This window comes from Cronobacter turicensis (assembly GCF_041222865.1).
GTDB classification, from domain to species: Bacteria; Pseudomonadota; Gammaproteobacteria; order Enterobacterales; family Enterobacteriaceae; genus Cronobacter; species Cronobacter turicensis.
In genome coordinates this window covers 3891858-3946497 of the sequence record NZ_CP165997.1, presented here as the reverse complement: position 1 = coordinate 3946497, position 54640 = coordinate 3891858, and the positions used below count along the sequence as shown (strand labels likewise).

62 protein-coding genes and 2 tRNA genes (2 of these 64 only partly in view) are annotated in these 54640 nt (G+C 56.8%); 38 read left to right on the top strand and 26 right to left on the bottom strand.

Annotated features, from left to right (window positions below; all coding sequences use genetic code 11):
* The 3 genes from arcB to mtgA all read left to right on the top strand — a co-directional run.
* Window positions 1-585: the 3' end of an aerobic respiration two-component sensor histidine kinase ArcB gene (gene arcB, locus AB8W27_RS18880; protein ID WP_012814999.1), read on the top strand. It extends 1755 nt beyond the left edge of the window; only the last 585 of its 2340 coding nucleotides appear in the window; the start codon falls outside the window, past its left edge; it ends in the stop codon at window positions 583-585.
* A 236-nt stretch (window positions 586-821) separates the two neighbouring features.
* The gene (gene elbB, locus AB8W27_RS18875) at window positions 822-1475 is read left to right on the top strand and encodes an isoprenoid biosynthesis glyoxalase ElbB (RefSeq protein ID WP_012815000.1); all 654 of its coding nucleotides are present in this window, start codon (window positions 822-824) and stop codon (window positions 1473-1475) included.
* On the top strand, window positions 1472-2197 hold the full coding sequence (gene mtgA / locus AB8W27_RS18870; protein WP_041923110.1) for a monofunctional biosynthetic peptidoglycan transglycosylase: 726 nt from the start codon (window positions 1472-1474) through the stop codon (window positions 2195-2197). Before elbB ends, mtgA begins: the two co-directional genes overlap by 4 nt.
* 11 nt (window positions 2198-2208) lie before the next feature.
* On the opposite strand, the gene npr is transcribed toward mtgA, so the two are convergent.
* From npr to AB8W27_RS18815, 11 genes are all read right to left on the bottom strand, one after another.
* On the bottom strand, window positions 2209-2481 hold the full coding sequence (npr, locus tag AB8W27_RS18865; protein ID WP_007704900.1) for a PTS phosphocarrier protein NPr: 273 nt from the start codon (window positions 2479-2481) through the stop codon (window positions 2209-2211).
* Complete coding sequence (gene rapZ / locus AB8W27_RS18860; protein ID WP_004385096.1) at window positions 2478-3332, bottom strand: RNase adapter RapZ; 855 nt, start codon at window positions 3330-3332, stop codon at window positions 2478-2480. The genes npr and rapZ overlap by 4 nt, the downstream gene beginning before the upstream one ends.
* 64 nt (window positions 3333-3396) lie before the next feature.
* On the bottom strand, window positions 3397-3882 hold the full coding sequence (gene ptsN, locus AB8W27_RS18855; protein ID WP_007766724.1) for a PTS IIA-like nitrogen regulatory protein PtsN: 486 nt from the start codon (window positions 3880-3882) through the stop codon (window positions 3397-3399).
* A gap of 82 nt (window positions 3883-3964) precedes the next feature.
* Complete coding sequence (hpf, locus tag AB8W27_RS18850) at window positions 3965-4252, bottom strand: ribosome hibernation promoting factor (protein WP_012815002.1); 288 nt, start codon at window positions 4250-4252, stop codon at window positions 3965-3967.
* 22 nt (window positions 4253-4274) lie between these two features.
* Window positions 4275-5714: an RNA polymerase factor sigma-54 gene (gene rpoN, locus AB8W27_RS18845; protein ID WP_007766729.1), complete on the bottom strand. Its 1440-nt coding sequence runs from the start codon at window positions 5712-5714 to the stop codon at window positions 4275-4277.
* Window positions 5715-5809: 95 nt separating this feature from the next.
* Window positions 5810-6535 (bottom strand): LPS export ABC transporter ATP-binding protein, encoded by a 726-nt coding sequence (lptB, locus tag AB8W27_RS18840; protein ID WP_007704907.1) that lies wholly within the window; start codon window positions 6533-6535, stop codon window positions 5810-5812.
* A 6-nt stretch (window positions 6536-6541) separates the two neighbouring features.
* Window positions 6542-7099, bottom strand: coding sequence for a lipopolysaccharide ABC transporter substrate-binding protein LptA (gene lptA / locus AB8W27_RS18835; RefSeq protein ID WP_007704909.1), 558 nt, complete (start codon window positions 7097-7099; stop codon window positions 6542-6544).
* Entirely contained in the window at window positions 7068-7643 is a 576-nt protein-coding gene (lptC, locus tag AB8W27_RS18830; protein WP_041923111.1) for an LPS export ABC transporter periplasmic protein LptC, read from the bottom strand. Before lptC ends, lptA begins: the two co-directional genes overlap by 32 nt.
* Complete coding sequence (gene kdsC, locus AB8W27_RS18825) at window positions 7640-8206, bottom strand: 3-deoxy-manno-octulosonate-8-phosphatase KdsC (protein ID WP_007766735.1); 567 nt, start codon at window positions 8204-8206, stop codon at window positions 7640-7642. Before kdsC ends, lptC begins: the two co-directional genes overlap by 4 nt.
* A gap of 15 nt (window positions 8207-8221) precedes the next feature.
* Window positions 8222-9208 (bottom strand): arabinose-5-phosphate isomerase KdsD, encoded by a 987-nt coding sequence (kdsD, locus tag AB8W27_RS18820; protein ID WP_012815005.1) that lies wholly within the window; start codon window positions 9206-9208, stop codon window positions 8222-8224.
* Window positions 9209-9222: 14 nt separating this feature from the next.
* Complete coding sequence (locus AB8W27_RS18815; RefSeq protein WP_041923112.1) at window positions 9223-10200, bottom strand: calcium/sodium antiporter; 978 nt, start codon at window positions 10198-10200, stop codon at window positions 9223-9225.
* Window positions 10201-10433: 233 nt separating this feature from the next.
* Here AB8W27_RS18815 and mlaF point away from each other — a divergent pair, with 233 nt between their 5' ends.
* From mlaF to murA, 7 genes are all read left to right on the top strand, one after another.
* Window positions 10434-11249: a phospholipid ABC transporter ATP-binding protein MlaF gene (mlaF, locus tag AB8W27_RS18810; protein ID WP_007766740.1), complete on the top strand. Its 816-nt coding sequence runs from the start codon at window positions 10434-10436 to the stop codon at window positions 11247-11249.
* A gap of 7 nt (window positions 11250-11256) precedes the next feature.
* Window positions 11257-12039 (top strand): lipid asymmetry maintenance ABC transporter permease subunit MlaE, encoded by a 783-nt coding sequence (gene mlaE / locus AB8W27_RS18805; protein WP_007766743.1) that lies wholly within the window; start codon window positions 11257-11259, stop codon window positions 12037-12039.
* A 3-nt stretch (window positions 12040-12042) separates the two neighbouring features.
* Complete coding sequence (gene mlaD / locus AB8W27_RS18800) at window positions 12043-12594, top strand: outer membrane lipid asymmetry maintenance protein MlaD (RefSeq protein ID WP_007766744.1); 552 nt, start codon at window positions 12043-12045, stop codon at window positions 12592-12594.
* 15 nt (window positions 12595-12609) lie between these two features.
* The gene (gene mlaC, locus AB8W27_RS18795) at window positions 12610-13248 is read left to right on the top strand and encodes a phospholipid-binding protein MlaC (protein ID WP_012815009.1); all 639 of its coding nucleotides are present in this window, start codon (window positions 12610-12612) and stop codon (window positions 13246-13248) included.
* Window positions 13248-13550, top strand: a complete 303-nt coding sequence (gene mlaB / locus AB8W27_RS18790; RefSeq protein ID WP_012815010.1) for a lipid asymmetry maintenance protein MlaB — start codon at window positions 13248-13250, stop codon at window positions 13548-13550. The genes mlaC and mlaB overlap by 1 nt, the downstream gene beginning before the upstream one ends.
* Before the next feature lie 124 nt (window positions 13551-13674).
* Window positions 13675-13932, top strand: coding sequence for a BolA family iron metabolism protein IbaG (ibaG, locus tag AB8W27_RS18785; protein ID WP_007766754.1), 258 nt, complete (start codon window positions 13675-13677; stop codon window positions 13930-13932).
* Window positions 13933-13984: 52 nt separating this feature from the next.
* Entirely contained in the window at window positions 13985-15244 is a 1260-nt protein-coding gene (murA, locus tag AB8W27_RS18780) for a UDP-N-acetylglucosamine 1-carboxyvinyltransferase (protein WP_007766757.1), read from the top strand.
* Between the two features lie 113 nt (window positions 15245-15357).
* Here the strand turns inward: murA and sfsB are convergent, their stop codons facing one another.
* Window positions 15358-15621: a DNA-binding transcriptional regulator SfsB gene (gene sfsB / locus AB8W27_RS18775; RefSeq protein ID WP_012815011.1), complete on the bottom strand. Its 264-nt coding sequence runs from the start codon at window positions 15619-15621 to the stop codon at window positions 15358-15360.
* Between the two features lie 321 nt (window positions 15622-15942).
* Window positions 15943-16914, bottom strand: a complete 972-nt coding sequence (gene ispB / locus AB8W27_RS18770; protein ID WP_007766763.1) for an octaprenyl diphosphate synthase — start codon at window positions 16912-16914, stop codon at window positions 15943-15945.
* A 257-nt stretch (window positions 16915-17171) separates the two neighbouring features.
* Between ispB and rplU the strand changes: the two genes are divergently transcribed.
* The 4 genes from rplU (at window position 17172) to cgtA (ending at window position 20009) form a co-directional block, all read left to right on the top strand.
* Entirely contained in the window at window positions 17172-17483 is a 312-nt protein-coding gene (gene rplU / locus AB8W27_RS18765; protein WP_004385077.1) for a 50S ribosomal protein L21, read from the top strand.
* 19 nt (window positions 17484-17502) lie between these two features.
* Window positions 17503-17760, top strand: coding sequence for a 50S ribosomal protein L27 (rpmA, locus tag AB8W27_RS18760; RefSeq protein WP_004385076.1), 258 nt, complete (start codon window positions 17503-17505; stop codon window positions 17758-17760).
* Between the two features lie 94 nt (window positions 17761-17854).
* Complete coding sequence (locus AB8W27_RS18755) at window positions 17855-18820, top strand: DMT family transporter (protein ID WP_012815013.1); 966 nt, start codon at window positions 17855-17857, stop codon at window positions 18818-18820.
* Window positions 18821-18836: 16 nt separating this feature from the next.
* Window positions 18837-20009: an Obg family GTPase CgtA gene (gene cgtA, locus AB8W27_RS18750; protein ID WP_012815014.1), complete on the top strand. Its 1173-nt coding sequence runs from the start codon at window positions 18837-18839 to the stop codon at window positions 20007-20009.
* Between the two features lie 61 nt (window positions 20010-20070).
* Here the strand turns inward: cgtA and pmrB are convergent, their stop codons facing one another.
* The 3 genes from pmrB to dacB are packed head-to-tail and all read right to left on the bottom strand — an operon-like array spanning window position 20071 to window position 23230.
* On the bottom strand, window positions 20071-21135 hold the full coding sequence (gene pmrB / locus AB8W27_RS18745) for a two-component system sensor histidine kinase PmrB (protein ID WP_041923114.1): 1065 nt from the start codon (window positions 21133-21135) through the stop codon (window positions 20071-20073).
* Window positions 21132-21794, bottom strand: a complete 663-nt coding sequence (gene pmrA, locus AB8W27_RS18740) for a two-component system response regulator PmrA (RefSeq protein WP_012815016.1) — start codon at window positions 21792-21794, stop codon at window positions 21132-21134. Before pmrA ends, pmrB begins: the two co-directional genes overlap by 4 nt.
* A 2-nt stretch (window positions 21795-21796) precedes the next feature.
* Window positions 21797-23230 carry a serine-type D-Ala-D-Ala carboxypeptidase gene (gene dacB, locus AB8W27_RS18735; protein ID WP_041923115.1) on the bottom strand — a complete coding sequence of 478 codons (1434 nt, stop codon included), beginning with the start codon at window positions 23228-23230 and terminating at the stop codon, window positions 21797-21799.
* Window positions 23231-23477: 247 nt separating this feature from the next.
* Here dacB and greA point away from each other — a divergent pair, with 247 nt between their 5' ends.
* Window positions 23478-23954 (top strand): transcription elongation factor GreA, encoded by a 477-nt coding sequence (gene greA / locus AB8W27_RS18730; RefSeq protein WP_007766791.1) that lies wholly within the window; start codon window positions 23478-23480, stop codon window positions 23952-23954.
* 220 nt (window positions 23955-24174) lie between these two features.
* On the opposite strand, the gene yhbY is transcribed toward greA, so the two are convergent.
* Window positions 24175-24468 (bottom strand): ribosome assembly RNA-binding protein YhbY, encoded by a 294-nt coding sequence (yhbY, locus tag AB8W27_RS18725; RefSeq protein WP_007704969.1) that lies wholly within the window; start codon window positions 24466-24468, stop codon window positions 24175-24177.
* A 124-nt stretch (window positions 24469-24592) separates the two neighbouring features.
* On the opposite strand from yhbY, the gene rlmE reads away from it, so the two are divergent.
* The 18 genes from rlmE to mtr all read left to right on the top strand — a co-directional run bounded on the left by rlmE (window position 24593) and on the right by mtr (window position 44128).
* Window positions 24593-25222, top strand: coding sequence for a 23S rRNA (uridine(2552)-2'-O)-methyltransferase RlmE (rlmE, locus tag AB8W27_RS18720; RefSeq protein WP_004385066.1), 630 nt, complete (start codon window positions 24593-24595; stop codon window positions 25220-25222).
* Window positions 25223-25278: 56 nt separating this feature from the next.
* A complete protein-coding gene (gene ftsH / locus AB8W27_RS18715; RefSeq protein WP_041923116.1) occupies window positions 25279-27213 on the top strand; it encodes an ATP-dependent zinc metalloprotease FtsH in 1935 nt (644 codons plus the stop codon).
* Between the two features lie 90 nt (window positions 27214-27303).
* Window positions 27304-28152, top strand: a complete 849-nt coding sequence (gene folP, locus AB8W27_RS18710) for a dihydropteroate synthase (protein ID WP_041923117.1) — start codon at window positions 27304-27306, stop codon at window positions 28150-28152.
* Window positions 28145-29482: a phosphoglucosamine mutase gene (gene glmM / locus AB8W27_RS18705; RefSeq protein WP_012815020.1), complete on the top strand. Its 1338-nt coding sequence runs from the start codon at window positions 28145-28147 to the stop codon at window positions 29480-29482. Before folP ends, glmM begins: the two co-directional genes overlap by 8 nt.
* A gap of 223 nt (window positions 29483-29705) precedes the next feature.
* A complete protein-coding gene (gene secG, locus AB8W27_RS18700) occupies window positions 29706-30038 on the top strand; it encodes a preprotein translocase subunit SecG (RefSeq protein WP_007704983.1) in 333 nt (110 codons plus the stop codon).
* Window positions 30039-30080: 42 nt separating this feature from the next.
* Window positions 30081-30167 (top strand) — tRNA-Leu (locus tag AB8W27_RS18695).
* Between the two features lie 59 nt (window positions 30168-30226).
* A tRNA-Met gene (locus AB8W27_RS18690) sits at window positions 30227-30303 on the top strand.
* Window positions 30304-30515: 212 nt separating this feature from the next.
* Window positions 30516-30968 carry a ribosome maturation factor RimP gene (rimP, locus tag AB8W27_RS18685; protein ID WP_012815023.1) on the top strand — a complete coding sequence of 151 codons (453 nt, stop codon included), beginning with the start codon at window positions 30516-30518 and terminating at the stop codon, window positions 30966-30968.
* Between the two features lie 27 nt (window positions 30969-30995).
* Window positions 30996-32483: a transcription termination factor NusA gene (nusA, locus tag AB8W27_RS18680; protein WP_012815024.1), complete on the top strand. Its 1488-nt coding sequence runs from the start codon at window positions 30996-30998 to the stop codon at window positions 32481-32483.
* A gap of 24 nt (window positions 32484-32507) precedes the next feature.
* Window positions 32508-35219, top strand: a complete 2712-nt coding sequence (gene infB, locus AB8W27_RS18675; protein WP_012815025.1) for a translation initiation factor IF-2 — start codon at window positions 32508-32510, stop codon at window positions 35217-35219.
* 134 nt (window positions 35220-35353) lie between these two features.
* Window positions 35354-35755, top strand: coding sequence for a 30S ribosome-binding factor RbfA (gene rbfA, locus AB8W27_RS18670; RefSeq protein WP_007766816.1), 402 nt, complete (start codon window positions 35354-35356; stop codon window positions 35753-35755).
* Window positions 35755-36699 (top strand): tRNA pseudouridine(55) synthase TruB, encoded by a 945-nt coding sequence (gene truB / locus AB8W27_RS18665; RefSeq protein ID WP_012815026.1) that lies wholly within the window; start codon window positions 35755-35757, stop codon window positions 36697-36699. The genes rbfA and truB overlap by 1 nt, the downstream gene beginning before the upstream one ends.
* Before the next feature lie 143 nt (window positions 36700-36842).
* Window positions 36843-37112: a 30S ribosomal protein S15 gene (rpsO, locus tag AB8W27_RS18660; RefSeq protein WP_004385056.1), complete on the top strand. Its 270-nt coding sequence runs from the start codon at window positions 36843-36845 to the stop codon at window positions 37110-37112.
* Window positions 37113-37355: 243 nt separating this feature from the next.
* Entirely contained in the window at window positions 37356-39491 is a 2136-nt protein-coding gene (gene pnp / locus AB8W27_RS18655) for a polyribonucleotide nucleotidyltransferase (RefSeq protein ID WP_012815027.1), read from the top strand.
* A 116-nt stretch (window positions 39492-39607) separates the two neighbouring features.
* On the top strand, window positions 39608-40492 hold the full coding sequence (nlpI, locus tag AB8W27_RS18650; RefSeq protein WP_007766827.1) for a lipoprotein NlpI: 885 nt from the start codon (window positions 39608-39610) through the stop codon (window positions 40490-40492).
* Window positions 40493-40599: 107 nt separating this feature from the next.
* Window positions 40600-40680, top strand: a complete 81-nt coding sequence (gene yrbN / locus AB8W27_RS18645; RefSeq protein WP_105580823.1) for a protein YrbN — start codon at window positions 40600-40602, stop codon at window positions 40678-40680.
* Window positions 40673-42589: a DEAD/DEAH family ATP-dependent RNA helicase gene (locus tag AB8W27_RS18640; protein ID WP_012815028.1), complete on the top strand. Its 1917-nt coding sequence runs from the start codon at window positions 40673-40675 to the stop codon at window positions 42587-42589. Before yrbN ends, AB8W27_RS18640 begins: the two co-directional genes overlap by 8 nt.
* A 294-nt stretch (window positions 42590-42883) precedes the next feature.
* Entirely contained in the window at window positions 42884-44128 is a 1245-nt protein-coding gene (gene mtr, locus AB8W27_RS18635; protein ID WP_012815030.1) for a tryptophan permease, read from the top strand.
* A 42-nt stretch (window positions 44129-44170) separates the two neighbouring features.
* Here mtr and AB8W27_RS18630 read toward each other — a convergent pair whose 3' ends face one another.
* The 3 genes from AB8W27_RS18630 to AB8W27_RS18620 form a co-directional block, all read right to left on the bottom strand.
* Window positions 44171-45181, bottom strand: coding sequence for an LLM class flavin-dependent oxidoreductase (locus AB8W27_RS18630; protein ID WP_012815031.1), 1011 nt, complete (start codon window positions 45179-45181; stop codon window positions 44171-44173).
* A 152-nt stretch (window positions 45182-45333) separates the two neighbouring features.
* Window positions 45334-46212 carry a U32 family peptidase gene (locus tag AB8W27_RS18625; protein WP_012815032.1) on the bottom strand — a complete coding sequence of 293 codons (879 nt, stop codon included), beginning with the start codon at window positions 46210-46212 and terminating at the stop codon, window positions 45334-45336.
* A 10-nt stretch (window positions 46213-46222) separates the two neighbouring features.
* Window positions 46223-47218, bottom strand: a complete 996-nt coding sequence (locus AB8W27_RS18620) for a peptidase U32 family protein (RefSeq protein WP_012815033.1) — start codon at window positions 47216-47218, stop codon at window positions 46223-46225.
* A 248-nt stretch (window positions 47219-47466) separates the two neighbouring features.
* On the opposite strand from AB8W27_RS18620, the gene AB8W27_RS18615 reads away from it, so the two are divergent.
* Window positions 47467-47991 (top strand): SCP2 domain-containing protein, encoded by a 525-nt coding sequence (locus tag AB8W27_RS18615; protein WP_012815034.1) that lies wholly within the window; start codon window positions 47467-47469, stop codon window positions 47989-47991.
* Window positions 47985-48488: a GNAT family N-acetyltransferase gene (locus AB8W27_RS18610; protein ID WP_012815035.1), complete on the top strand. Its 504-nt coding sequence runs from the start codon at window positions 47985-47987 to the stop codon at window positions 48486-48488. The genes AB8W27_RS18615 and AB8W27_RS18610 overlap by 7 nt, the downstream gene beginning before the upstream one ends.
* A 2-nt stretch (window positions 48489-48490) precedes the next feature.
* Here the strand turns inward: AB8W27_RS18610 and AB8W27_RS18605 are convergent, their stop codons facing one another.
* The gene (locus AB8W27_RS18605; protein WP_012815036.1) at window positions 48491-48778 is read right to left on the bottom strand and encodes a GIY-YIG nuclease family protein; all 288 of its coding nucleotides are present in this window, start codon (window positions 48776-48778) and stop codon (window positions 48491-48493) included.
* A gap of 65 nt (window positions 48779-48843) precedes the next feature.
* Between AB8W27_RS18605 and AB8W27_RS18600 the strand changes: the two genes are divergently transcribed.
* Window positions 48844-49278 (top strand): YhbP family protein, encoded by a 435-nt coding sequence (locus AB8W27_RS18600; RefSeq protein WP_012815037.1) that lies wholly within the window; start codon window positions 48844-48846, stop codon window positions 49276-49278.
* Here the strand turns inward: AB8W27_RS18600 and AB8W27_RS18595 are convergent.
* Window positions 49258-49776 (bottom strand): type 1 glutamine amidotransferase domain-containing protein, encoded by a 519-nt coding sequence (locus AB8W27_RS18595; RefSeq protein WP_012815038.1) that lies wholly within the window; start codon window positions 49774-49776, stop codon window positions 49258-49260. The two genes, AB8W27_RS18600 and AB8W27_RS18595, sit on opposite strands and share 21 nt — an antisense overlap.
* Window positions 49777-49920: 144 nt before the next feature.
* Here AB8W27_RS18595 and AB8W27_RS18590 point away from each other — a divergent pair, with 144 nt between their 5' ends.
* Window positions 49921-50571 (top strand): NAD(P)H-binding protein, encoded by a 651-nt coding sequence (locus AB8W27_RS18590; RefSeq protein WP_041923118.1) that lies wholly within the window; start codon window positions 49921-49923, stop codon window positions 50569-50571.
* 76 nt (window positions 50572-50647) lie between these two features.
* Window positions 50648-51691 carry a permease gene (locus AB8W27_RS18585; RefSeq protein WP_012815040.1) on the top strand — a complete coding sequence of 348 codons (1044 nt, stop codon included), beginning with the start codon at window positions 50648-50650 and terminating at the stop codon, window positions 51689-51691.
* Between the two features lie 161 nt (window positions 51692-51852).
* Here the strand turns inward: AB8W27_RS18585 and dolP are convergent, their stop codons facing one another.
* The 4 genes in view from dolP to AB8W27_RS18565 are tightly spaced (at most 26 nt apart) and all read right to left on the bottom strand, a layout consistent with a single transcriptional unit that may run on beyond the window.
* Window positions 51853-52428, bottom strand: coding sequence for a division/outer membrane stress-associated lipid-binding lipoprotein (dolP, locus tag AB8W27_RS18580; protein ID WP_012815041.1), 576 nt, complete (start codon window positions 52426-52428; stop codon window positions 51853-51855).
* Between the two features lie 9 nt (window positions 52429-52437).
* Window positions 52438-53028 carry a DnaA initiator-associating protein DiaA gene (gene diaA / locus AB8W27_RS18575; RefSeq protein WP_004385040.1) on the bottom strand — a complete coding sequence of 197 codons (591 nt, stop codon included), beginning with the start codon at window positions 53026-53028 and terminating at the stop codon, window positions 52438-52440.
* Between the two features lie 26 nt (window positions 53029-53054).
* Window positions 53055-53450, bottom strand: a complete 396-nt coding sequence (locus AB8W27_RS18570; protein WP_012815042.1) for a YraN family protein — start codon at window positions 53448-53450, stop codon at window positions 53055-53057.
* Window positions 53408-54640 carry the 3' portion of a penicillin-binding protein activator gene (locus AB8W27_RS18565; protein WP_012815043.1) on the bottom strand. It continues 816 nt past the right edge of the window, so the window shows 1233 of its 2049 coding nt (coding positions 817-2049); its start codon lies off the right edge, out of view; the stop codon is at window positions 53408-53410. Before AB8W27_RS18565 ends, AB8W27_RS18570 begins: the two co-directional genes overlap by 43 nt.

Genomic DNA, 54640 nt, shown 5'->3' with positions numbered 1-54640 from the left:
GATATCTCCCGCGAACTCAACCGCTGCTATTCCCGCGACGCGCTGCCGCCGCTGGTGGCGCTGACGGCCAACGTGTTGAAAGATAAAAAAGAGTATCTGGAAGCAGGTATGGATGACGTGCTGAGCAAACCGCTGGCGGTGCCGGCCCTGACCGCGACCATCAAAAAGTTCTGGGATACGCAACCTGACGATGAGGAGCAAGACGTGACGACAAGTGATGACGGCAAGCAGCAGGCGCTGCTCGATCTCCCGATGCTGGAGCAATATCTGCAGTTGGTTGGCCCGAAACTCATCACCGATGGCCTGGCGATGTTTGAAAAAATGATGCCGGGTTACCTGAGCGTGCTGGAATCCAACCTCACCGCGCGCGATCAAAAAGGGATTGTGGAAGAGGGTCATAAAATCAAAGGCGCCGCCGGTGCGGTAGGGTTGCGTCACTTGCAACAGTTGGCGCAAAAAATCCAGTCGCCCGATCTTCCGGCGTGGTGGGACAACGTGGGTGAATGGATTGAAGAGCTGAAGCAGGAGTGGCGTCACGACGTCGAGGCGCTGAAAGTCTGGGTTGCCGGCGCCGGAAAAAAATGACCCCGGCTAAACCGGGGTGCGCGAATACTGCGCCAACACCAGGGAAATCGTGGCCTCGCCATTGATTAGTGATGTTGATCTTTTTAACTACGTGGCGCGGCCTGAGTAATCAAATCGCTCGTACATAAGATAGCAAATCTTAAATGATTTGTTATGTGAATCAGTAAAATGTGTGAAGCATAACGTTTAAATAACATTTTACTCAAAGTTTCAACGGCTTAACGTAAGGATAAATCATGAAAAAAATCGGAGTGGTTTTAAGCGGTTGCGGCGTTTATGACGGTTCAGAAATTCATGAAGCGGTAATTACCCTGCTGGCGCTGGCCCGCAATGGCGCGCAGGCGGTCTGTTTTGCGCCTGATAAACCACAAGCGGACGTGATTAATCACGTCACGGGCGAACCGACCGGCGAGACGCGCAATGTGCTGGTGGAGGCGGCCCGTATCGCCCGCGGCAAGATAACGCCGCTGGAGCAGGCGCGCGCGGACGATCTCGATGCGCTGGTGGTGCCTGGCGGGTTTGGCGCGGCCAAAAACCTGTGTGATTTCGCCACGCGCGGCAGCGAGTGCGCCGTGGACCCTGCGCTTCACGCCCTGGCGAGTGCGATGCACGCGGCCGGCAAACCGCTCGGCTTTATCTGTATCGCGCCCGCGATGCTGCCGAAAATTGTCGCCGCGCCTCTGCGTCTGACTATCGGCACCGATATTGACACCGCTGAGCTGGTGGAAGAGATGGGCGGGGAGCATGTGCCGTGCCCTGTGGACGATATTGTGGTGGATGAAGATAACAAAGTGCTGACCACCCCCGCCTATATGCTGGCGGAAAGCATCGACGAGGCGGCGGCAGGTATTGAGAAACTGGTGGCGCGCCTGGTGGCGATGTGCGAATGAGTAAAGCGCGCGGTTCGCTGTTCGTGCGCCTGCGGCGGCTGGCGCTGCGTGCAGTGCTGGCGGTGCTCGGCGTCTGGATCGCAGGTATTTTGCTGTTCAGCGTGGTGCCGGTGCCCTTTTCGGCGGTCATGGTTGAGCGGCAGTTCTCCGCGTGGTTTAGCGGCGATTTCAGCTACGTGGCCCACTCCGACTGGGTGAGTATGGATGAGATTTCACCCTGGATGGGGCTTGCGGTCATCGCGGCGGAAGACCAGCGGTTCCCGGAGCACTGGGGGTTTGACGTGGCGGCGATCCAGAAAGCCGTCTCGCATAACGAGCGGAGCAGCCGCATTCGCGGGGCTTCCACGCTGTCGCAGCAAACGGCCAAGAATCTGTTTCTGTGGGATGGGCGCAGCTGGCTGCGTAAGGGGCTGGAAGCGGGCTTAACGCTTGGCATCGAAACCGTCTGGAGCAAGCGCCGCATTCTGACGGTCTATCTGAATATCGCGGAATTCGGTGATGGCGTGTTTGGCGTGGAAGAGGCGTCACAGCGCTATTTCAATAAGCCCGCCAGCCGCCTTTCGGCATCAGAAGCCGCGCTGCTGGCGGCGGTGCTGCCAAACCCGCTGCGCTATAAGGCGACCGCGCCTTCAGGCTATGTGCGGGCGCGTCAGCAGTGGATTTTGCGCCAGATGCGCCAGCTTGGCGGAGAATCGTTTATGGCGCAGCATACGCTGCGCTGAGGGCAGGGCGGTCAGTCTTCGTCAAAGCCTGCGTTAAACAGCGCGATGACGGCCGCCAGCGCTTCTTTTTCCTGCGGTCCGGTGGCTTCAATCTCGATATGCCCGCCCTGTGCGGAATCCAGCATCAGCAGCGCGATGACGCTGCTGGCTTCCGCTTCCGTGCCCGCTTCATTACGCAACAACACTTCCGCGTCAAAGCTCTGCACCAGCTCAAACAGTTTCATGGCCGGACGGGCGTGCATCCCGAGCTTGTTGGTGATTTCAACGGTCTGTTTTACGGTCATGATTTGCGTTTTTCCAGCGTACGATGACGGGACTGAACGTTTTTACCGCGCGAGCGGAAGTAGTCCGCCAGCTGTTCGGCGATATAGACGGAACGGTGTTTACCGCCGGTACAGCCAATCGCGACGGTCAGATAGCTGCGATTGTTGGTTTCCAGCATCGGCAGCCAGAGTTCCAGATAGCTGCGCGTCTGGTAGATGAAGTTGTGAACTTCCGTATGGCGATCGAGAAACGCCGCGACGGGCTTATCAAGGCCGGTCATCGGGCGCAGTTTCGGGTCCCAGTGCGGGTTCGGCAGGAAGCGCACGTCGAAAACGTAATCGGCGTCGATAGGAATGCCGTGTTTAAAGCCGAATGACTCAAACACCATCGTAAGTTCGCGCTCGCGCTTGCCCAGCAGACGGGTACGCAGCATCTCCGCCAGTTCATGCACCGACATTTCCGACGTATCGACGATAAGATCCGCCCGCGATCGCAGCGGCTCCAGCAAATCGTTCTCTTCATCAATGGCGCTTTCCAGCGACAAATTTTTGCTGGAGAGCGGGTGCAGGCGACGCGTGTCGCTGTAGCGGCGGATTAGCGTATTGCGATCGGCGTCGAGGAACAGCAGTTGCGGAGAGAACGCGTCCGGCAGGTTGTTCATCGCCTGCTCAAACACCTCCGGGGATTCCGGCATATTGCGAACGTCGATGCTCACCGCGGCGGATATCTGCCTTTCCGAAAGCGTGCGCGCCAGTTCAGGCAGCAGCACGACAGGCAGGTTATCGACGCAGTAGAACCCCATATCTTCCAGTGCACGCAGGGCGACCGATTTCCCTGACCCTGAACGTCCACTGACGATCATCAGAACCATCTGCTGTTTCTCCACACTTCAGACCGGGTAACCGGTGCCTCCTGGGTTGTGCCTCTCGGCACGGTCATTCATTCTCTTCACTGGTTTCAGTGATTATCTGGTAGAGCTCTTCATCGCTTTGCGCGGCGCGCAGACGGCGACAAATCGTTTTGTCCGCCAGTCTTTTGGCCACCAGAGAGAGCGTATGCAGATGCGTTTTGGTTTGATCTGCCGGCACCAGCAATGCAAAGAGTAAATCGACGGGCTGGTTATCAATGGCGTCGAAAGGGATGGGCGTTTCGAGCTGGACGAAAACGCCGACGGCGCGCAGCGTATCTTCTTCAAGTTTGCCGTGCGGAATGGCGATGCCGTTGCCAATTCCGGTACTGCCCATCCGCTCACGGGTGAGGATCGCTTCAAAGACGACCTGCGGCGGCAGGCTGAGCTGCTTTGCCGCCAGCTCGCTGATAATCTCCAGGGCGCGTTTTTTGCTCTGGCAGTGTACGCCGCTGCGGGTGCATTCCTGGTTTAAAACATTGCTCAATGGCAGAGCCGTATCATTATTCATCATAATTTCACCTAAGCGTTTTCTGGTGCGGCGGCTCGCCGCACGGGCCGCGAGCCGCCGATGTCCCAGCGCAACGCCCGGACAATTAATGTTGTTTCAGTTTATCTTTATGTTTAGTGAGCTGCCGCGCCAGTTTATCAATCAAACCGTCAATCGCGGCGTACATATCCTGCCCTTCCGAACTGGCATGCAGCTCCCCGCCGTTCACATGCAGGGTGGCGTCGGCGATTTGGGTCACCTTTTCCACCTTCAGCACAATATAGACCTGATTAATCCTTTCGAAATACTGCTCCAGCTTGGCGAACTTGGCGTTAACGAAGTCGCGCAACGCTTCAGTAATTTCGACGTTATGTCCTGTGATGTTGAGCTGCATAGTGTCTTCCTTATCGGTTGGGTCAGACCAGCTGTTTGCGCTGATTTGACGGCGGTATGGATAAAGATTCTCGATACTTCGCAACGGTACGGCGGGCCACCATGATTCCTTGTTCTGACAGCATAGACGTTAGCTTGCTGTCGCTTAAGGGTTTCGCGGGGTTTTCCGCTGCAATCAACTTTTTCACCAGCGCGCGGATTGCCGTGGACGAGGCTTCGCCGCCGCCCTCAGTGTTCACGTGGCTTGAGAAAAAATACTTTAATTCAAAGATGCCGCGCGGGCTGTGCAGATATTTTTGCGTGGTGACGCGGGAGATGGTGGATTCATGCATCTCAACCGCCTGAGCAATATCGGCCAGCACCATCGGCTTCATATACTCTTCGCCCTGATCGAAGAACGCTTGCTGCTGTTCGACGATGCAACGGCTGACGCGCAGCAGCGTGTCGTTACGGCTCTCCAGACTTTTGATAAGCCATTTAGCTTCCTGAAGATTGCTGCGGATGAACTGGCTGTCGGATTCGTTACGCGCGCTGCCAGACATGGCGGCGTACTGCTGATTGATTTTGAGCCGGGGGATGCTGTCGGCATTGAGTTCGACCGTCCAGCGGCCGTTATGCTTGCGCACCAGCACGTCCGGGATGACATATTCCGGCTCGCCGGTCTGGATCGACTGTCCGGGGCGCGGATCGAGCGACTGAATAAGATTGACCGCTTCTTTCAGCACGTCTTCTTTAAGGCGTGTGACACGCATCAGGCTGCGGAAATCATGATTGGCCAGCAGATCGAGGTGATCGCTGACGATCTGGCGCGCCTGCGCGAGAAAAGGGGTTTCGGCGCTAAACTGCGAAAGCTGGATCAACAGGCAGTCGCGCAGATCGCGGGCGGCGACGCCTACCGGATCGAAACGCTGAACGCGCTTGAGTACGGCTTCGATCTCTTCAGGGCCGATGTCGTCATCGTTATCGCCCATGCCGTCGAGAATATCCTGCACCGTTACGGTGAGATAGCCGGTATCGTCCACCGCATCGACAATCGCCGTGGCGATGGCGCGATCGGTATCAGTAAAGGGCGTTAACTGCACCTGCCACATCAGGTAATCCTGCAGGCTCTGGGTGGTTTCGCCCTGATAAACCGGCAGCTCGTCATCGATATAGTCAGTGCCGGTGCCAGACGGGGTGCCCGCGGTGTAGATTTCATCCCAGCTGGCGTCAAGCGGCAGCTCGTCGGGCATCTCTTTTTGTTCCAGCGCTTCGGCAGTATCCAGCCCTTCGCTGTCCTGCGTTTCCTGAGTGGCAATTTCGTCGTGAATGTCGGTTTGCTCAAGCAGGGGATTGCTCTCCAGCGCCTGTTGCAGCTCCTGCTGAAGCTCCAGCGTGGACAATTGCAACAAGCGGATGGCCTGCTGCAACTGCGGCGTCATGGCGAGCTGTTGGCTTAGCCTTAGTTGCAAACCTTGCTTCATATTCAGAGCAAAAATCCTCAGGTGTAAACGTCAAAAGACCTGTTGCGGCAGGGCGCGCCGGGTAGCGCGCCGTTTCTGCCTGTTGCTCTACCCTATCAGAGTCTGAACTCTTCCCCAAGGTATACGCGTTTAACCTGTTCGTCCTGCAGGATATCTTCAGGGGTGCCGTGGGCGATAAGGTGGCCCTGGCTGACGATGTAAGCGCGCTCGCAGACCGCCAGCGTTTCACGCACGTTGTGGTCGGTAATCAGCACGCCGAGGCCGCTGTCGCGCAGATGCTCAATGATGCGTTTAATGTCGATGACCGAAATCGGGTCGACGCCGGCGAACGGTTCATCAAGCAGAATGAATTTCGGGTTCGCGGCCAGCGCGCGGGCAATCTCGACGCGACGGCGTTCACCGCCGGAGAGCGACTGGCCGAGGCTGTCGCGCAGATGGTCGATGTGAAACTCTTCCATCAGCTCTTTGGCGCGATCTTCGCGCTGCTCGGTGCTGAGGTCGTCGCGAATTTGCAGGACGGCCATCAGGTTGTCATAGACGCTCAGGCGGCGGAAAATCGACGCTTCCTGCGGCAGATAGCCGATGCCGCGACGCGCGCGGGCGTGCAGCGGCAGCAGGCTGATATCTTCATCATCAATGATGATGTCGCCCGCGTCGCGCTGAACGATGCCCACCACCATATAGAACGTCGTGGTTTTGCCCGCGCCGTTGGGGCCAAGCAGGCCGACAATCTCGCCTGAATTTACCGTCAGGCTGACATCTTCCACTACGCGGCGGCCTTTGTAGGCTTTTGCCAGGTGTTTCGCAATGAGGGTTGCCATAGGGGTTTAATTACTCTTTTTCTGGGCCGGCGCCTGAGCGGCGCCGTCTTTATTTTGCAGCTGCGATGGCACCAGTACGGTGGTGACGCGTTTGCCTTTCTCGCTGAACGCCTGCATCTTCTGCTCTTTCACGAGATACGTGATTTTGTCGCCTTTGATGTTGCTGTCGAGCTGCTCAAGATAGGCGTTGCCGGTCAGCACCACGAAATCGCTTTGCAACTCGTAGTGCATTGTGGAGGCGTGGCCTTTCACCGGTTTGCCGTTGTCCTGCATCTGGTAGAACGTGGCCGGATTGCCGTAACCGTCAATCACCTCTTTGCCTTTATCACCGCTCGGGCGCGTCACGACGACTTTATCGGCGTTGATTTTAATCGTGCCCTGCGTTACCACGACATTACCGGTGAAGGTGACGACATTGCCCTGCATATCCAGCGACTGCTGGTCAGATTCAATGTGGATAGGCTGTTCGGTATCGCCCGTCAGCGCGAACGCCGGGAAGCCTGCCGCCAGCAGCGTACTGGTCAGTACGAGATTAAGGCTGAGTTTGTTTATTCTGGATTTCATAGGAGGTTCTAACCTTTTCAATCAGCTCGGCATTTTTGCTGCGAAGGTTCCCGCGCATTTTCAGGCCGCTGGAATTAAAGCTGGTGCCGTAAAGAGTAACAAGCGTATCAGAGGTAACGTCCTGGGTGACCAGGTTAATCTCCGCCTTGTCGGTCGTAATTTTGCGTAACTGTGAATCGGGCGTCAGCGCGTTCACTTCCACATGACCGGTGAGATAGAGCATCCTGTCATTGGTCAGTTTGGCACGATCCGCCTTGACCGACCAGGTCGGCACTTTATTGGCATCGAAGGTGGTCATTACCGGCTGTGTAAACCAGGAGACGCCGTCTTCGGAAAAATATTCAACGTGTTGCGCGACCAGGCGGTAGTTCAGCGCGCCTTCCGGGCTATAGACAACGGTATTCGACTGCTCGCTCTGATAGGTCGGCTCGTTGCTGTTTACCGTCGTTGGGCCGGCCTCATCCTGATCGGCCAGGTTAATGCCAATCAGCACCAGCGCGGCCAGCGCCAGCAGGATAATTACCCAGCGTCTGGTCTTACTCATATGGATTGCCCTATGGCCTCATCTAGTTTGCCCTGCGCCAGCAGCAGGAGATCGCACACTTCGCGCACCGCGCCGCGGCCGCCTGCAATATGGGTGACGTAATCGGCTTTCGGCGTGAGCAGCGGATGCGCATCCGCTACCGCGACGCTTAGCCCGACCTGCGCCATTACCGGCCAGTCAATCAAATCATCGCCGACATAAGCCACATTTTCTGGAGAAAGCGCCAGCTTTTCCAGCAGTTGCCGGTAAGCGATGAGCTTATCGGATTGCCCCTGGTAAAGATGCGTAATGCCGAGCGTCTCGCAGCGATCTTCCAGCAGTTTCGCTTTACGTCCGGTGATAATCGCGACCTCAATGCCGGACGTCAGCGCGCAGCGAATGCCGTAGCCGTCGCGCACGTTGAAGGCTTTTAACTCTTCGCCGCTGTTGCCCATGTAAATCAGGCCGTCGGACATCACGCCGTCGACATCCAGAATCAGCAGGCGGATTTGCGCCGCCCGCGCAATGATCTGCGCGCTCACCGGCCCATAGCAGGTAGAGATGGCGCCATCAGGGTTACTCATTAAACCTTTCCTTTGTTACACCACGCCTGCGCGCAGCAAATCATGCATATGTATCACACCGCGCAACTGGTCGCCATCAGCCACCATGACGGAAGTAATATGGCGCGACTGCATCAGGTTAAGCGCATCGACTGCGAGCGTCCCCGGACGCACCCGGATACCGCCTGGCGTCATGACATCGACAATCTTCATCTGGTGCAGATCGCCGCCCATATCGAAGACGCGGCGCAAGTCGCCATCGGTAAAGACGCCGTCGATTTTCATCAGGTCATCGCAAATAACCGTCATGCCAAGATTCTTGCGGGTGATTTCCAGAAGCGCATCGCGCAGAGAAGCCTCTTTGCTGACGTGCGGGATTTCATCACCGGTATGCATGATGTCGTTAACCCGCAGCAGCAGCTTACGCCCGAGCGCGCCGCCAGGGTGCGAGAGCGCGAAATCTTCTGGCGTAAAGCCGCGCGCTTTCAGCAGCGCGACCGCGAGCGCATCACCCATAACCAGCGTCGCGGTCGTGCTGGTCGTCGGCGCAAGGCCGAGCGGGCACGCTTCCTGCGGCACTTTTATGCACAGATGGATATCCGCCGCTTTGGCCATCGCGCTCTCCGGACGGCCCGTCATACAGATAAGCTGCACCTGAAGGCGTTTCAGCACCGGGATGAGCGCCAGGATTTCGTTGGACTCGCCGGAGTTGGAAATCGCAATTACGATATCCTGCGCGCTTACCATGCCTAAATCGCCGTGGCTCGCCTCCGCCGGATGCACAAAGAACGACGGCGTGCCGGTACTGGCGAGCGTGGCCGCTATTTTTTTTCCGATGTGCCCCGATTTGCCCATGCCCATGACCACGACTTTGCCGCGGCAGTAGAACATGCTTTCGCAGGCGCGGGCAAAGTCGGCGTTAATGTATTGATCCAGATGTTCCAGGCCGGCGCGCTCAATAGTCAGGACATCTTTCCCGGCCTGTTCAAAGTCAAAACCTGGCGGTAAATCTAGTTGCGACATAATGCGATTCCGATTCATCCAACAAGACGCGGCGACGCCCAGAACAGCATCACCATCCAAACGATAAACCCACATAATAATCCGGCGCCGGTTTTTTTACCGAGATACCGCTCAGGACGCCAGCACAGCATCACGAAAATAACGCTGACCAGCAGCATAACGCCGTAATCGCGCGTGAAAGCCAACGGATCGAAATGACCGGGCGCCAGCAGCGCGGGCAGGCCAGGCACGATAGCCAGATTGTAAACATTCGAGCCGATGATATTGCCAATGGCGATATCGTCTTCACCTTTTCGCGCGCCCGCGATAGCGGTCGCCAGTTCCGGCAGGCTGGTGCCGATAGCAATCGCGGTCAGGCCGACCGTCAGCTCGCTGATGGCGAAACCGTGGGCCAGGACGGTGGCGTTATCCACCACCATGCGCGTCGCCATGGGCATAATAATGAGCGCTACGCCAAGCCAGAGAAACGCGACCGAGCGTCCGCCTTCGCGGGGCAGTTCGGCAAGCTGTTCGCGCGTCAGGCTGTCATTCCCCTGACGCTCGGCCCGGCGAGCCAGGCGGATGATAAACCATAAATAGGCGGCGGCGATGAGCAACAGCCAGATGCCTTCGGCGCGGGTGAGTTCGCCATCCCACAGCACCAGACCCGCCAGCGCGCTGACAATCAGCATGGCGGAGAGTTCGCGGCGCAGCACCGACGAGTGCGCCGCCAGCGGGCGCAGCAGCGCCGTTAAGCCGGCTATCAGCAAAATATTAGTGATATTCGACCCTATCGCTGTGCCGATGGCGAGGCTGGTTTCGCCATGCAGCGCGGCGGCGACGGAAACAATCATTTCAGGCAGAGAGGTGCCGATACCCACCACGGTAATGCCAATCAGCAATGGCGGCACGCCCAGACTGCGGCAGAGTAGCGAGGCGGCGAAAACCAGACGATCGGCGCTATAGACCACCAATAGCAAACCAATAATCAACAGCGCCGTAGCTAAAAGCATGCAAAGTCCTTTCTTCAGGTATAATCGCCGGTCCACTGTGCCTGAGTTGCTGGCCGCGCATACGGATCGTTAAGGAACGAAGTAAACTCTTAATTTTGACCAGATGCGCGCCAAAAGTAAAACAAATGCCAGCTTTCGCTAACCTCATACGGGGATATTCTGTAAAAATACCCCCTTTGCGGTGTCGACTGGCGCCATTATGAACAACTCTGCGAACCTTGAAGGATGCGTTGATGAGCCAGATCGGTGAGACATTGATTGACGTGCGCGGCGTGAGCTTTACGCGCGGCAACCGATCTATTTTTGATAATATCTCGCTTACCGTCCCGCGCGGTAAGGTAACGGCCATTATGGGGCCGTCAGGGATTGGTAAAACCACGCTGCTGCGCCTGATTGGCGGGCAAATCGCGCCTGACTGCGGCGAAATCCTGTTTGATGGCGAAAATATTCCCGCCATGTCCCGCTCGCGGCTTTATGAAGTGCGCAAGCGCATGAGCATGCTGTTCCAGTCCGGCGCGCTGTTTACCGATCTGAACGTCTTTGAAAACGTCGCCTACCCGCTGCGCGAGCATACCCGTCTGCCGGAGCCGCTGCTGCGCAGCACGGTGATGATGAAGCTTGAAGCCGTAGGGCTGCGCGGCGCCGCAAAGCTGATGCCTTCTGAACTCTCTGGCGGCATGGCGCGTCGCGCCGCGCTGGCGCGCGCTATTGCGCTGGAGCCGGATCTCATTATGTTCGACGAGCCATTCGTCGGTCAGGACCCCATTACCATGGGTGTGCTGGTGAAGCTGATTTCCGAGCTGAACAGCGCGCTTGGCGTCACCTGTGTGGTGGTGTCGCATGACGTGCCGGAAGTCCTGAGCATTGCGGATTATGCGTATATCGTCGCCGACAAACGGATTGTCGCGCAGGGCAGCGCCCAGGCGTTACAAGAGAATGCCGATCCACGCGTGCGCCAGTTCCTCGACGGCATCGCCGACGGGCCGGTGCCTTTCCGCTATCCCGCCGGGGATTATCACCACGATCTGATTTCGCCAACAGGGAGTTAGTCTGCTCATGCTGTTAAATTTACTGGCGTCGATGGGGCAACGCGGGCTTAAATTCAGCGCCTCCTTCGGCCGCGCCGGCCTGATGTTATTCAATGCCATCGTCGGCAAGCCGGAGTTTCGCAAACACGGCCCGCTGCTGGTGCGCCAGCTCTATCACGTGGGCGTCCTGTCGATGATTATCATCATCGTCTCGGGGCTGTTTATCGGGATGGTGCTGGGCCTGCAGGGCTATCTGGTACTCACTACTTACGGCGCGGAAACGAGCCTCGGCATGTTGGTGGCGCTGTCGCTGCTGCGTGAGCTGGGGCCGGTTGTCGCCGCGCTCCTGTTCGCCGGTCGCGCCGGTTCGGCGCTGACGGCGGAAATCGGGCTGATGAAAGCGACCGAGCAACTCTCCAGCATGGAGATGATGGCGGTCGATCCGCTGCGCCGCGTGATTTCACCGCGCTTCTGGGCGGGCGTGATTTCACTGCCGCTGCTGACGGTTATTTTCGTGGCGGTGGGCGTCTGGGGCGGGTCGCTGGTCGGCGTGAACTGGAAAGGCATCGATGCCGGCTTTTTCTGGTCCGCCATGCAGGACGCCGTCGACTGGCGTATGGACCTGATTAACTGTTTGATTAAAAGCGTGGTGTTTGCCATTACGGTGACCTGGATTGCGTTATTTAACGGTTACGACGCGATCCCGACGTCGGCCGGGATCAGCCGGGCAACTACACGTACCGTTGTGCACGCTTCACTGGCCGTGCTTGGCCTTGATTTTGTGCTTACCGCATTGATGTTTGGGAACTAACGCATGCAAACGAAGAAATTTGAGATTTGGGTTGGCGCTTTTATGCTCGTGGCGCTGCTGGCCGCGCTGTTCATTTGTCTGAAAGTGGCGGATGTCACCTCGCTGCGGGCTGAACCGACATACCGGCTTTATGCCACCTTTGATAATATCGGCGGCCTGAAATCGCACTCGCCGGTACGCATTGGCGGCGTGGTGATTGGCCGCGTTTCCGACATCACGCTGGATCCGAAAACCTACCTGCCGCGCGTCGCGATGGATATCGAACAGCGCTACGATCATATTCCCGATACCAGCTCGCTGGCGATTCGAACTTCCGGCCTGCTGGGGGAGCAATATCTGGCGCTGAACGTCGGTTTTGAAGATCCTGAGCTGGGAACCACTATCCTTAAGGATGGCGCCACCATTCAGGACACCAAATCCGCTATGGTGCTTGAAGATCTGATTGGCCAGTTCCTCTATAAGAGCAACAGCGGCGACAACCAGAAAGAGGGCGGTGAGCAGGGCACTGCCGCCCAACCGGATAACGCGACGCCGCCTGCCGGCGCGACGAACTAATCAGGAGAAACGGATATGTTTAAACGTCTTTTAATGGTCGCCATGCTGGTGATTGCACCGCTTGCCACTGCTGCTGCCGCGGCGGATCAATCCAACCCGTATAAGCTGATGGACGAGGCGGCAAAGAAAACGTTTGACCGTCTGAAAAATGAACAGCCGCAAATCCGTCAGAACCCGAACTACCTGCGCGATATTGTCGATCAGGAACTGCTGCCGTATGTCCAGGTGAAATACGCCGGCGCGCTGGTGCTGGGCCGCTATTACAAAGAAGCGACCCCGGCGCAGCGTGAAGCCTATTTCGCTGCGTTTCGCGAATACCTGAAACAGGCCTACGGTCAGGCACTGGCGATGTACCACGGCCAGACTTACCAGATTGCGCCGGAGCAGCCGCTGGGCGACGCTAATATCGTGCCGATTCGCGTCACCATCGTCGATCCGAACGGTCGTCCGCCGGTACGTCTGGATTTTCAGTGGCGTAAAAACAGCCAGACCGGTCACTGGCAGGCGTATGACATGATCGCCGAAGGCGTGAGCATGATTACGACCAAACAGAATGAGTGGAGCGATCTGCTGCGCCAGAAAGGCATCGACGGCCTGACCGAGCAGTTGAAATCCATTTCTCGTCAGCCGATTACGCTGGATCAGAAACAGTAATGTCCGCGGAACTGGACTGGGAGCGTCAAGGAGCGCAGTTGCGCTTAAACGGCACCCTGGATCGCGAAACGCTGCTGCCCCTATGGGAGCAACGGCAGTCTCTCACTGACGGCTTGCAGCGCATCGATCTGAGCGGCCTCGCCCGCGTCGATACTGCCGGGCTGGCGCTGCTGGTGCATCTGGTGGCGCTGACCCAGGCGGGCGGACGTGGCGTGAAGCTTGAAGGAATGAGCGAGAATCTGACGACGCTTGCGAAACTTTACAACCTGCCGGAAAACCTTCTGCCGACCTCGACAGACTAATATTTTCAGCACGTTACTGATAAAGCCCCGTCCGTGTCCCCGGCGGGGCTTTTTTGCTTGTTTAAGACAGCGCCACTTTGCTCTAAGATGTTGGGCTGTTTTCACTGAATAATGAATAAAGCCCATGGAAAATCATGAAATTCAGACGGTGCTGATGAATGCACTGCCTCTCCAGGAAGTCCACGTCTCCTCCGGCGATGGCAGCCACTTTCAGGTCATTGCTGTGGGTGAGCTGTTTGGTGCCATGAGCCGCGTGAAGAAACAGCAGGCGGTCTACGGCCCGCTGATGGAGTTCATCGCCGATAACCGCATTCATGCGGTCTCCATCAAAACGTTTACGCCCCAGGAATGGGAACGCGAGCGCAAACTCAACGGTTTTTGAGCTGTGGGCGTTACGCCGACAGCAATTGATTGAATAACAGAGAACAGTTCTGATGGATAAATTCCGTGTGCAGGGGTCAGGCCGCCTTTCCGGCGAAGTGACGATCTCAGGGGCGAAAAATGCCGCTCTGCCGATCCTTTTTGCCGCCTTGCTGGCTGAAGAGCCTGTAGAAATTCAAAACGTACCGAAGCTTAAAGATATCGATACCACCATGAAGCTGCTGAGCCAGCTCGGGACCAAAGTGGAGCGTAACGGCTCCGTCTGGATCGATGCAAGCCAGGTCAATATCTTCTGTGCGCCGTATGAACTGGTGAAAACCATGCGCGCCTCTATCTGGGCGCTTGGCCCGCTGGTGGCGCGTTTCGGTCAGGGCCAGGTCTCTCTGCCGGGCGGCTGCGCTATCGGCGCGCGTCCGGTCGATTTACACATTACCGGTCTTGAGCAGCTGGGCGCGGAAATCAAACTGGAAGAAGGCTATGTCAAAGCGTCTGTCCAGGGCCGTCTGAAAGGCGCGCATATCGTGATGGATAAAGTGAGCGTTGGCGCCACCGTTACCATTATGTCCGCCGCGACGCTCGCCGAAGGCACCACGGTTATCGAAAACGCCGCGCGCGAGCCGGAGATTGTCGATACCGCGAATTTCCTCAATACCCTCGGTGCGAAAATCACCGGTCAGGGTACCGATAAGATCACTATCGAAGGCGTTGAGCGCCTGGGCGGCGGGGTCTATCGCGTTCTGCCGGACCGCATCGAGACCGGGACGTTCCTGGTGGCCGCAGCGATCTCCGGCGGTAAAGTGATGTGCCACAATACGCGTCCTGACACGCTGGATGCGGTGCTGGCGAAACTGCGCGAAGCCGGTGCCGATATCGAAACTGGCGAAGACTGGATCAGCCTCGATATGCACGGCAAACGCCCGAAAGCGGTAAACGTGCGCACGGCGCCGCACCCGGCTTTCCCGACGGATATGCAGGCGCAGTTCACACTGCTGAACCTGGTAGCGGAAGGAACCGGCGTTATTACCGAGACCATTTTTGAAAACCGTTTTATGCACGTGCCGGAGCTTATCCGTATGGGCGCGCATGCGGAAATCGAAAGCAATACGGTCATTTGCCACGGCGTTGAGAAACTTTCCGGCGCTCAGGTGATGGCGACTGATCTGCGCGCATCTGCAAGCCTGGTGCTGGCGGGTTGCATCGCGGAAGGCACCACCGTTGTGGATCGCATTTATCACATCGATCGCGGTTATGAAGGCATCGAAGATAAGCTGCGTGCGTTGGGTGCGAACATTGAGCGCATAAAAGGCGAATAACGCCTGCTCCGCCAGTGCAGAGCCTGCGATAAGCCTGTCGGGAACGCTGATACTCAGCCGCTCCCGGCAGGCTTTTTTTTATGGATTGAGGAAAAGCGGTGATTTCGGCGGCGTCAGCGATGACGAATCAAACGCGAGCGATCGATAAATTCGTGTGTGATCGGATCGTGATAGCGTGAAGGCCAGATGATCCACGGCTCGGTGCCCAGCGCCTCGGCAATGATTTTCTCGCCGCGCGGCCAGGGGCGCGTCAGCGCATTGGCGAGTGTTGATGAACTCAGGCCTGCTTTACGAGACTCCGCGGCCAGTGATGAGCCTTTCTTGCGTAGCGCGGCGACAATATCGGCGGGGTGCCAGTCGATAAACTTACGTTCCATGCTTCCTCCCTGTTACGGCATTAAAACCCCTGTGCAGTTCCCGGGGGGAACTGATTGATCATTTATAACACAAAATTTTCTAAATGGTTCCAGTTAGTTTTGGTCGTATTCAAAAGTGTGCTTATAACCACAAAGAAAATGTAAGTACTGAAATGGCTGATGAACGAAACGATCCGTGTCTCGGCGCGGGCGATCCTGAAGAGGTGTAACAGAAAAGAAGAGAAAACAGACAGGCGTTATGGGAAATTTTATGGGCTTCGCTTTCATAACGCACAGTGATAAAAGCGGAAATATTTCCGCGCCAGCTGGCGCGGAGTAGCGTTAGTGGTCGCGCTGGACCGACATATGCGCCAGCGCAATCAGGGCGTCGCGCCAGGGGGAAGGGGAGAGAATTTCAAGCGCGGCGATGGCTTTATCTGCTTCTTCTTCAGCACGCGTGCGCGTCCACTCCAGCGAGCCGCAGGCCGCCATCGTTTCCAGCACCGGATCCAACAGATGACGCCCGTTGCCTTGTTCGATCGCCTCGCGGATCATCTGCGCCTGCGCCGGCGTACCGTTGTGCATCGCGTGCAGCAGCGGAAGCGTCGGTTTGCCTTCGTTAAGATCGTCACCGACGTTTTTACCGAGGCGTTCGCCATCAGCGCTGTAATCCAGCAGATCGTCGATCAGCTGGAATGCGGTGCCAAGATAGCGGCCATAATCCTGCAATGCGCGCTCCTGCGCTTCGCTGGCGCCTGCCAGGATGCCGGAACACTGCGCCGCCGCCTCGAAGAGCCGTGCGGTTTTGCTGTAAATAACGCGCATGTAGCTCTCTTCGGTGATGTCGGGATCGTTCACGTTCATCAACTGAAGCACTTCGCCTTCAGCGATCACGTTGACTGCTTCGGACATCACTTCAAGCACTTTGATCGATCCCAGGCTCGTCATCATCTGAAACGCGCGGGTGTAAATAAAATCTCCCACCAGAACGCTGGCGGCGTTGCCGAAGGCGGCATTCGCCGTTGCTTTTCCGCGACGCATATCCGATTCATCCACCACGTCGTCATGCAGCAGCGTGGCGGTGTGGATAAATTCAATGAGCGCGGCGATAGTGACATGCGCTTTCCCCTCATAACCCAGTGCGCGCGCAGCGAGCACCGCGATCATCGGGCGAATGCGTTTGCCGCCGCCGCTGACAATGTAATAGCCCAGCTGATTGATAAGCTGTACGTCGGAATTGAGCTGTTCAAGGATGGTCGCGTTGACACCGGCCATATCTTGCGCGGTTAACTCATTAATTTTTTCTAAATTCATCGCAAAAGTCTGGCTATCGTCCTGTTTACCACAGTCTGTAAGGGAGAAGGTAAGGATCGTGGATTCTAAATGTAGTACAGATTGTACCGGAAAAACGCGGCAGATAAACGCCGCCGTCACGGTTGTGTTTTTTTTCCGCACCGAACAACAAACGGGCTTGTCAAAGCGTCCCGATTTGCGTAATATTCGCGCCCTATTGTGAATATTTATAGCGCACTCTGATCATGCAGAAGGCGTGCGCGGAAGCGGAGTTTTATATGTACGCGGTTTTCCAAAGTGGTGGTAAACAACACCGAGTAAGCGAAGGTCAGACCGTTCGCCTGGAAAAGCTGGACATCGCAACTGGCGAAACTGTTGAGTTCGCTGAAGTTCTGATGATCGCAAACGGTGAAGATGTCAAAATCGGCGTTCCTTTCGTTGATGGCGGCGTAATCAAAGCTGAAGTTGTTGCTCACGGTCGTGGCGAGAAAGTTAAAATCGTTAAGTTTCGTCGTCGTAAACACTACCGCAAGCAGCAGGGCCACCGTCAGTGGTTCACTGATGTGAAAATTACTGGCATCAGCGCCTAAGACCTGAGGAGAGATTTAAATGGCACATAAAAAGGCTGGCGGCTCCACACGTAACGGTCGCGATTCAGAAGCTAAACGCCTTGGCGTTAAGCGTTTCGGTGGCGAGTCCGTTCTGGCGGGTAGCATCATTGTTCGTCAACGTGGCACCAAATTCCACGCTGGCAACAACGTAGGTTGCGGTCGTGACCACACTCTGTTTGCTAAAGCAGACGGTAAAGTGAAATTTGAAGTTAAAGGCCCGAACAACCGTAAATACATCAGCATCGTTGCTGAGTAAGGTTTTCTCGGTCCGGTAACGGATTAAAGCCCCGCAACCTGTTGCGGGGCTTTTTACATTGGAAACCCGGTAATCTTTCTGTAGGGAAACGGGCATGAAGCAGCAGGCCGGCATTGGTATTCTTTTGGCGCTTACGACCGCAATGTGCTGGGGTGCGCTGCCAATTGCAATGAAGCAGGTACTGGAAGTGATGGAGCCGCCCACCGTGGTGTTTTACCGCTTTCTGATGGCGGGCATCGGGCTTGGTCTGATCCTTGCCATCAAAGGCAGGCTGCCGCCGATGGGCTTGTTTCGTAAACCGCGCTGGCTGGTGTTGCTCGCGATAGCGACAGGTGGTCTCTTCGGTAACTTCATTCTGTTCAGTTCTTCCCTGCAATATCTTAGCCCTACGGCATCGCAGGTGATCGGTCAGCTTTCACCGGTCGGAATGATGGTGGCAAGCGTTCTGATCCTTAAGGAGAAGATGCGTGGCACGCAGATCATTGGGGCAATAATGCTGCTTTGCGGGTTGGTGATGTTTTTCAACACCAGCCTTATAGAGATCTTTACGCGCCTGACGGATTACACGTGGGGTGTGATATTCGGGGTTGGCGCGGCGACAGTCTGGGTCAGCTATGGCGTGGCGCAGAAGGTGCTGCTGCGTCGTCTGGCCTCGCAACAGATCCTCTTTTTGCTGTACACTTTATGTACTATTGCGCTGTTGCCGCTGGCGAAGCCTGACGTGCTGTTTCAGTTGAGTTCGTGGCAACTGGCCTGCCTGATTTTTTGCGGCCTGAATACCCTGGTGGGGTATGGCGCGCTGGCGGAAGCGATGGCGAGATGGCAGGCGGCGCAGGTGAGCGCCATTATTACGCTTACCCCACTGTTTACCTTAATATTTTCAGATGTGTTATCTGTTGCCTGGCCCGATTTCTTCGCCAGACCGATGTTAAACCTGTTGGGTTATCTCGGTGCGTTTGTCGTGGTTGCGGGTGCGATGTATTCCGCCATTGGTCACCGTCTTTGGGGGCGGTGGCGCAAAAACGAAGCGGTTGGAGTCATCCCCCGCTCGGGCGAATGAATTACGGAGAAGTAAAATGAAGTTTGTTGATGAAGCTGCGATCCTGGTCGTGGCGGGTGACGGCGGTAACGGCTGCGTAAGCTTCCGTCGTGAAAAATATATCCCGAAAGGCGGCCCTGACGGCGGCGATGGCGGTGATGGTGGCGACGTCTGGCTTGAGGCTGACGAGAACCTCAATACCCTTATCGATTACCGCTTCGAGAAATCCTTCCGCGCCGAGCGTGGTCAGAACGGCCAGAGCCGCGACTGCACCGGTAAACGCGGTAAAGACGTGACGGTCAAAGTGCCGGTCGGGACGCGCGTTATCGATCAAGGTACGGGCGAAACGATGGGCGACATGACCAAACACGGTCAGCGTCTGATGGTGGCGAAGGGCGGCTGGCACGGCCTTGGCAACACCCGCTTCAAATCTTCCGTTAACCGTACTCCGCGCCAGAAAACCATGGGCACGCCAGGCGAGAAACGCGATCTGCAGCTGGAACTGATGCTGCTCGCAGACGTCGGTATGCTGGGTATGCCGAACGCCGGTAAATCCACGTTTATTCGCGCGGTCTCCGCGGCGAAGCCGAAAGTGGCGGATTATCCGTTTACCACGCTGGTGCCAAGCCTTGGCGTCGTGCGTATGGATAACGAAAAAAGCTTTGTAGTCGCCGATATTCCGGGTCTTATCGAAGGCGCGGCAGAAGGCGCAGGCCTCGGTATTCGCTTCCTGAAGCACCTTGAGCGTTGCCGCGTACTGCTGCACCTGATCGATCTCGATCCGATCGACGGCTCTGATCCGGCAGAAAACGCCCGTATTATCGTGGGCGAGCTTGAGAAGTACAGCGAGAAGCTGGCTTCCAAGCCGCGCTGGCTGGTCTTCAATAAAATCGACCTGCTGAGCCGTGAAGAAGCGGAAGCAAAAGCGAAAGCTATCGCCGAAGCGCTGGGCTGGGACGAAAAATATTATCTGATCTCCGCCGCGAGCCAGATGAACGTGAAAGATCTCTGCTGGGACGTGATGCACTTCATCATCGAAAACCCGGTGGTCCACGAAACAGAAGAGAAGCAGCCAGAAAAAGTCGAGTTTATGTGGGATGACTATCATCGCCAGCAACTCGAAGAGATGGAAGCGGAAGCAGAAGAAGAGTGGGATGACGACTGGGACGAAGATGACGACGAAGGCGTCGAAATCGTGTATCAGCGTTAAAAGAAAAAGGCCGGGAAACCGGCCTTTTTTAATGGCATGAACCTTTAAACGTTCCGCCTGGTTATGACTGGTTAATCTCTTCCGGTAGCCAGCATGAAGCCATAAGTCCGCCGTTCGGCCCATCTTCCAGAATTAACTTGCCGCGATGCAGATGCACAATACGCTGCACAATGCTCAGCCCCAGGCCGCTGCCGCCATAGCGCTGATCCAGCCGCCGGAAAGGCTCGATAATCGCCTCACGCTGCGCCTGCGGGATCCCTGGGCCTTCATCGATTACGGTCAGGCGGCTGCCGCCCTCGTCAGAAGATAACCGCACCTCAATGCAGCTTTGCTCAGGACTGTACCGCGACGCGTTTTCCAGCAGATTTCGCAGCATCAGGCGCAGCAACACCGCATCACCCTGAACGCGCAATGTCGTCTCGTCATGAGGCCAGACAATATGCTGCCCGCGCTGTCCCGCCAGCTCGTCCAGTTCACTGTGTAGCGGCGTAAGAATATCTTCATTCCAGCACAGCGTTTCATGATGCCCGCTCGCCAGCGCCTGGCCCGCGCGCGACAGCATCAGCAGTTGTTCAACGGTATGCATCAGGCGATCGATACGTGCGAGCAATGGTGTGGCCTGAGAGACGCCAGATTGCTCCATCAGCTCCAGATGCAGGCGAATACCCGCCAGCGGCGTGCGTAGCTCATGGGCCGCATCCGCCGTGAACAGACGCTCCTGCTGGATAGTGTGATCGAGCCGTGAAAAAAGCTGGTTAAGCGAGAGCGTCACCGCGCTTATCTCTTCCATTGCGGAATCGACGGGCACGGGAGAGAGATTATCCGCTGAGCGCCTGGCGAGTGTCCGGCTAAGCTGACTGAGCGGGCGGGTTATCCACGTGACGGCCCAAAAAGAGAAGAACAGGGTAAATCCGACCATTACCAGGGACGGCACCAGCAGAGAGGCGATCGCCTCGCGGATCTCTTTCTCGACATGATGGGTACGGGATTTGGCTGACAGCGTTTCATTCACCAGAAAACTTATCTGTTCGCGGCTTTCGTGCCAGAGCCAGATAACACTAATCAGCTGAAAGAAAAGCAGAATAAGCGCAAGCATCAGCATCAGCCGACGGCGCATGCTGTTCATGAAAGGCGCTCCAGCCGGTAGCCCACGCCACGTATGGTGCGGATGCGGGTTTTGCCAAGCTTACGGCGCAGGTTATGGATATGCACTTCCAGCGTATTGGAGCTGGGATCGTCCTGCCAGCTGTAGATATCCTGTTGCAGGGTTTCACGATGCACCGTCTGGCCGATACGCATCATCAGGCGGGTGAGTAACGCGAACTCTTTCGGCGTCACTTCTACGGGCAGTCCCTGGAGCAATACCTGCTGCGTTTGCAGGTTGAGCGTAATGTCGTCGTGCTGTAGCAGATTGTCGCTATGGCCCTGATAACGGCGAATCAGCGCCCGCGCCCGGGCGTGAAGTTCCGCCAGCGCAAAGGGCTTGACCAGATAGTCATCCGCGCCCGCATCAAGCCCGCTGACGCGATCTTCCAGCGCGTCGCGCGCCGTGAGGATAAGCACCGGGGTTGTGACGCCGCTTCGGCGCCACTGGCTAAGCAGCGTGGCGCCGTCTTTGTCCGGCAGGCCTAAATCGAGAATAATCAGGCTGTACTCGCCGCTCTGGAGCAGGGCGTCGCCTTCGGTGGCATTCGCGGCACAATCCAGCGCATAGCCCTCGTTGCCGAGCGCGAGCGCCAGTCCTTCCTGTAACAGCAGATCATCTTCGACTATCAGCAGTTTCATCGTTAATTATTCTGGTAAAGGTCGCGGTAGAGTCGGCTCTCAAAGCGCACCAGCGGAATACGGCGGTTGCGCTGATCGGTAGGCTCTACGGCATAACCGGAAAGATATTGAACAAACGCCATGCGCTGTCCGCTGGCCGTCGTAATAAAGCCTGCCAGGTTATAAACCCCTTGCAGCGAGCCGGTTTTGGCGGAAACTTTGCCGTCAACGCCTGCCTCATGGAGACCCGCGCGGTACAGCAGAGATCCGTCATGCCCCGCCAGCGGCAGCATAGAGATAAAATTCAGCTGGCTGTCGTTGCGGGCGATGTATTGCAGCACCTGCATCATCGTCGCAGGCGCTATCAGATTATGGCGCGACAGACCGGAACCATCCACCACGATGGTATTGCCTAGATCCACGCCCGCCTTCTGACGCAGGATCTGGCGAACGGCGTCAGAGCCTGCGCGCCAGGTGCCGGGTACGCCGTAGAAATTACGCCCGATGGTGCGAAACACCGTGTCGGCGATCATATTGTCGGATTTCTTTAACATTACGCGCAGGAGATCGTGCAGCGGGGGAGACTGGCGGCTCGCGATAACCGTCCCCGGCTCGTTGGGCTGCGTCTGGCGCAGCAACGTGCCGTTATAGGTAATGCCCGCTTGTTTCAGCTCCGCTTTCAGTATCGCGCCGGCATAGCCTGCGCCATCCTGAATCGCGAAGGCCAGCGGCAGCGGATCGGCGCGCTGCGTCATGCAGCCTGTCAACGTATAACGGTTCAGATCGCCTGTCACCACGTCCAGCTCGCAATACTGCGCTTCCGACGATCCGCGCGGCAGGGTTTTTACCTGGCTGTAGACGGTGACCGGATAATAAGAGGCGATACGCACAAATGCCGGTTCGCCCGCCTGCGGCGCGCTGTAGAGCGATACCGAAAAACAGTTGCGATCGACGATGGCGGCAGACGGCGGGGCGCTGAAGCATTGTGTCATGTCGTTCCACGGCCAGCCGGGCGCTTTATCATGGCTTGCGAAAGCGGAGGTATCGATCAGCACGTTTCCTTTTATTTGCTGAACCCCCGCTTTTTTCAGCGCCGTCACCATATTGCGCATATCCTGACGCTTAAAGGTTGGGTCGCCGGTGAAACGCGCAATTAAATCGCCATCAAGCACGCCATCGCGAACATCGCCACGGCTCTCGAGCGTGGTGGTGAAGCGGTAGTCTGGCCCAAGCTGCAATAGCGCGGCCAGCGCAGTAATCACTTTTTGCGTACTGGCAGGCAACGCCATCTGCTGGCTGTGAAAATCAATCTCAGGGGAGCTGGCTCCGACTTTTTGCACCATCAGGGCGAGATTCGCGCCGGCGGGTAACTGATTGATATACTCTTCAACATTGGCGGCACTGGCATTCAGGGCTACACTGGTGGTCAATCCGACAGCAAATCTGGAAAATCGCATAATCTCGCGGTAACAGCTGGAAACGTGCCGTCATACTAAGGCGCATCGCCCTGCAAAGTAAACGATGACCCTTCGGGAACTTCAGGGTAAAATACGTATCAAATTGCAAAATCGTTCCTGACCTGGGGCTTTGTCTCCGGGTCAGTTTTCTTTTGTTTGCCGTCCGGGACTGGAAGGTTTTCCGGGTTGGCGTGCAGCCGGAGCGGGCTGTGAACCGTTCTTAACAGGACAGTGAGAGGTATAACAAATGCAACCTATTCCGATGACCTTACGTGGCGCTGAGAAATTACGCGAAGAGCTGGAGTATCTGAAATCCGTGCGTCGTCCGGAAATCATCGCCGCTATCGCCGATGCCCGCGAGCATGGCGATCTGAAAGAAAATGCCGAATACCATGCTGCTCGCGAGCAACAGGGTTTCTGCGAAGGGCGTATTAAAGATATCGAAGCGAAGCTGTCGAATGCTCAGGTGATTGATATCACCAAGATGCCTAACAATGGCCGTGTGATTTTCGGCTCTACCGTTACGGTACTGAACCTGGATACTGATGAAGAGCAGACGTACCGCATCGTTGGCGACGACGAAGCAGACTTCAAACAGAATCTCATTTCGGTGAACTCGCCTATCGCGCGTGGTCTGGTGGGTAAAGAGCTGGACGACGTGGTGACCATTAATACCCCGGGCGGGCAGGTTGAATTTGAGATTATCAAAGTCGATTATCTCTAACGCCAGCCTCTGAACGGCTGTTTTTTCGGTAAGAGACACGCCTGATAGTCAAACTGGCTGATTTGTGCGATTCACCTCAACCGACATGACAGCAATGCCGTTCAGATTGTAAAGAAAGGAAAAAGGCCGCTAAGCGGCCTTTTATCAACAATCGGAGCGTGGCATTTTGCACCCTTGCCTGTAGTTTGCGGCTTCTGCGATCGCTCGCAAAACCCACAGCTTAGCGGGGCAGCGAAATTTTACGTTCCTTTGACGGGCGGTAGAGCACCAGCGTTTTTCCGATGACCTGTACATTACAGGCGCCGGTTTCACGCACGATGGCATCCACAACCAGGGTTTTAGTTTCGCGGTCTTCGGTGGCGATCTTCACCTTGATTAACTCATGGTGCTCAAGCGCTTGTTCAATCTCGGCCAGTACCCCTTCGGTCAAACCATTGTTGCCAAGCATAACCACCGGCTTGAGCGGATGGGCGAGACCTTTCAGGTGCTGTTTTTGTTTAGTACTCAGATTCATCGTATTTTTTGCTTACGTTGGGATTGAAAACGGGTCATTCTACCGCCATCTCCCAATTATCGCCAAATGGCAATACGTGGGTTTTTGAGCCTGCGGCTCACGATGAACCCGGATGGAATGTGAAATGACAGGTAAAAAGCGTTCTGCCAGCTCCAGTCGCTGGCTACAGGAACACTTTAGCGATAAATATGTTCAACAGGCGCAGAAAAAAGGGTTACGTTCCCGTGCCTGGTTTAAACTTGATGAAATACAGCAAAGTGACAAGATTTTTAAACCAGGAATGACGGTTGTCGATCTTGGCGCCGCGCCTGGCGGATGGTCACAGTATGTAGTCACGCAAATCGGAGGAGCAGGCCGTATTATCGCTTGCGATCTTTTACCAATGGATCCTATCGTTGGTGTGGACTTCCTTCAGGGCGACTTTCGTGATGAATTAGTCATGAAAGCGTTACTTGAACGCGTGGGTGACAGTAAAGTACAGGTTGTCATGTCAGATATGGCACCGAACATGAGCGGGACTCCGGCTGTAGATATCCCCCGCGCCATGTATCTGGTGGAACTGGCGCTTGAGATGTGTCGGGATGTCCTGGCGCCGGGCGGCAGTTTTGTAGTGAAGGTGTTTCAGGGCGAAGGTTTCGATGAGTACCTGCGGGAAATTCGCTCCCTGTTTACGAAGGTGAAAGTTCGTAAACCGGACTCTTCTCGTGCCCGTTCACGTGAAGTGTACATTGTAGCGACCGGGCGCAAACTATAGTACCCTGACGCTGTTTGTTAACACAGTTGTAATATGAGGTTAATCCCTTGAGTGACATGGCGAAAAACCTAATACTCTGGCTGGTCATCGCAGTTGTGCTGATGTCAGTATTCCAGAGCTTTGGGCCCAGCGAGTCGAGTGGCCGTAGGGTGGATTACTCTACCTTCCTGCAAGAAGTTAACCAGGACCAGGTTCGCGAAGCGCGTATCAATGGACGTGAAATCAACGTTACCAAGAAAGATAGTAACCGATACACGACTTATATTCCCGTAAACGATCCCAAACTCCTTGATAACCTGCTGACTAAAAACGTAAAAGTTGTCGGCGAACCGCCTGAAGAGCAGAGCCTGCTGGCCACTATCTTCATCTCCTGGTTCCCGATGCTGTTGCTGATTGGGGTCTGGATATTCTTTATGCGCCAGATGCAGGGCGGCGGTGGCAAAGGCGCCATGTCGTTCGGCAAAAGCAAAGCGCGCATGTTGACGGAAGATCAGATTAAAACCACTTTCGCTGACGTGGCAGGCTGCGACGAAGCGAAAGAGGAAGTCGCCGAGCTGGTGGAATACCTGCGCGAGCCGAGCCGTTTCCAGAAGCTGGGCGGTAAAATTCCGAAGGGCGTCCTCATGGTCGGCCCGCCGGGTACTGGTAAAACCCTGCTGGCGAAAGCTATCGCGGGCGAGGCGAAAGTGCCGTTCTTTACCATTTCCGGTTCTGACTTCGTAGAAATGTTCGTGGGTGTGGGCGCGTCCCGTGTTCGCGACATGTTCGAACAAGCTAAAAAAGCGGCGCCGTGCATCATCTTTATCGATGAAATCGATGCCGTGGGTCGCCAGCGTGGCGCCGGTCTTGGCGGCGGTCACGATGAACGTGAGCAGACCCTAAACCAGATGCTGGTTGAAATGGATGGTTTTGAAGGCAACGAAGGCATTATCGTCATCGCGGCGACTAACCGTCCTGACGTGCTTGACCCTGCGCTGCTGCGTCCAGGCCGTTTCGACCGTCAGGTCGTGGTTGGTCTGCCGGACGTGCGTGGTCGCGAACAGATCCTGAAAGTGCACATGCGTCGCGTACCGCTGGCGCCGGATATCGACGCGGCAATCATTGCGCGCGGTACGCCTGGCTTCTCCGGTGCTGATCTTGCTAACCTGGTCAACGAAGCGGCGCTGTTTGCCGCGCGCGGCAACAAACGTGTCGTTTCGATGGTTGAGTTCGAAAAAGCGAAAGACAAAATCATGATGGGCGCGGAACGCCGCTCCATGGTGATGACGGAAGCGCAGAAAGAATCCACCGCGTATCACGAAGCGGGCCATGCGATTATCGGCCGTCTGGTGCCAGAGCACGATCCGGTTCATAAAGTGACGATTATCCCGCGCGGTCGCGCGCTGGGCGTAACGTTCTTCCTGCCTGAGGGCGACGCTATCAGCGCCAGCCGTCAGAAGCTGGAAAGCCAGATTTCTACGCTGTACGGCGGTCGTCTGGCGGAAGAGATTATCTACGGGCCGGAGCATGTCTCCACCGGTGCGTCTAACGATATTAAAGTCGCGACTAACCTTGCCCGTAACATGGTGACCCAGTGGGGCTTCTCCGACAAACTCGGTCCGCTGCTGTACGCGGAAGAAGAAGGTGAAGTATTCCTGGGCCGCAGCGTGGCAAAAGCCAAGCATATGTCAGATGAAACGGCGCGTATCATCGATCAGGAAGTTAAAGCCCTGATTGAACGTAACTACAACCGCGCTCGTCAGATCCTGAACGATAACATGGACATCCTGCATGCCATGAAAGACGCACTGATGAAGTATGAAACCATCGACGCGCCGCAAATCGACGATCTGATGGCTCGCCGTGATGTTCGCCCGCCAGCGGGTTGGGAAGATCCGGGTGCCAACAACAACTCTGACAGCAATGGTACGCCGCGTGCGCCGCGTCCGGTTGATGAACCGCGTACGCCGAACCCGGGCAACACCATGTCTGAGCAGTTTGGCGATAAATAATTGCCTGCTGTAGCACCGCTGCATTAATTAAAACCCCGGCCTGTCCGGGGTTTTCTGTTTTCGTTCATTCAAGTTCATAAGGGAATGGCAATGAAACTCTTCGCTCAGGGCTCAACGCTCGAACTTTCTCATCCGCATGTCATGGGGATCCTGAATGTCACGCCGGATTCTTTTTCCGATGGTGGCCAGCACAACACGCTGACAGAGGCGGTAAAACACGCCAATGCGATGATTAACGCTGGTGCGACCATCATTGACGTAGGCGGAGAATCGACGCGCCCTGGCGCGGCGGAAGTGAGTGTGGAAGAAGAGCTTTCCCGCGTGGTGCCGGTGGTGGAAGCGCTGGCGCAGCGTTTTGAGGTCTGGGTGTCGGTCGATACGTCTAAACCAGAAGTGATCCGCGAGTCGGCGCGGGTCGGCGCGCATATCATCAACGATATTCGCTCGCTGACGGAGCCTGGTGCGCTTGAGGCGGCGGCAGAGACCGGTTTGCCGGTGTGTCTGATGCATATGCAGGGCCAGCCGAAAACGATGCAGCAGGCGCCGCACTATGAAGATGTTTTTGCCGACGTCACGCGTTTTTTTGAGCAACAGATCGCCCGCTGCGAAGCGGCAGGCATTACAAAAGAAAAAATCATACTCGACCCGGGATTCGGTTTCGGTAAAAATCTGACCCACAATTACCAGCTTCTCGCCCGGCTTTCAGAATTCCAGCGTTTCGAAATGCCTTTGCTGGTGGGAATGTCGCGTAAGTCGATGATTGGACAACTACTTAATGTCGGGCCCGATCAGCGTCTGCCCGGAAGCCTTGCCTGCGCGGTGATGGCGGCCATGCAGGGGGCGCAGATTATTCGGGTTCATGACGTCAAAGAAACCGTCGAAGCGATGCGCGTGGTGGAAGCAACTCTTTCAGCGAAGGATAAAAAATGTTATGAGTAACCGTAAATATTTTGGGACAGACGGCATTCGCGGTCGCGTGGGCGATGCGCCGATTACCCCGGATTTTGTCCTGAAACTTGGCTGGGCGGCGGGCAAAGTGCTGGCGCGTCACGGCTCCCGCAAAGTCATTATCGGCAAGGACACCCGTATTTCTGGCTATATGCTGGAATCCGCACTGGAAGCGGGGCTGGCTGCGGCTGGGCTTTCGGCGCTGTTCACCGGGCCGATGCCGACGCCTGCGGTTGCTTACCTGACGCGAACTTTCCGTGCTGAAGCCGGGATTGTTATCTCCGCCTCACATAACCCGTTCTATGACAACGGGATTAAATTTTTCTCCATCGAAGGCACAAAATTGCCGGACGAGGTAGAAGAAGCGATTGAAGCGGAGCTGGAGAAAGAAATCAGCTGTGTGGATTCCGCAGAGCTGGGTAAAGCGAGCCGTATTGTGGATGCTGCGGGGCGTTATATCGAATTCTGTAAAGGCACGTTCCCGAACGAGCTCAGCCTTAACGCGCTGAAAATCGTAGTGGATTGCGCTAACGGCGCGACGTATCACATCGCGCCTAACGTGCTGCGTGAGCTGGGCGCTCGCGTTATTACTATCGGCTCTGAGCCGGACGGGTTGAACATCAACGAGAAATGCGGCGCGACAGACGTTCGCCTGCTGCAGGAGCGCGTGGTGGCCGAGAAGGCCGATCTGGGTATCGCATTCGACGGCGACGGCGACCGCGTCATCATGGTCGACCATGAAGGCAACAAAGTTGATGGCGACCAGATACTGTACATCATTGCGCGTGAAGGGCTGCGTCAGGGACAGCTGCGCGGCGGCGCGGTCGGCACACTGATGAGCAACATGGGGCTTGAAGTTGCGCTCAAACAGCTTGGCATTCCGTTTGCGCGTGCAAAAGTGGGCGACCGCTACGTACTGGAAAAAATGCAGGAAAAAGGGTGGCGCATCGGGGCGGAAAACTCAGGCCACGTCATTTTGCTGGATAAAACCACGACGGGCGACGGCATTGTGGCCGCGCTGCAGGTATTAACCGCGATTGCGCGCAATCATATGAGCTTGCACGATCTTTGCAGCGGTATGAAGCTCTTCCCACAGATCCTGGTCAACGTGCGCTTTACGCCAGGCAGCGGCGATCCCCTGGAACACGCCACCGTGAAAGCGGTGACTGAGGATGTCGAGCAGGCGCTGGGTAAACGCGGCCGTGTGCTGCTGCGTAAATCCGGGACCGAGCCGCTCATCCGCGTGATGGTAGAAGGCGAAGACGAAGCGCAGGTGACGGAATTTGCGCATCGGATCGCGGATGCCGTGAAAGCGGTTTAAGCGCATGCATGTTTAAAAAGGCGGCGAAAGTCGCCTTTAAAATCGTCGTTTTAGCGCAATTTGCCGTTTTTTTCCGCAGTCAGCATTTGCCAGTAAAATTGCACTTGCGCGCCCAGAACTCTTTCGTTAGTATTCACACCCGCTTCAGTAGGGAATGACAAATACCCTGCTTTATTGGTTTGAAGCAATTGGCTGCGGTAACCCCGCAAGGAACAGGTTGATTATGTACGAAGCTCTTTTGGTAGTTTTCCTTATTGTAGCGCTGGGCCTTGTCGGTCTTATCATGCTGCAGCAAGGTAAAGGCGCTGATATGGGAGCCTCTTTTGGCGCAGGCGCTTCTGCTACGCTGTTCGGTTCAAGTGGTTCTGGTAACTTCATGACCCGTATGACAGCTGTGCTGGCAACCCTGTTCTTCATTATCAGCCTGGTGCTGGGTAACATTAACAGCAACAAAACCAGTAAAGGAAGCGAGTGGGAAAATCTGACTGCGCCAGCAAAAACTGAGCAGACTCAGCCCGCAGCGCCGGCTAAGCCGACCAGCGATATCCCGCGTTAATTTGTCAGCTTCGCGCAGTAAACAGAAACTGCGCACTATAGTGCCGAGGTGGTGGAATTGGTAGACACGCTACCTTGAGGTGGTAGTGCCCGATTGGGCTTACGGGTTCAAGTCCCGTCCTCGGTACCAAATCCCAGCAGAACTTGCAATTTAGACGTTTAAGGCGTAGTATTTGCCACGTTTTCGGACGCGGGGTGGAGCAGCCTGGTAGCTCGTCGGGCTCATAACCCGAAGGTCGTCGGTTCAAATCCGGCCCCCGCAACCACTTTCCCTGAGAGTTGTTTTTCAAATATACTGTGAAGTGCAGCGAATGCCTTCCTCACCGTTTTGAAAGAAAATTCCCTGGAAGGTGTTCCGGACCGCACATTGCGGTTTACAGGGTTCAGTTATTAAAAGCCCCGATTTATCGGGGTTTTTTGTTATCTGGCTAAAGAATAACTGGGCTATATGCCCTTTTTTTATGTCCTGGGGGTGGGCTTGTCCACATTAGAGCAAAAATTAACAGAGATGATTACGGCACCGGTGGAAGCGCTGGGCTACGAACTCGTCGGCATCGAATTCATTCGCGGTCGCACATCGACGCTGCGCATCTATATTGATAGTGAAGATGGCATCACTGTTGACGATTGTGCTGATGTCAGCCACCAGGTTAGCGCCGTTCTTGATGTCGAAGACCCGGTTACGGTGGCTTACAACCTGGAAGTCTCCTCGCCTGGCCTCGACCGTCCTCTCTTCACTGCCGAACATTACGCCCGTTACACTGGTGAAGAGGTGACGCTGGTACTGCGTATGGCGGTACAGAATCGTCGTAAGTGGCAGGGAGTCATTAAAGCCGTTGATGGCGAAATGATTACCGTTGCAGTTGACGGCAAAGATGAAGTGTTCGCGCTAAGTAATATCCAGAGAGCGAACCTGGTACCCCAATTTTAACAGTCTGGATTGAGGCGAAGGCCCCTGATGAATAAAGAAATTTTGGCTGTTGTCGAAGCAGTTTCCAACGAAAAAGCGGTTCCGCGCGAGAAAATTTTTGAAGCGCTGGAAAGCGCCCTGGCTACGGCAACCAAGAAAAAATATGAACAAGAGATCGATGTTCGCGTGAGCATCGACCGTAAAAGCGGTGATTTCGACACGTTCCGCCGCTGGGTTATTGTTGAAGAAGTTACCCAGCCGACCCGCGAAATCACGCTGGAAGCGGCGCGTTACGAAGATCCGAGCCTGAACGTCGGCGAGTATGTCGAAGATCAGATCGAATCCGTGACGTTTGACCGTATCACCACGCAGACCGCTAAACAGGTCATCGTACAGAAAGTTCGTGAAGCCGAACGCGCTATGGTCGTTGACCAGTTCCGCGAACATGAAGGTGAGATCATCACCGGCGTGGTGAAAAAAGTTAACCGCGAAAACATTACGCTGGACCTCGGCAGCAACGCCGAAGCGGTCATTTTGCGTGAAGATATGCTGCCGCGTGAAAACTTCCGCCCGGGCGACCGTATTCGCGGCGTGCTGTATGCAGTACGTCCTGAAGCGCGCGGCGCTCAGCTGTTCGTCACGCGCGCCAAACCGGAGATGCTGATCGAGCTGTTCCGCATCGAAGTACCGGAAATTGGCGAAGAAGTGATTGAAATTAAAGCCGCTGCTCGCGATCCGGGTTCACGCGCTAAAATCGCGGTGAAAACCAACGACAAGCGCATCGATCCGGTTGGCGCCTGCGTCGGTATGCGCGGCGCGCGTGTTCAGGCGGTGTCGACCGAGCTTGGCGGCGAACGTATTGATATCGTGCTGTGGGATGATAATCCGGCACAGTTCGTTATCAATGCCATGGCGCCGGCAGATGTCGCGTCTATCGTGGTAGATGAAGACAAACACACCATGGATATCGCCGTCGAAGCGGGTAATCTGGCGCAGGCTATCGGCCGTAATGGTCAGAACGTGCGCCTGGCTTCACAGCTGAGCGGCTGGGAACTCAACGTCATGACCGTTGACGATCTCCAGGCGAAACATCAGGCTGAAGCGCACGCCGCTATTGATACTTTCACGAAGTATCTCGACATTGATGAAGAGTTCGCCACGATTCTGGTGGAAGAAGGCTTCTCCACGCTCGAAGAACTGGCCTATGTGCCGATGAAAGAGCTGCTGGAAGTTGATGGCCTGGATGAGCCGACCGTGGAAGCATTACGCGAACGCGCTAAAAATGCGCTCACCACCCTTGCGCTGGCTCAGGAAGAGAGCCTCGGCGATAACAAACCGGCTGACGATCTGCTGAACCTTGAAGGTATGGATCGTACGCTGGCTTACAAACTCGCTGCTCGCGGTGTGTGTACGCTTGATGACCTCGCCGATCAGGGCGTGGACGACCTCGCGGATATCGACGGGTTGACCGATGAGAAAGCCGGTGAGCTTATCATGGCCGCTCGTAACATCCGCTGGTTTAGCGATGAAGCGTAATAAACTGTAGCAGGAAGGAACAGCATGACTGATGTAACCGTAAAAGCGCTGGCCGCAGAGATTCAGACCTCCGTGGACCGCCTGGTACAGCAATTCGCTGATGCAGGGATCCCGAAGTCCGCTGAAGACTCTGTGACGGCGCAAGAGAAACAAGCCTTACTGGCGCACCTGAACCGCGAACATGGTTCAGGGCCGGATAAGTTGACTTTACAGCGCAAAACGCGCAGTACTTTAAATATTCAGGGTACCGGCGGGAAAAGTAAGTCGGTACAGATCGAAGTCCGCAAAAAACGCACCTTTGTAAAACGTGATCCGCAAGAGGCAGAGCGTCTCGCCGCGGAAGAACAGGCGAAGCGTGAGGCGGAAGAGCAGGCCCGTCGTGAAGCAGAGGAAGCTGCCAAACGAGAGGCAGAGGAAAAAGCCAAGCGTGAAGCCGGCGATAAGGCTAAACGTGAAGCTGAAGAACAGGCTAAACGCGATGCCGCTGATAAAGCGAAACGTGAAGCTGCGGAAACGAGCAAAGTGAGCAATCAACAAACTGACGAAGTGAGCAAAGCTGCTCAGGCGGAAAAAGCCCGCCGCGAAGCTGAAGCCCTTGACCTTAAGCGCAAGGCCGAAGAAGAAGCGCGTCGCAAGCTGGAAGAAAACGCCCGTCGCGTAGCAGAAGAAGCCCGTCGTATGGCTGAAGAGAACGCGACCAAGTGGGAAAGCGGCAGCGAAGAAGAATCTGAAGACAGCAGCGACTACCATGTCACTACTTCCCAGCACGCACGTCAGGCAGAAGATGACAGCGATCGCGAAGTAGAAGGCGGCCGTAGCCGCGCGCGTCCGGCGAAAGCCGCACGCCAGAAGAAAAGCAACAAGCATTCCGAATCCAAAGCGGATCGCGAAGAAGCCCGTGCAGCCGTTCGCGGCGGCAAAGGCGGCAAGCGTAAAGGCAGCTCCCTGCAGCAGGGCTTCAACAAGCCGGCTCAGGCAGTTAACCGCGACGTTGTTATCGGCGAAACCATCACCGTCGGCGAACTTGCTAACAAGATGGCTGTAAAAGGCTCTCAGGTTATCAAAGCGATGATGAAGCTGGGCGCGATGGCGACCATTAACCAGGTTATCGATCAGGAAACCGCGCAGCTGGTTGCTGAAGAGATGGGCCACAAGGTTATCCTGCGTCGTGAAAACGAGTTGGAAGAAGCGGTAATGAGCGACCGTGATATGGGCGCACAGGCTGAGCCGCGCGCACCGGTTGTGACCATCATGGGGCACGTTGACCACGGTAAAACCTCTCTGCTTGACTACATCCGTTCCACAAAAGTGGCCTCGGGCGAAGCGGGCGGCATTACCCAGCACATCGGTGCGTACCACGTACAGACCGACAACGGCATGATCACCTTCCTGGATACCCCGGGCCACGCCGCGTTTACCGCGATGCGTGCACGTGGTGCGCAGGCAACGGATATCGTGGTTCTGGTTGTTGCGGCGGACGACGGCGTGATGCCGCAGACCATCGAAGCTATCCAGCATGCGAAAGCGGCGAAAGTGCCGGTTGTCGTTGCGGTGAACAAAATCGATAAGCCTGATGCCGATCCGGATCGTGTTAAAAACGAGCTGTCTCAGCACGGCATCATCCCGGAAGAGTGGGGCGGCGAGAGCCAGTTCGTCCACGTTTCTGCGAAAGCGGGCACCGGTATCGATGAGTTGCTGGACGCTATCCTGCTGCAGTCCGAAGTTCTTGAACTGCACGCGGTACGTAAAGGTATGGCGACTGGCGTAGTTATCGAATCCTTCCTGGATAAAGGTCGTGGTCCGGTTGCTACCGTTCTGGTTCGCGAAGGTACGCTGAACAAAGGCGATATCGTGCTGTGTGGCTTTGAATATGGCCGCGTACGTGCGATGCGTAACGAACTGAACCAGGAAGTCCAGGAAGCGGGTCCGTCCATTCCTGTTGAGATTCTGGGTCTCTCCGGCGTTCCTGCCGCGGGTGACGAAGTGACCGTGGTTCGTGATGAGAAGAAAGCGCGTGAAGTGGCTCTCTATCGTCAGGGCAAGTTCCGCGAAGTCAAACTGGCGCGTCAGCAGAAATCCAAACTCGAGAACATGTTCGCGAACATGACCGAGGGCGAAGTTCACGAAGTCAACATCGTGCTGAAAGCCGACGTACAGGGCTCCGTAGAGGCGATTTCCGACTCCCTGCTGAAACTCTCCACCGACGAAGTGAAGGTGAAGATTGTTGGCTCAGGCGTGGGTGGTATCACCGAAACCGACGCCACGCTGGCTGCGGCTTCCAACGCCATCTTGGTTGGCTTTAACGTTCGTGCCGACGCCTCCGCGCGCCGTGTTATCGAAGCGGAAAGCCTGGATCTGCGCTACTACTCCGTCATCTATAACCTGATCGACGAAGTGAAAGCGGCTATGAGCGGCATGCTGTCGCCTGAGCTGAAACAGCAGATCATCGGTCTGGCCGAAGTGCGCGATGTGTTCAAATCGCCGAAATTCGGTGCAATCGCGGGCTGTATGGTTACCGAAGGCACGATTAAGCGTCATAACCCAATCCGCGTACTGCGCGACAACGTGGTTATCTATGAAGGCGAGCTGGAATCCCTGCGCCGCTTCAAAGATGACGTTAACGAAGTCCGTAACGGCATGGAATGTGGTATCGGCGTTAAGAACTACAACGACGTCCGTGTTGGCGACATGATCGAAGTCTTCGAGATCATCGAAATCCAGCGCAGCATCGACTAATCCCTGTTTGCCCGGCGGCCGAACGTTTGCCGGGCGTGGATTAGGACATATTTGTAGGCCGGGTTAGCGAAGCGCCACCCGGTATGAATATTCAAAAGGGGCTAATAGCCCCTTTTTTGTCTGGAGATTTTATTATGGCGAAAGAATTCGGTCGCCCGCAGCGCGTCGCGCAGGAGATGCAAAAAGAAATTGCCATCATTCTGCAGCGCGAAATCAAAGATCCGCGCGTTGGGCTGATGACCACCGTATCGGGCGTTGAAGTATCCCGCGACCTGGCGTACGCCAAAGTGTTCGTGACGTTCCTGAACGATAAAGACGATGCGGCGGTAAAAGCCGGTATTAAAGCGCTGCAGGATGCCTCAGGCTTTATCCGCTCGCTATTGGGAAAAGCCATGCGCCTTCGCATCGTGCCGGAACTGACCTTCTTCTACGACAACTCGCTGGTAGAAGGGATGCGCATGTCCAACCTGGTCACCAGCGTAGTGAAACACGACGAAGAACGTCGCGTTAATCCGGACGACGACAAGGAGGAATAATGAGTCGTCCTCGTCGTCGCGGTCGCGACGTGCATGGCGTGTTGCTGCTGGATAAGCCGCAAGGGCTCTCCTCTAACGACGCGCTGCAAAAAGTAAAGCGTATCTATAACGCGAATCGAGCGGGCCATACCGGCGCGCTGGATCCGTTGGCGACTGGCATGTTGCCCATTTGTCTCGGCGAAGCGACCAAGTTTTCCCAGTATCTGCTCGATTCCGATAAGCGTTACCGTGTAATTGCACGCCTCGGACAGCGCACTGACACTTCCGATGCCGACGGCACGGTGGTGGAAGAGCGCCCGGTCACCTTCAGCGAGCAGGAACTGCAGGATGCGCTGGAGAGTTTTCGCGGCGACACCCTGCAGGTGCCGACCATGTTCTCGGCGCTGAAATATCAGGGCAAGCCGCTGTACGAATATGCGCGTCAGGGTATTGAAGTGCCGCGCGAAGCGCGTCCGATTACCGTTTATGAGCTGCTGTTTATTCGCCATGAAGGCGATGAACTGGAGCTGGAAGTGCACTGTTCGAAAGGCACCTACATCCGCACCATCATTGACGATTTAGGCGAAAAACTCGGCTGCGGCGCGCATGTGATTTACCTGCGCCGCCTGGCGGTCAGTAAGTATCCTGTCGAGCGTATGGTGACGCTGGAGCAGCTCAATGCGCTGCTTGAAGAGGCGCAGACGCGTGAAATTGCGCCGTCTGAACTGCTCGATCCGCTGTTAATGCCGATGGACAGCCCGGCGGCGGACTATCCGGTGGTTAATCTTCCGCTGACGTCATCCGTTTACTTTAAGAATGGCAACCCGGTGCGTACCAGCGACGCGCCGTCAGAAGGCCTGGTGCGTGTGACGGAAGGCGAAGCGCAAAAGTTTCTCGGCATGGGTGAAATCGACAGCGAAGGGCGCGTGGCGCCCCGCCGCCTGGTCGTAGAGTATCCGGTTTAACGCGCGTCGCTACCTTGCGATAACAAGCCGTGACAGGTAGAATATTGCGGCTAAACACTACGTCCGTCATTTTAATGCAGACGTAGCCCCGGGTGGCTGAATTAGAGATCGGCACCCTTATTTTTTATAAACTGGAGTTGAAAATGTCTCTAAGCGTTGAAGCTAAAGCTAAAATCGTTTCTGAGTTTGGTCGTGGTGAGAACGACAGCGGTTCTACCGAAGTTCAGGTTGCACTGCTGACTGCGCAGATCAACCACCTGCAGGGCCACTTCGCAGAGCACAAAAAAGATCACCACAGCCGTCGTGGTCTGCTGCGTATGGTTTCTCAGCGTCGTAAACTGCTCGACTACCTGAAACGTAAAGATGTAGCACGCTACACTGCGCTGATCGAGCGCCTGGGTCTGCGTCGCTAATCACTGCGAGTTTCAGAAAAGGGGCCTTTACGGCCCCTTTTTTCGACCAGACGGCAGCAATTGCGAGTAAACTCATGTATTGTTGCTAAGTATGATCTTCGTTGCAGAGGTTCGCGCGGCTAATGAGAGGCTTGATTCGCACAGGCGGGTTAGGGTTGTCATTAGTCGCGAGGATGCAAAGAGGATCGGGTACTGTCAGCACGGCTTTAGGCGTGCTGTTCTTCATTTAGAAAGGGTATAATTTTGCTTAATCCGATCGTCCGCAAATTTCAGTATGGTCAACATACTGTCACTCTTGAAACCGGAATGATGGCTCGTCAGGCCACTGCTGCCGTTATGGTAAGCATGGATGACACTGCGGTATTCGTGACCGTGGTTGGCGCTAAAAAAGCGAAGCCGGGCCAGGACTTTTTCCCGCTGACTATTAACTATCAGGAGCGTACCTACGCTGCTGGCCGTATCCCTGGCGGTTTCTTCCGTCGTGAAGGTCGTCCGAGCGAAGGCGAAACGCTGATCGCGCGTCTGATTGACCGCCCGCTCCGCCCGCTATTCCCGGAAGGCTTCGTTAACGAAGTTCAGGTTATCGCGACCGTCGTTTCCGTTAACCCGCAGGTTAACCCGGATATCGTTGCGATGATCGGCGCGTCCGCCGCGCTGTCTCTGTCCGGTATTCCGTTCAATGGCCCGATTGGTGCTGCCCGCGTGGGTTACATCAACGACCAGTACGTACTGAACCCGACCCAGGATGAGCTGAAAGCCAGCAAACTGGATCTGGTGGTTGCCGGTACCGAAAGCGCCGTGCTGATGGTGGAATCCGAAGCTGAACTGCTGAGCGAAGATCAGATGCTGGGCGCCGTGGTATTTGGCCACGAGCAGCAGCAGGTTGTGATTCAGAATATCAACGATCTCGTGAAAGAAGCGGGCAAACCGCGCTGGGACTGGCAGCCTGAAGCCGCGAACGAAGCGCTGAACGCGCGCGTTAAAGCGCTGGCTGAATCTCGTCTGAGCGACGCTTACCGCATCACCGACAAACAAGAACGTTATAGCCAAATCGACGCTATCAAAGCGGACGTTATCGCGGCACTGCAGGCTGAACAGGCCGAAGGCGACGCGCTTGACGAAAACGAACTGGGCGACATCCTGCACGCTATCGAGAAGAACGTTGTTCGTTCGCGTGTGCTGGCTGGCGAACCGCGTATCGATGGCCGCGAAAAAGACATGATTCGTGGTCTGGACGTGCGCACTGGCGTACTGCCGCGTACTCACGGCTCTGCGCTGTTCACCCGTGGTGAAACGCAGGCGCTGGTTACCGCGACGCTGGGTACCGAGCGCGACGCGCAGAACATCGACGAGTTGATGGGCGAGCGTACTGACCGCTTCCTGTTCCACTACAACTTCCCTCCGTACTCTGTTGGCGAAACCGGCATGGTCGGTTCTCCGAAGCGTCGTGAAATCGGTCACGGTCGTCTGGCGAAACGCGGCGTACTGGCAGTGATGCCGGCAGCTGATCGCTTCCCGTACACCGTACGCGTAGTATCTGAAATCACCGAATCCAATGGTTCTTCTTCTATGGCTTCCGTGTGTGGCGCTTCTCTGGCGCTGATGGATGCAGGCGTGCCGATCAAAGCCGCTGTCGCGGGTATCGCGATGGGCCTGGTGAAAGAAGGCGAAAACTTTGTCGTACTGTCCGACATTCTGGGTGACGAAGACCACCTGGGCGACATGGACTTCAAAGTAGCGGGTTCCCGTGAAGGTATCACTGCGCTGCAGATGGATATCAAAATCGAAGGCATCACCAAAGAGATCATGCAGGTGGCGCTGAACCAGGCTAAAGGTGCGCGTCTGCACATCCTTGGCGTGATGGAACAGGCTATCAACGCGCCGCGTGGCGATATCTCTCAGTTCGCACCGCGTATTCACACCATCAAGATCAGCCCGGACAAGATCAAAGACGTGATCGGTAAAGGCGGTTCTGTGATTCGTGCGCTGACCGAGGAAACCGGCACTACCATCGAAATCGAAGATGACGGTACCGTGAAAATCGCCGCGACCGATGGCGAAAAAGCGAAGCATGCGATTCGTCGTATCGAAGAAATCACCGCTGAAATCGAAGTGGGCCGTATCTACAATGGTAAAGTGACCCGTATCGTTGACTTCGGCGCCTTCGTCGCGATCGGCGGCGGTAAAGAAGGTCTGGTACACATCTCTCAGATCGCTGATAAGCGTGTTGAGAAAGTGACCGACTATCTGCAGATGGGTCAGGAAGTACCGGTTAAGGTACTGGAAGTTGACCGTCAGGGCCGCGTACGTCTGAGCATTAAAGAAGCGACCGAGCAGACTCAGGAAGCTACAGCCCCTGCTGCGCCGGAAGCCGAGTAAGGTTTGCCGTTTAGCTCTCCGTGGCGACACGGAGAGCGATTTGTTACGAGGCAGGATGCCCCGTTTGCAGCCGGGGGACAGGACGTTCATCCAATAGTTGTCTTCGGGAGTAGGAAATGAAGCCTTTATTGCGCTGGTGTTTCGTTGCGACAGCACTCACGCTGGCAGGATGCAGCAACTCTGCCTGGCGTAAGAGCGAGGTCCTGGCGGTGCCATTGCAACCGGCCTTGCAGCAAGAAGTGATCCTCGCACGCATGGAGCAGATCCTCGCAAGTCGGGCTTTAACCGATGATGAACGCGCACAGCTTTTATATGAGCGCGGAGTGTTGTATGATAGTCTTGGTTTGCGAGCACTGGCGCGGAATGATTTTTCACAAGCGCTGGCTATCCGACCCGATATGCCTGAAGTATTCAACTACTTAGGCATTTATTTAACGCAGGCAGGCAATTTTGATGCTGCCTATGAAGCGTTTGATTCTGTACTTGAGCTTGATCCAACTTACAACTACGCGCATTTAAATCGCGGTATCGCCCTCTATTACGGTGGACGTTACCGATTAGCGCAAGATGATCTGCTGGCGTTTTATCACGACGATCCCAATGATCCTTTCCGTAGTCTGTGGCTCTTCCTTGCTGAAAGCAAAATGGATGAGAAACAGGCCAAAGCGGCCTTGCAAGAACGCTTTGAGAAATCGGACAGAGAACAGTGGGGATGGAACATTGTCGAATTCTGGCTCGGCGACATTAACGAAAAAACGTTAATGGAACGCCTGAAGGCAGACGCAACGGATAACACCTCGCTCGCTGAGCATCTCAGTGAAACCAACTTCTATTTAGGTAAGTACTACCTAAGTCTGGGGGATAAGGACAGCGCCACGGCACTGTTCAAATTAGCGGTTGCTAACAACGTCCACAACTTCGTTGAGCACCGTTATGCATTGTTGGAATTAGCGCTCTTGGGCCAGGAGCAAGATGACCTGGCAGAATCGGACCAGCAATAGCTGACGAACATTTCAGCCCACGGATTTTTTTATTAAAGTCATCACCTTAACCGGTGAGGGCCTGTTTGTTCGTTAATACACCTACTTTGAGCCGGTTCACACTTTTAATGAGAATTGCAGAAAATTTTCACGATGAGTTATGTAGACTGGCCGCCATTAATTCTGAGGCACTCGTACTACATGGCTGAATTCGAAACCACTTTTACTGATCTGGGGCTGAAGGCTCCTATCCTTGAAGCCCTTAACGATCTGGGTTACGAAAAACCATCTCCAATCCAGGCAGAATGTATTCCGCATCTGCTGGGCGGTCGCGACGTTCTGGGTATGGCCCAGACCGGTAGCGGCAAAACCGCAGCGTTTTCACTGCCGCTGCTCCATAACATTGATGACACTCTGCGCGCGCCGCAGATCCTGGTGCTGGCACCGACCCGCGAACTGGCGGTTCAGGTTGCTGAAGCCATGACTGATTTCTCTAAACATATGCATGGCGTAAACGTCGTGGCCCTGTATGGCGGCCAGCGTTATGACGTGCAGCTGCGCGCTCTGCGCCAGGGTCCGCAGATCGTGGTCGGTACGCCGGGCCGTCTGCTGGATCACCTCAAGCGCGGCACGCTGGATCTTTCTAACCTGAAAGGCCTGGTACTGGACGAAGCAGACGAAATGCTGCGTATGGGCTTCATCGAAGACGTTGAAACCATCATGGCGCAGATCCCGGCTGAACATCAGACCGCGCTTTTCTCCGCGACCATGCCGGAAGCGATTCGTCGCATCACCCGTCGCTTTATGAAAGAGCCGCAGGAAGTGCGCATCCAGTCCAGCGTGACGACTCGCCCGGACATCAGCCAGAGCTACTGGTCTGTTTACGGCATGCGTAAAAACGAAGCGCTGGTGCGTTTCCTTGAATCGGAAGATTTTGACGCGGCGATTATTTTCGTTCGTACCAAAAATGCGACCCTGGAAGTGGCTGAAGCGCTGGAGCGCAGCGGTTACAACAGCGCCGCGCTGAACGGCGACATGAACCAGGCCCTGCGCGAGCAGACCCTGGAGCGCCTGAAAGATGGTCGTCTGGATATCCTGATCGCAACCGACGTTGCGGCGCGTGGTCTGGACGTTGAGCGTATCAGCCTCGTAGTAAACTACGACATCCCGATGGACTCCGAGTCTTACGTTCACCGTATCGGCCGTACCGGTCGTGCAGGTCGTGCAGGCCGTGCGCTGCTGTTCGTTGAGAACCGCGAGCGTCGTCTGCTGCGTAACATCGAACGCACCATGAAGCTGACCATTCCGGAAGTGGAACTGCCGAACGCAGAATTGCTGGGCAAACGCCGTCTGGAAAAATTCGCCGCGAAAGTTCAGCAGCAGCTGGAAAGCAGCGATCTGGACCAGTACCGTGCGCTGCTGGCTAAGCTTCAGCCGGAAGGCGAGCTGGATGTGGAAACGCTGGCTGCCGCGCTGCTGAAAATGGCGCAGGGCGAACGTCCGCTGATCCTGCCGCCGGATGCGCCGATGCGTCCGAAGCGCGAGTTCCGCGATCGCGATGACCGTTTCGAGCGCCGTGGCGACCGCAACGAGCGTGGCCCGCGTACCGAGCGTAGCGGTGCCGGTGAAGAGCGTCCGCGTCGTGAGCGTCGTGAAGCAGGCGATATGGAACTGTATCGCATCGAAGTGGGCCGTGATGATGGCGTTGAAGTGCGTCACATCGTGGGCGCTATCGCCAACGAAGGCGATATCAGCAGCCGTTACATTGGTAACATCAAGCTGTTCGCGTCTCACTCCACTATCGAGCTGCCGAAAGGCATGCCGACCGAAGTGCTGCAGCACTTCACCCGTACGCGTATTCTGAACAAACCGATGAATATGCAGCTGATGGGTGATGCACAGCCGCGCGGCGATCGTCGTCCTGCTGGCGGCGGCGGCCGTGGTTTCGGTGGCGAGCGTCGTGAAGGCGGTCGCGGTGAAGGCCGTAGCGAAGGTCGTCGTTTCAGCGGCGAACGTCGCGAAGGCGGTCGTAGCTTCGGTGGCGAACGTCGTGAAGGCGGCCGCGGTCCGCGTCGTGATGACGCAGCGACCCCTCGTCGTCGTTTCGGCGACGCATAAGCGCAGCGAGTCTGACAACAAGCCCCGGTCATGCCGGGGCTTTTTTTATGGGCGCGATTTAGCCTGCTCGCCATGCCATGAATGTTTTCCCTCTCCTTGCGGCTCACGCCTGCCTGACAGCCCGGATAACCTAACGTGCTATGCCAGGCCATTCTGGCTAATAAATCCGCTACTGCGCTGCGCCAGCCCAGCCGAATACGTCACGCTTTATCAGAGGCGTAATTTTTTCTCCTTTTTGTACTCGCGTACTGGTACAATGAATCATCAGGGTAACCTCTTTCACAGGAAAGCATTATGGCCACACTTGTCGCCCGCAGCGCCTCGCCTTCGCTCTTAAGCGGCGTTGTGATTATCGCCGGTACGATCATCGGCGCAGGCATGTTCTCTCTGCCGGTGGTGATGTCAGGCGCGTGGTTTTTCTGGTCGCTGCTCGCCCTGGTGTTTACCTGGTTCTGTATGCTTCATTCAGGATTGATGCTGCTGGAAGCCAACCTCAACTACCATATCGGCGCGAGCTTCGACACCATCACCCGCGACCTGCTCGGCAAAGGGTGGAACGTGGTGAACGGCGCATCCGTCGCATTTGTCCTCTACATCCTTACTTATGCCTATATCTCGGCCAGCGGCTCGGTGCTTCACCACACGTTCGCAGGCATGAATATTGACGTGCCGGCGCGGCTGGCGGGTTTCGGCTTCGCGCTTATCGTTGCGTTTATCGTCTGGCTCTCCACCCAGGCCGTGAGCCGGATGACGGCGATTGTGCTCGGCGCCAAGGTCATCACATTCTTTCTGACTTTCGGCGGGCTGCTGGGGCATGTTGAGACGGCGACATTATTCAACACGGTCGAGGCAAGCCCGAGCTATACGCCGTACCTCTTAATGACGCTGCCATTTTGTCTGGCCTCGTTTGGCTACCACGGCAACGTGCCGAGCCTGATGAAATACTACGGCAAAGAGCCTGGAGTCATCATTCGCTGCCTGGTCTGGGGAACGCTGCTTGCGCTCGCGCTTTACACCATCTGGTTGCTGGCGACGATGGGCAACATTCCGCGCCCGGAGTTTATCGGCATCGCGAAAGCGGGCGGCAATATCGATGTGCTGGTGGGGGCGCTGAGCGATGTGCTGAACAGCCGCACGTTAGATGTGCTGCTGATTGTGTTTTCCAACTTCGCGGTGGCGAGCTCGTTCCTTGGCGTGACGCTGGGGCTGTTCGACTACCTGGCGGATCTCTTTGGGTTTGACGATTCGCCGCGAGGGCGTCTCAAAACCGCGCTGCTCACGTTTTTGCCGCCGATGGCGGGCGGGCTGTTGTGGCCGAACGGGTTTCTGTATGCGATTGGCTATGCGGGCTTAGCGGCGACAATCTGGGCGGCCATTGTGCCGGCGCTGCTGGCGCGCGCGTCACGGCAGCGTTTCGGCAGCCCGCGCTTTCGCGTCTGGGGCGGTAAAGGGATGATTGCGCTGATACTGCTGTTTGGACTCGGCAACGCGCTGGTGCATCTGCTTTCCAGCTTCAACCTGCTGCCGGTGTATCAGTAACGTTGCGTTTGCCCTCTCTTGCGCAGAGGGCAAACACTCGTATTAACTCAACAGTGCTTCCCGCACCTGCATGGCGAGATCAAACGAGTGCAGCCGCGCCTCGTGATCGAAAATCTGCCCGTTAACCATAATCTCATCGGCTTCGGTTTCACGCAGTACGGATAACAACCCATGGCGAACTTTCGCTTTATCGCCAACCAGCGACATGCTGAGCGCCTGCTGCACCCCGTATTGCTCCGCCGGGCTCCAGACGCTGTCCATGGACTCAATGGGCGGCGGCAACTGGCTGGTTTCGCCGCGACGCAGTTTCACAAACGCCTGCTGCATCGACGTAAACAAAAACTCCGCATCGCGATTGCTGTCGGCCGCGACGATATTAATGCACACCATCGCATACGGTTTTTCCAGTCGCTCTGAAGGCTGGAAATGCGTGCGATAGAGGTGCAGCGCCTGCAACAGCATATCTGGCGCGAAGTGCGAGGCGAACGCGAACGGCAGGCCCATCTGCGCCGCAAGCTGCGCGCTGTAGAGGCTCGAACCCAGCAGCCATACCGGAAGTTTTGCGCCATAGCCTGGCACCGGGCGCACCGCCGGGTTAGGGTCGCGAGCATCGAACCAGTCCGTCAGTTCTTTCACATCGCGCGGGAAGTTGTCGATATCGTGATTCATATGGCGGCGCAGCGCCATCATCGTGCGCTGATCGCTGCCCGGCGCGCGGCCAAGGCCCAGCTCAATACGGCCAGGATAAAGGGCGTCGAGCGTGCCGAACTGCTCGGCAATCACCAGCGGTGCGTGGTTAGGCAGCATCACGCCGCCGGAGCCCAGGCGCAGCGTGGTGGTATTGGCGGCGAGATAGCCAATCAGCACCGATGTCGCGGCGCTGGCGATGCCGGTCATATTGTGGTGCTCCGCCAGCCAGTAGCGGTCGTAGCCGCGCTTCTCAGCGAGACGGGCTAAATCGAGCGAGTGGTGGAACGCCTCACGGGCGGAGGAGCCTTGCGGGATCGGCGCGAGATCGAGCACCGAAAAAGGCACAACAGATTTATCAGACATAACGGCTCACTTAATTACAGCAGTGTCATCAGATTGAAGGTCTTCTTCCAGCCTGGCGCATTTCGGGGATTTTGCCCGCGGCCTGGCCGGAAAGCTGTCCTTTCATACTGCATGAATTCATGCAAAATGCTGTTAACAAAGTGAGCCTTTTCTTACGCCTGAAGCGCCATCCCGGCGAGCCTGCGCCAGTAGCCGTTACAGTCGCTGTGCGCGGCGAGCGGCAGCGGGGCGGCGCCGTTTTCATTGGCCCGGAAGGCGTCGAGCATATCCAGCGTTTCGGGTCCCATTGGCGAGAGACGCACTATATCCACCAGCCCGGCCATCGACGCCAGCTCGTTGCCGAGGTTATAGACATAACCGCTCATGGTCTGAATGCCATTTAGCACAAAAACCTGGCTGTTCTCCTGCGACAACATGCTGCGCCCGTTGGGGTATTTGATGCAGCAGGTTTCGCACTCATCTTTCGGCCTGTCTTCCGAGCGGGCGGTAAAGCAGCGGGCGGAGTAAGCGAGCGGCAGATGGCCGTAGCTCAGCACTTCCACATCGAATTTGTCGCGAATACCCAGCGCATCGCATTGATCGAGCAGATTCACCAGCCAGTCGCGCGACAGCTCCACTGGCATACACCAGCGCGTCATGCCGTCTTTCAGCAGCAGGCGCAGCGTGACGGCGTTGTAGCAGTTAAGCGCATGGCCCGCGACGAACGGCAGCTTACGCTCGGCGGCCAGCCCTACGGCGCCGAAGTCGTTGGCCTCAATCAGAAACTCGCCGTTATCGATATAGCGCTTCAGCTCGGTCAGCTCCGACGGCGCCTGCACCAGCGCAAGCGTTGAGAGCACCACCTGCTTGCCGCTGGCGGCGAGCGTTCTGGCAAGCGACAGCCAGTCGGCGGCTTTGGTATCGCGACGTTTACTGCACACCGCTTCGCCGAGGTAAATCACGTCGGCGGAGCTTTGGGCCGCAGCCTCGTAAAAGCTTTCCAGCGTCGCTTTTGGCCAGTAGTACAGCACCGGCCCTAATGCATATTTCATCCTGCTCTCCTCACTGCCATTTGCGATGATACGCACCAAGCGTCGTCTGGGTGCCTTCGGCCATCGCGCCGAGCGCGTCCATCCAGCCCGGTTGTGGCGCAAAGCGCTGCGGATCGGCTTTGCAGCGGTCAATAGCCTGACGCCAGACTTTCGCCACCTGACTGACGTAAGCCGGGCTGCGCTGGCGCCCTTCGATTTTCACCGAGGCGATATTGGCCGCCAGCAGCTCCGGCAGCAGCTCCAGCGTATTAAGGCTGGTGGGCTCTTCGAGCGCGTGATAACGCTGGCCGTCCACCAGATAGCGGCCTTTGCAGAGCGTAGGATAACCGGCGTTTTCGCCCTCCTGGTAGCGGTCAATCAGGACATCGTTCAGGCGCGACTCCAGCCCCTGTTCCGTCTGCTGCCAGCGCACGAAGCGCGCGGGCGAACAGGCGCCCACGGTATTGGGCGATTCGCCGGTCAGGTACGAAGAGAGATAGCAGCGGCCTTCCGCCATAATGCACAGGCTGCCGAAGGCGAACACTTCCAGCGGCACCGGCGTGACGCGGGCTAACTGTTTTACCTGATGAATGGACAGCACGCGCGGCAGCACCACGCGAGCCACGTCAAAATGGCGCTGATAAAAGCGGATAGCGGCTTCATTGGTGGCGGACGCCTGGACTGACACATGGCGCTCCACGTGGGGATAGCGGGCGGCAGCGTACTCCAGCATCGCGATGTCCGCTAAGATCAGCGCATCGGCGCCGAGCTGGGCGGCCATATCCACTGCGCGCTCCCAGCGTTCATAGCCGTCAGGGTGGGCGAAGGTGTTGATGGCGATGTGCAGTTTGCGGCCACGCTGATGCACATAGCTGACCGCTTCCTGTAATTTTTTCTCGGTAAAGTTGAGACCAGCGAAGTGGCGGGCGTTGGTATCGTCTTTCAGACCGATATAGACCGCATCCGCGCCATTATCGATGGCCGCCTTCAGAGCCGGCAGGTTACCGGCGGGGCAAAGTAACTCCATAGCGTGTCCTGAAAATAAAAGCAGGCCGCGTGGGGCCTGGCGCGCTGCATAAAGGCAGCGAAATTGTTAACGAACGGCGATTTTAGTTAACCCGCCCGCGACAATTTTTGATTTAAGGCAGCTAATGTCGTATTGATGGCATCTATAAAGGGGTACCTGCGAAGGCGCAAAGCTTGATTTGAGCCGCTATCTCAACGGACTGATATGGCACAATAACGGCCACTGTGATCTGGCAAGGAGAAAAGCCCGTGTTGAATAATCTGCGTTCCTGTCTGGTACATCTTGGCCCTTCGCTTCTGAAAGCGCCGGTCGCGCTCGCGCCGTTTGCGCTCAAGCGTCAGGCGCTGGAGCAACTGCTCGGCTGGCAATTTCGTCAGGCGCTGGCGGATGAGGAACTGGCGTTTCTCGACGGCCGCTGGCTCGGCATCGAGGTGCGCGATATCGGCCTGCGCTGGTTCACGTCGGTCGAAAACGACAAGCTCATTGTGCGCGAACAGGCCGAGGCCGACGTTATGTTCCGCGCGGACGCCGCCGACCTGTTAATGATCGCCGCGCGCAAGCAGGATCCCGATACGCTTTTCTTCCAGCGTCGTCTGGTGATTGAAGGCGATACTGAATTAGGGTTATATGTGAAGAATCTGATGGACGCCATTGAGCTCGACGCGATGCCGAAACCGCTGCGCGTGATGTTGCTGCAACTGGCGGACTTCGTTGAAGCGGGGCTTCGCGTCTCGCCGCTAACCAAAGCAACTTCCATAGGTGAACCATGCTGATTCGTGTAGAAATCCCCATTGATGCGCCGGGCATAGACGCGTTACTTCGCCGTGCGTTCGGTCGCGCCGACGAGGCGGAGCTGGTGCACGCGCTCCGTGAAGACGGACTGCTGACGCTGGGGCTGGTCGCAACGGATGATGAAGGGCAGGTGGTGGGTTATGTCGCATTCAGCCCCGTTACCGTGGCGGGCGAAGAGCGCCAGTGGCTGGGGCTTGCGCCGCTGGCGGTCGACGAGGCCTGGCGCGGCCAGGGGATTGGCCGTCAGCTCGTGTATGAAGGGCTCGATTCGCTCAATGAGTTTGGCTACTCGGCGGTCGTCACGCTGGGCTCGCCGGAGTTTTACAACCGTCTGGGCTTTGAGCCAGCCGCCCGCTATGACCTCCACTGCCGCTGGCCTGGCGCCGAAGCGGCGTTCCAGGTGCACCGCCTCGCCGATGACGCCCTGAACGGCGTGCATGGCCCCGTGGATTATCACGAGCATTTTAATCGTTTCTGATCTCAGGGCGTTTGCGGTGCGGTTGTCATCGCCTCAAACGCCAGCTCTCCCGCGACCAGTTGCTCTTTCTGCCGTTTCGTCAGTTGCTTGATGCGGTATTCGGCGCGCAGCGCCTCGGAGCGATTGCCCGCGGGCGCGCTGAAGACCAGCGTCAGCTCGCCTTTGCCGCGCAGCGCTTTGGCGCCTTTGCCGCGCTGATGCTGGGCGAAGCGGCGCGCGACATCGGTGGTGATGCCGGTATAAAGGCGGTTATCGGGGCAGCGGATCAAATAAAGAAACCATTCTTCCATAATGCGTATCGGCGGCAGTCATCACTGGCCGCACCTTACCATGATTATCCCCGACAGGAGAACCAATGGACGCTCTCGACGCCATCAGTAAATGGCTCGCTAAGCAGCATGTCGTCACTTACTGCGTCGGCCGCGAAGACGCGCTCTGGTGCGCGAACGCGTTTTATATCTATGACCGCGAGCGGGTGGCGTTTTATCTGTTAAGCGATACCCAAAGCCGCCACGGCCAAATGGCAGGCAAGCTGGCGTCTGTCGCAGGCACGGTCAACGGGCAGACCAAAACCGTGGCGCTTATCCGCGGCGTGCAGTTCGCAGGAGAGTTAAGGCTGGTGGAAGAGCCGGAAAGCGAGGCCTTGCGCGAGCGCTACAACCGTCGCTTTCCGGTGGCCAGGGTGATGTCCTCCCCGCTGTGGGAGATCCGTCTTGATGAGATCAAATTTACTGACAACACCCTGGGGTTTGGTAAAAAACTCGTCTGGTTACGCCCCGAGCAGGCGTAGCGCCTCACGGTTAAATGCCGGTAAATCTTCCGGCGTGCGGCTGGTCACCAGTTGATCTTTATCGACGACCACTTCCTCATCGTAGAACTCCGCCCCGGCGTTTTTCACGTCAATCACGATAGGCTTGACGGCGGTCAGCTTACGCCCGCGGATCACATCGGCGCTGATTAAGAGCTGCGGCCCGTGGCAGATAGCGAAGACCGGTTTACCGGTATTCACAAAGTCGCGGGTAAAGGTGACGAAACGATCGTCGCCGCGCAGGCTGTCGGGTGAATGACCGCCAGGCAACAGCAGGGCGTCGAAATCAGCCGGGCTCACCTCATCGATGGCCTTATCAATAGTGACTTTCGCCTCGCCTTGCTTACCAGTGACGGTTTTACCGGCTTCTTTCTCGATGGTGATCACTTCATGTCCGGCCTTGCGATACTCGGCCGCCGGGGATGTGAATTCCGAATCTTCGAACTCATCAGTGATTAAGACTGCAATCTTCTTGCTCATTACGCCTCCCTTGGTGTCTTTGCAGAACGGTGATGTGCAGTAATGGCTTTTGCCAGAAATGGTAAATACTTAAACCACACAGACTATTAAGCCTGGTTCAGGGCGCTGACATTGCAAGGCAGAAGATTCTGCAAAGGAGCGATCATGAGTCGAGTACTGATAACCGGCGCCAGCGGGCTGGTGGGCGGCCATCTGCTACGGATGCTGGTCGACGAACCGCGTGTGTCATCGATCATCGCGCCAACCCGCCGTCCGTTGCGCGTGCCGATGCATAAAGTGGAAAACCCGTGCGACCCGCAGCTCTCCGATGTGCTGACGCAGCTTAGCGCGCCGCTGGATATCGTCTTTTGTTGTCTCGGCACCACGCGGCGCGAGGCGGGCAGCAAAGAGGCGTTTATTCTTGCTGACTACACGCTGGTGGTGGACACGTCGCTCGCCGGGCTGCGGCTTGGCGCAAAGCATATGCTGGTGGTCAGCGCGCTCGGCGCGAACCCGAATTCGCCGTTTTTCTACAACCGCGTAAAAGGGGAGATGGAAACAGCGCTGAAGGCGCAGGGCTGGCAGCGGCTGACACTGGCGCGTCCGTCGCTGCTTACTGGCGATCGCGAAAAGCGCCGCGCCGGGGAATCTTTCATGGCCCCGCTGTTTCGTCTGCTGCCGGGGAAATGGAAAGCCATTGAGGCGCAAACCGTGGCGCAGGCCATGGTGAATGCGGCGTTGTCGCCCGCAAAAGAAGACGTTGCGGTGCTTGATTCGGCGCAATTGCGTGAAATAGCGGCACAAACGGCGCGCTGAACAGCGTTTCAAAACGCGTCCGGCGGGCGTACTATTGACCGGCAAAAATTTACCCCCTGTTTTCCAGAGGAATGTTATGGCTGGTCAGTCTTCATCTCTGGCGCCGAAATCCCCCGCATGGTGGAAGCCCGCGCTTTTTTTTCTCGTCCTGTTTATTGGTCTGTGGTACGTCAAATGGCAGCCTTATTACGGCAAAGCCTTTACCGCGGCGCAAACCCACAGCATTGGTCATTCCATTCTCGCTAACGCGCAGGATAACCCGTTGCGCGCGGCGCTTGATTACGCCGCTATCTATTTTCTCGCCGTCTGGAAAGCCGCCGTGCTCGGCGTGCTGCTGGGCTCGCTGATTCAGGTGTTGATCCCGCGCGACTGGCTGGTGCGCACGCTCGGTCAGCCGCGTTTTCGCGGCACGCTGCTCGGTACGCTGTTTTCACTGCCGGGCATGATGTGCACCTGCTGCGCCGCGCCGGTTGCCGCCGGCATGCGCCGTCAGTCGGTGTCGATGGGCGGCGCGCTGGCGTTCTGGCTCGGCAACCCGCTGCTGAACCCGGCGACGCTGGTGTTTATGGGCTTTGTGCTGGGCTGGGAATTTACGCTTATCCGCGTGGCGGTGGGCCTGGTGATGGTTATCGGCATCGCGTCGCTGGTGCAGCGGTTTGTGGCCGACACGCCAGCGCCTGCGCTGCCTGAGGCGGCGCTGCCCGCAGAGGCCCCGCAGGGCAGTTTTATGGCGCGCTGGTTTCAGGCGCTCTGGACGCTGTTCTGGAATACGATCCCGGTCTATCTGCTGGCGGTGCTGGCGCTGGGCGCCGCGCGCGTCTGGCTGTTCCCGCACGCCGACGGCGCTGTGGGCAATACGCTGTTCTGGGTGCTGGCGATGGCGATTGCCGGTTGCCTGTTTGTTATCCCGACCGCGGCGGAAATTCCGATTGTGCAGACCATGATGGTAGCGGGTATGGGCGTCGCGCCGGGGCTGGCGCTGCTGGTGACGCTGCCTGCGGTAAGTCTGCCTTCGCTTATCATGCTGCGTAAGGCCTTTCCGGCGAAAGCGCTATGGCTGACCGGCGGGATGGTGATGCTGGCGGGCGCGGTGACAGGCGCGCTGGCGCTGGTTTTTTGATATAGAAAAAGGTGGGTGCGGCTGCGCTTACCCACCCTACAAAAGCAAAAAGCATCCCCTTTACCGTAGGGTGGTTAAGCGAAGCGCACCCGCCATCGTCATAAGTGTAAGGATGTCGCAGAAACCCTCTCCCCGGCGGGAAGAGGGTTGGGTTGAGGGGACTACTTAATGTAGGTAAACGCGGTGGTGACGTGTTTCACGCCGCTCACCCGGCTTGCGGTATCCGCTGCCGCGCGGCCTTCGCGGTCGGTCACCAGACCCAGCAGGAACACTTCGCCGTTCTCGGTCGTTACCTTAACGTTAGACGATTTCACCTGATCGCTGCCAAGCAGTTGAGAGCGCACTTTAGTGGTGATCCAGGTGTCCGACGATGCGGTGCCCAGCCCAATCGGCTGGCCGTTGCGGATCTCGTTAAACACTTCTGTCGTGCCGTCCACGCCCATCGCTATCTGTTTCGCGCGGGACGCCAGCTCCGGATTCGGCGACTGACCGGTCAGCAACACTTTGCCCTGATAGGCCGTCACGTTAATACGCGCTTCTTTCTTCAGCTGTTCATCTTTGCCAAGCGCGGTATTCACGCGCAGCTCCAGCGTCCCATCATCAACCTGAGTACCCACACTGCGCGGATCGGTGGCGGCTTTGGTGCCGACAGCCGCGGTTCCGACGACGGCGGCCGCGACGCAGCCCTGTAGCACTAGCGCGGTCATCACCACCGCAAGGGGTTTAATGGCCTTCATGAGCACTCCTTAATCATCCTGGTGTGGAAACAATGTGTTATCGATAAGATCGCACAGGCAGTTGACTGTCAGCATATGCATCTCGTGAATGCGCGCGCTGCGATGGGAAGGAATACGGATCTCCACATCCTGCGGGCCGAGCAGACCTGCCAGCTCGCCGCCGTCGTAGCCAGTCAACGCCACGATAGTCATATCGCGGGTGACGGCCGCTTCAACGGCTTTCACGATATCGCGGCTGTTACCACGGGTGGAGATCGCCAGCAGCACATCTCCGGCGTGGCCCAGCGCGCGCACCTGTTTGGCATACACTTCGTCATGCAGCCTGTCGTTGGTTATCGCGGTTAAGACCACATTATCGGTATTTAGTGCAATGGCAGGTAAACCAGGCCGTTCGGTTTCATAACGATTGATCATGCTGGCCGCGAAATGCTGGGCGTTGGCGCCGGACGTGCCGTTACCGCAGCAGAGGATTTTGTTGCCGTTAAGGAGAGACTGAACCAGGGTCATGGCCGCACGTGAAATCGCATCCGGGAGTGCTTCCGCCGCCGCAATCTGGGTTTGAATGCTTTCCGTAAAGCAGACTTTGATTCTTTCTAGCACGATAATCCTTTGAGCGTTACGTCAGTTCAGGCGTGGAGCGAAAAGGCGTTCGCAATCCACTCGATTTCATTGCCGGTGAAGGCTAACACATCGAACCGGCAATCCACAGTATCAAAGCTCCCATTGTGGCGCGCGAGCCACAACCGGGCGGCATGTAACAATTTTTGCTGTTTGCTGCGGGTGACGCTGGCGGCCGCGCCGCCATACAGACTGGCGCGGCGGTAGCGTACCTCGACGAATACCGTCACGCCACGATCGTCCATAATGAGATCGATTTCGCCGCCACGTTCATGCACGTTGGCGGCGATAAAGCGTAATCCTTTACGCTCAAGAAAGGCGCGCGCCCGGGCTTCCCAGACGGCGCCGGTCTCTTTACGACTCAGTTGGCCGGAACCAACTGTCCCTGCTGGTATTTGAGCCACGTTAACTTCCTGTTAATGACACAGTCCTGTGTCGCGCTAAGCGCGCCGGTGTTGCCGCTAAGCTGGAAGCCGGGCACCTGACGCATCTGAGAGAAATGGTTCGCCAGCGACCAGGCATCCACGCCCATCGCATACAGACGCGCCAGCGAGTAGTCGTTATTCACCGCTGAAAGCGCCTGCTGCTGCAGCGCCGGGTTGCTGCCGGTGAGCATCGGGATATCGCTAAACTCCAGACCTTCCATTTCGAGGCGGAAATCCGGGCCCGAGCCGCCCTGAGCGCTGCGCGAGCTGGCATACAGCGCCGCTCCGCTGTGGCTGCCCGCGCGCATGGCGATCATCGGCTTAATCAGAGCAATCTCAGACGGCGTGGCGACGATATAGACGGCATCCACGTTGCCGCTGCTGCCCGCGGTGATTTGCGCGTCGGTCGGCGGCGCCGGAATGGAGAGACCGCCTATGGTCACAGGCTGCTGTTGCGGCAGGCTGGCGGCGACAGGCGAGCCGGTCAGCGCGATGCCGGTGCCGCCGTTGATATTCATTTTCAGCTCGTTGACGGAGCCGAATTTCTGTTGCAGCACCGTACCGCCGCCAAGCTGCGCCCAGCGGTCGGCGAAAGCTTTAGTGACGCGATCGCCCAGCGCGCTGTAAGGCACCAGCAGCAGCGGCGCGCGTTTGCCTTCCTGCCAGATATGGGCGGCGGCATCGGCGGCTTCATCTTCCGGCGACAGCGCGAAATAGCAGACATTCGGGCGATTCTGCACCGTCTCCGGCTGGTTAAGCGCCAGCACGTTCAGCGGAGTGCCGCTTTTCAGCACGCCGTCCACGCTCTCTTTCAGGAGCGGGCCGACGATCAGGCTTGTGCCATCCTGCTGCGCCTGAGCCAGGATCTGCGTGATGGGCTGCGAGCTGGTGTCATACACTTTAATCTCCGCGGCAGGGTTAGCGGGCGCGGCAGCGACAGGCTGTGACTCAACCGGTTGCTGTGTTGGCTGCGCGCTTTCCTGGGCGTCAGGCTGCGCGGCCAGATCGTCGACCGGGGCGGCGGCGGGGCTTGCCACGCCGTCGGTCGGCGGTGTCTGGGCGCTATTCGCAGGCTGTGCGGCGCTATCCGCCTGCGCAGGCGACTGAACGGCGACCGGGCTGGTGCCCGCGTTTTTCGCGGCTTCAAAGCCTTGCTGGATGGCGCGGCC

Coding starts and splice junctions, on each gene's coding strand:
- sfsB (WP_012815011.1), bottom strand. CDS start 15,621: ATGGAACGTAAGTTTATCGACTGGCACCCCGCCGATATTGTCGCCGCG.
- hpf (WP_012815002.1), bottom strand. CDS start 4,252: ATGCAGCTCAACATCACAGGACATAACGTCGAAATTACTGAAGCGTTG.
- mtr (WP_012815030.1), top strand. CDS start 42,884: ATGGCCACACTTGTCGCCCGCAGCGCCTCGCCTTCGCTCTTAAGCGGC.
- AB8W27_RS18595 (WP_012815038.1), bottom strand. CDS start 49,776: ATGAGCAAGAAGATTGCAGTCTTAATCACTGATGAGTTCGAAGATTCG.
- elbB (WP_012815000.1), top strand. CDS start 822: ATGAAAAAAATCGGAGTGGTTTTAAGCGGTTGCGGCGTTTATGACGGT.
- npr (WP_007704900.1), bottom strand. CDS start 2,481: ATGACCGTAAAACAGACCGTTGAAATCACCAACAAGCTCGGGATGCAC.
- rlmE (WP_004385066.1), top strand. CDS start 24,593: ATGACAGGTAAAAAGCGTTCTGCCAGCTCCAGTCGCTGGCTACAGGAA.
- glmM (WP_012815020.1), top strand. CDS start 28,145: ATGAGTAACCGTAAATATTTTGGGACAGACGGCATTCGCGGTCGCGTG.
- lptC (WP_041923111.1), bottom strand. CDS start 7,643: ATGAGTAAGACCAGACGCTGGGTAATTATCCTGCTGGCGCTGGCCGCG.
- rapZ (WP_004385096.1), bottom strand. CDS start 3,332: ATGGTTCTGATGATCGTCAGTGGACGTTCAGGGTCAGGGAAATCGGTC.
- rpsO (WP_004385056.1), top strand. CDS start 36,843: ATGTCTCTAAGCGTTGAAGCTAAAGCTAAAATCGTTTCTGAGTTTGGT.
- kdsC (WP_007766735.1), bottom strand. CDS start 8,206: ATGAGTAACCCTGATGGCGCCATCTCTACCTGCTATGGGCCGGTGAGC.
- mlaF (WP_007766740.1), top strand. CDS start 10,434: ATGAGCCAGATCGGTGAGACATTGATTGACGTGCGCGGCGTGAGCTTT.
- lptB (WP_007704907.1), bottom strand. CDS start 6,535: ATGGCAACCCTCATTGCGAAACACCTGGCAAAAGCCTACAAAGGCCGC.
- rplU (WP_004385077.1), top strand. CDS start 17,172: ATGTACGCGGTTTTCCAAAGTGGTGGTAAACAACACCGAGTAAGCGAA.
- pmrA (WP_012815016.1), bottom strand. CDS start 21,794: ATGAAACTGCTGATAGTCGAAGATGATCTGCTGTTACAGGAAGGACTG.
- ibaG (WP_007766754.1), top strand. CDS start 13,675: ATGGAAAATCATGAAATTCAGACGGTGCTGATGAATGCACTGCCTCTC.
- AB8W27_RS18640 (WP_012815028.1), top strand. CDS start 40,673: ATGGCTGAATTCGAAACCACTTTTACTGATCTGGGGCTGAAGGCTCCT.
- AB8W27_RS18590 (WP_041923118.1), top strand. CDS start 49,921: ATGAGTCGAGTACTGATAACCGGCGCCAGCGGGCTGGTGGGCGGCCAT.
- mtgA (WP_041923110.1), top strand. CDS start 1,472: ATGAGTAAAGCGCGCGGTTCGCTGTTCGTGCGCCTGCGGCGGCTGGCG.
- AB8W27_RS18605 (WP_012815036.1), bottom strand. CDS start 48,778: ATGGAAGAATGGTTTCTTTATTTGATCCGCTGCCCCGATAACCGCCTT.
- rpoN (WP_007766729.1), bottom strand. CDS start 5,714: ATGAAGCAAGGTTTGCAACTAAGGCTAAGCCAACAGCTCGCCATGACG.
- mlaB (WP_012815010.1), top strand. CDS start 13,248: ATGTCCGCGGAACTGGACTGGGAGCGTCAAGGAGCGCAGTTGCGCTTA.
- ispB (WP_007766763.1), bottom strand. CDS start 16,914: ATGAATTTAGAAAAAATTAATGAGTTAACCGCGCAAGATATGGCCGGT.
- greA (WP_007766791.1), top strand. CDS start 23,478: ATGCAACCTATTCCGATGACCTTACGTGGCGCTGAGAAATTACGCGAA.
- AB8W27_RS18755 (WP_012815013.1), top strand. CDS start 17,855: ATGAAGCAGCAGGCCGGCATTGGTATTCTTTTGGCGCTTACGACCGCA.
- nusA (WP_012815024.1), top strand. CDS start 30,996: ATGAATAAAGAAATTTTGGCTGTTGTCGAAGCAGTTTCCAACGAAAAA.
- folP (WP_041923117.1), top strand. CDS start 27,304: ATGAAACTCTTCGCTCAGGGCTCAACGCTCGAACTTTCTCATCCGCAT.
- rbfA (WP_007766816.1), top strand. CDS start 35,354: ATGGCGAAAGAATTCGGTCGCCCGCAGCGCGTCGCGCAGGAGATGCAA.
- ftsH (WP_041923116.1), top strand. CDS start 25,279: ATGGCGAAAAACCTAATACTCTGGCTGGTCATCGCAGTTGTGCTGATG.
- AB8W27_RS18815 (WP_041923112.1), bottom strand. CDS start 10,200: ATGCTTTTAGCTACGGCGCTGTTGATTATTGGTTTGCTATTGGTGGTC.
- AB8W27_RS18620 (WP_012815033.1), bottom strand. CDS start 47,218: ATGGAGTTACTTTGCCCCGCCGGTAACCTGCCGGCTCTGAAGGCGGCC.
- rpmA (WP_004385076.1), top strand. CDS start 17,503: ATGGCACATAAAAAGGCTGGCGGCTCCACACGTAACGGTCGCGATTCA.
- mlaD (WP_007766744.1), top strand. CDS start 12,043: ATGCAAACGAAGAAATTTGAGATTTGGGTTGGCGCTTTTATGCTCGTG.
- nlpI (WP_007766827.1), top strand. CDS start 39,608: ATGAAGCCTTTATTGCGCTGGTGTTTCGTTGCGACAGCACTCACGCTG.
- mlaC (WP_012815009.1), top strand. CDS start 12,610: ATGTTTAAACGTCTTTTAATGGTCGCCATGCTGGTGATTGCACCGCTT.
- lptA (WP_007704909.1), bottom strand. CDS start 7,099: ATGAAATCCAGAATAAACAAACTCAGCCTTAATCTCGTACTGACCAGT.
- ptsN (WP_007766724.1), bottom strand. CDS start 3,882: ATGATGAATAATGATACGGCTCTGCCATTGAGCAATGTTTTAAACCAG.
- AB8W27_RS18630 (WP_012815031.1), bottom strand. CDS start 45,181: ATGTCTGATAAATCTGTTGTGCCTTTTTCGGTGCTCGATCTCGCGCCG.
- kdsD (WP_012815005.1), bottom strand. CDS start 9,208: ATGTCGCAACTAGATTTACCGCCAGGTTTTGACTTTGAACAGGCCGGG.
- murA (WP_007766757.1), top strand. CDS start 13,985: ATGGATAAATTCCGTGTGCAGGGGTCAGGCCGCCTTTCCGGCGAAGTG.
- yhbY (WP_007704969.1), bottom strand. CDS start 24,468: ATGAATCTGAGTACTAAACAAAAACAGCACCTGAAAGGTCTCGCCCAT.
- yrbN (WP_105580823.1), top strand. CDS start 40,600: ATGAGAATTGCAGAAAATTTTCACGATGAGTTATGTAGACTGGCCGCC.
- mlaE (WP_007766743.1), top strand. CDS start 11,257: ATGCTGTTAAATTTACTGGCGTCGATGGGGCAACGCGGGCTTAAATTC.
- pmrB (WP_041923114.1), bottom strand. CDS start 21,135: ATGAACAGCATGCGCCGTCGGCTGATGCTGATGCTTGCGCTTATTCTG.
- AB8W27_RS18600 (WP_012815037.1), top strand. CDS start 48,844: ATGGACGCTCTCGACGCCATCAGTAAATGGCTCGCTAAGCAGCATGTC.
- dolP (WP_012815041.1), bottom strand. CDS start 52,428: ATGAAGGCCATTAAACCCCTTGCGGTGGTGATGACCGCGCTAGTGCTA.
- AB8W27_RS18585 (WP_012815040.1), top strand. CDS start 50,648: ATGGCTGGTCAGTCTTCATCTCTGGCGCCGAAATCCCCCGCATGGTGG.
- AB8W27_RS18610 (WP_012815035.1), top strand. CDS start 47,985: ATGCTGATTCGTGTAGAAATCCCCATTGATGCGCCGGGCATAGACGCG.
- infB (WP_012815025.1), top strand. CDS start 32,508: ATGACTGATGTAACCGTAAAAGCGCTGGCCGCAGAGATTCAGACCTCC.
- AB8W27_RS18625 (WP_012815032.1), bottom strand. CDS start 46,212: ATGAAATATGCATTAGGGCCGGTGCTGTACTACTGGCCAAAAGCGACG.
- cgtA (WP_012815014.1), top strand. CDS start 18,837: ATGAAGTTTGTTGATGAAGCTGCGATCCTGGTCGTGGCGGGTGACGGC.
- truB (WP_012815026.1), top strand. CDS start 35,755: ATGAGTCGTCCTCGTCGTCGCGGTCGCGACGTGCATGGCGTGTTGCTG.
- dacB (WP_041923115.1), bottom strand. CDS start 23,230: ATGCGATTTTCCAGATTTGCTGTCGGATTGACCACCAGTGTAGCCCTG.
- secG (WP_007704983.1), top strand. CDS start 29,706: ATGTACGAAGCTCTTTTGGTAGTTTTCCTTATTGTAGCGCTGGGCCTT.